The following is a 57,671-nucleotide window of genomic DNA, read 5'->3' on the forward strand; positions in this document are numbered from 1 at the left end:
GAAGTCACCGGGCCTGATAATGACTTAAATGATTTTATTGAGACGTATATGCAAAAAGCCAAATCGGAAAAAGCCGCAGTCTATATTTACGGCTCTAAATTCGGACCGGAGCCGGGCGCTGATAAGATTTTCGGATTCAAACCGACAAACGGCATGCATAATATTCATATGAATCAGGGAAATCCAATTGACACACGCTGGAAGAAGGATAACGGAACGTGGCACGACGGCGGTATTTTAATCCAGTTTGCAGACCAGTGGGCCGCGGTCTTTTTGGCTTTTCTGTCTCAGTCATGGTGCACGAATGAAGAAGGACACCCTTATACATTTTGTGATCATACACAGCTTAACAGCTGATATCCGTATAAAAAGCCTGCCGAAATAGCGGCAGGCTTTAATTTATTACATCTTAGCGGCTTCGGCCTGTTTCAGGCTTTCCGGCCTCATATCACGCCAGTTTGTTTCAATATATTCGAGACAAACGGAGCGGTTTTCATTCGTCAGGCGGGTTTCCCAGCCGTCCGGCACATCAAGATAGGCCGGCCACAATGAGTACTGGCCTTCAGCATTGACCAGGACATGATATAAGCTGTCTTCCCGTTCAAATGGATTTGTCATAGCAGATTGATCCTTTCTTTACCGGACTGTACGCCGTCCGTTTAATTTCTCTGCCAGAATCGCGCCGATGTCGGCAAGCGGTCCCGGCTGGCACATATCCTTATGGCGGCAGTCTAAATCATACCGCTCGATTTTTCCCGTAATATACGGTTTCCAAGTATCCGGCTCAATCGGGTCAAACCACTCCGGAATAATCGCGGATCTGAAGAACAGTACATCTCCGTGGAACGGCTTCGGCTTGTATGTTCCTAACAGCCCGACAGAATTAATGTACGTGTCTTTCAGGTTCATCATCACCGACTCGTCCAGACTGGCTAATGCGCTTCCCTCACGGCGGAGAATGGTCAGCGCGGTGTCAAAATCAAGCGGCTGATCCCCGAGGCTGTCCGGATCGTACCCTCCCAGGGCAAGCAGCGCAATGACGGCTTCCTCGTCATCAGGCGCATTTTTTATCGGCAGAAAATGATTCGGGTACGCGTCAAGCATCACCAAAAGCGAAACCTCTTCGCCCCGGCTCTGTAATTGTGTCGCCATGGCCTGAATGACATTTCCCCCGAGAGACCAGCCGAGCAGACGGTACGGCCCTTTCGGCTGCACGGTGCGGATCTTTTCAATATAATCCGCCGCCATGTCATCAAGGCTTTCGGGAAGCGGTTCTTTTTTTCCGATGCCTCTCGCCTGTAAACCGTATATTGGATAATCGGCTTCTAAAGAAGACATCAGCCCGGCATAACACCAGCTGAGACCGCCGGCAGGATGGACACAAAACAGCGGTGTTTCTTCTCCGGCTGTTCTGAGCGGCAGAAGCACATCAAGCGCGCTTGTCCCTGTGCCCGTCTCAAGCCTTTCAGCAAGACTTGCCACCGTAGGAGCTTCGAATAATGTTCCGATACTGAGCTCGGCTCCCATCGCTTCCCGAATACGGCTCATTAAATGGACCGCAAGCAAAGAATGGCCGCCTAAATCAAAGAATCTGTCATCAATACCGACACGCGGCAGGTGCAGCACCTCTGCGAACAGCTCACACAGCATTTCTTCCTGAGGTGTTCTCGGTCCCCGGCCGGTGACCTCCGTTTGGAAGTCAGGCGCAGGGAGCGCTTTTCGGTCAAGCTTTCCATTCGGTGTCAGCGGCAGTTCATTCATTTGGACAAAAGCTGACGGTATCATGTAATCCGGCAGGCTTTCTCCGGCAAACCGGCGAATCTCTCCCGTATCTAAGCTGCTGCTGTCAGAGCGGACAAGGTAAGCGGCGATCCGTTTGTCTCCCGGCCGGTCTTCACGGACGACTGCAGCCGCGTCCTCAACTCCCGGATGTTTGACGAGAACCGCCTCGATTTCTCCCAGTTCAATCCGGAATCCGCGGATTTTTATCTGGTGATCCGCCCTTCCCATATAATCAAGAGAACCGTCCGTCCGCAGGCGGGCTAAGTCCCCCGTCCGGTACATTCTCGTTCCCGGCGGGCCGTACGGATCAGCCACAAAGCGTTCCGCGGTCAGGCTTTGCCGCCCTAAGTAACCGCGTGCCACACCTTCCCCTGCAACATACATTTCGCCTGTGATGCCCGGAGGCACAGGCTCAAGCCGGTCATCAAGCACATAGACGTTCAGATCAGGAATGCCGCAGCCGATGAGGCTGTTTGCCTTAAGTTTCGCAATGTTTTTGTCTAATTCAAGATAACTGACGTGCACCGTCGTTTCCGTAATGCCGTACATATTTATGAGCACCGGCTTATCGTCCGGATGGCGGCTGTACCAATCTTCAAGCCGGCCCAGCTCAAGCGCCTCGCCGCCGAAGATGATATATCTGAGTGCAAGCTGCCACCCCAGTTCTTCGTTTTCTTTTTCCGCATGCATCAGCTGGTAAAACGCTGACGGCGTTTGGTTAAGCACGGTCACCCGCTCTTTCACGAGAAGATCCAGAAACGCTTCCGGCGATCTGCTGATGTCATGCGGCACGACGACGAGACGACCGCCGTGAAGCAAAGGCCCCCACATTTCCCAGACAGAGAAATCGAATGCGTAAGAGTGAAACATCGTCCATACATCATCAGAATTAAAGCGATACCAGTGCTGTGTCGACTCAAACAGCCGGATGACATTGCTGTGCGGGATGATGACTCCTTTCGGCACACCTGTTGATCCCGACGTGTAAATGACATAAGCCGGATGAAGCGGTGACAGCGGACAAATCCTGTCTGCGTCAGTCGGGTTCGTGACGGCATATTGCTCAAGTGTTTCTTTTTTCTGCGGGTCATCCAAAATGAAGGACGGCATACCGCTTTCGGCAGGAAACTTACTTGCGCCTTCACGATTTGTAAGCATAAATACAGGCTTGGCATCCTGTAACATAAAAGCGATGCGGTCCGACGGATAATCGGGATCAAGCGGCAAATACGCAGCTCCCGTTTTCAGGACGGCTAACAGCCCGACAATCGTATCTAAAGATCGCGGCAGGGCCAGCGCGACAAACTGCTCCGGGCCGACGCCGCGGGCGATCATCATATGTGCGAGCTGATTGGCTTTTTGATTCAGCTCTTTATAAGTGAGCCGGCTCTCTTTATATACGGCCGCCGTTTCATCCGGTTTTTCGGCGGCCTGTCTTTCAAACAGTTCAGGCAATGTCTTTCGAGGCTGAGTGTGCTGTTTATTCCGTTTAACCGGCAATAGCTTTCGGCGCTCTTCATCAGAAAGAATCGTTAAGCTTCCGATCGGCTTTTCCGGATGCGATGCGGCATCTTCGAGCAGAAGAAGCAGACGTCCCGCAAGTGCTTCAGCCGTTTCTTTTTTGAATAGGTCCGTGCTGAATTCCAAAAGACCTTCAATACCGGCAGGCGTGCCGTCGTCATGGCGCTGTTCAGCCAATTCCAGCGTCAAATCAAATTTGGACGCTCCGACGCTGCTGATTTGCAGGCTTGTTTCCATGTCCGGAAGGCTGAGTACAGGATCAGGCGTATTTTGGAATGCGAGCATCACTTGGAACAGCGGATGTCTTGACCGGGAACGAACCGGGTTCAATTCCTCCACGAGACGTTCAAACGGCACGTCCTGATGTTCATATGCTGCGAGATTTATCGTCCGGACCCTTTCAAGAAGCTCACAAAAGCTTGGATCTCCTGAGGTGTCGGTTCTCAGCACGAGAGTATTAATGAACATGCCCACAAGGTCGCCCAATGCGTCATCACTGCGGCCGGCTATCGGACTGCCGATCGGAATATCGGTTCCGGCCCCGAGCCGGGTCAGCAGTGCGGAAAGCCCTGATTGAAGCACCATAAACAGGCTTACGCGCTGATTTCTGGCAAGTGAGAGAAGACGGGTATGAAGCTCTTGGCCGATTTTGACCGGAATGACGCCGCCTCTGTAGCTTGATTCGGCGGGTCGCGGAAAATCAGACGGCAGCTCCAGCTGATCCGGTACATTTTCAAGTGTTTTCTTCCAGAAATTCAGCTGGCGCGCTATTAAGCTCTCAGAATCAGATGCGCTGCCTAAAAGCTGCTGCTGCCAAAGCGCATAATCCGCATATTGAACCGCTAGCGGCGGCCATTCTGCTTTTTTGCCTGTTTGGCGGGCGTTATAGGCCGCGGATAAGTCACGCATGAGCGGATTCAAGGACCAGCCGTCACCTGCGATGTGATGCAGGAGAACCATCAGCGCATATTCGCCGTCGCCAAGATCAAACAACTCAGCCCGTACGGCCGGCTCTTTTGCGAGATCAAACCGGTAGCGTGCCGCAGCGGCAAGCATGTCTTGAAGCTCGTTTTCGTCTGCATGTGTCACTGTAAACACGGGACGGGCTTCTTCAGCAGGCAAAATGAGCTGATGAGACGAGCCCTTATTTTCCGGGAAAACGGTGCGCAGGCTTTCATGGCGGCTGACAACATCGTAAAAGGCGTGTTTCAGCGCTGTTTGGTTAAGCTTTCCTGACATACGGACAATCACCGGAATGTTGTAAGTCGGGCTCGGACCTTCAAGGCAGTAGAGAAACCACAGACGCAGCTGCGCGAATGACAGCGGGATATGCTGCGGCCGGGCAAACGGCTTAAGCTGTGGCCGCGCGTTCTTTGCAGTGTCCAGCTGTGCGGCGAGCCCGGCAACCGTCGGTGTATCAAACAGACGGCCGATGCCTAGCTCTGCGCCCATCGTCTCCCGGATCCGGCTCATCAGGCGTCCCGCTAAGAGTGAATGGCCGCCCAGTTCAAAGAATCCGTCATCAATTCCGACCCGTGCAAGACCGAGAACCTCGGCAAACAGCTCGCATAATATTTCTTCCTGCGGCGTCCGCGGCCCTCTGTCACTCAGGACAGCGGAAAAATCAGGGGCAGGCAGAGCATTGCGATCGAGCTTCTTATTCGGTGTCAGCGGCAGTTCCTCCAGCTGTACAAATGCGCCCGGCACCATATAATCCGGCAGGCTTTCGCCCATATATGCACGAAGGCCGCCGATATCAAGGGGGTGATCCGCGACAGCATAAGCCGCCAGCCGCTTGTCTCCCGGCTGATCTTCACGGACAATGACAGCGGCCTGCAAAATACCCGGATAGTTCGACAGCACCGTCTCAATCTCCCCTAATTCTATCCTGAATCCGCGGATTTTAATTTGATGATCGGCTCTGCTGATATAATCAAGTGAACCGTCCTCACGCCAGCGCACGAGATCGCCCGTCCGGTACATTCTCGCACCTGCGGGGCCGTACGGGTCGGCAATGAATCTTTCCGCTGTTAAATCAGGCCTGTTAAAATAGCCTCTGGCAAGCCCCTCGCCCGCGATATAAAGCTCACCCGCAACTCCCGGCGGGACGGGCTGCAATGCGGCATCCAGCACATATACCTGCGTGTTCCAAATCGGCTTTCCGATCGGGGGCGTCCCTGTATAGTCTTTTGCAAGCGGCTGTGCGGCCGACCAGATTGTTGTTTCAGTCGGCCCGTACAGATTCGTCACCGTACAGCCTAATTCAAGCAGTGCATGCATTAACGCTTTCGGGAGCGCCTCACCTCCGACAAGCACCTGCAGCGACCGAAGTGAATCCGGTTCATTTGTGACTAATGAATGCCATAATGTCGGTGTTGCCTGCATGATTGAAATACCGTATGAGTGAATCATGTGCGCCAGCGCCTGCGGCTCCTGAATCGTCTCCTTTCGGGCAATGACGCACCCCGCCCCGCTGATAAGCGGAAGGAAGAGCTCAAGCCCGGAAATATCAAACGCCGCAGTCGTAACGGCGAGCAGGCGGTCTTGTCCGCCGAGCGGAAACATTTCCCGCATGGATAAGAGAAAATTGCTTACGCTTTTTAATGTGATGACAACGCCTTTCGGTCTGCCCGTTGAGCCCGAAGTATAAATGATATAAGCAGGGTTTAAAGGTGAACATTCCGCCTGAGCAGGACCGTCAGCATTTTGACTGGCAATGTTTTTTACCGTATCCGGGTCATCGAGAATGATCCTTTTTGCATCAATGTCTTCCGGCATGCGGCCCGATAATTCCATCGTTGTAATCAGACAGACAGGCTGTGCATCTTTGAGCATGTATGTGATCCGCTCAGAAGGAAAATCAGGATCAAGCGGCAGGTACGCGGCTCCCGTTTTCAAAACGGCCAGCATGCTCACGGCTAAATCCTGTGACCGCGGTAGCAGTAAAGCGGCAAATTGTTCCGGCCCGAGCCCTTTTTGCTTTAACATGCCGGCAAGCTGGTTCGCGCGCCTGTTCAATTCGGCATAGGTGAGCTCTTCGTTTTCCGTGATGATTGCCGGGCGGTGCGGTGTTTTTACGGCCTGGTCGTAAAACAGCTCCGGAAGACTTTTCTGCCTTTCAGGTTTGCACGTGTCATTCCAGCTTTTCAGCACGCGGAGACGTTCGCTTTCAAGCAGAAGATTGAGTGTGCCGATTTTTTGTGTCTGGTCTTTCACAGCTGATTCCAGCAGCAGCAGGAAGCGTTTTTGATGGTTTTCAATATCTTCGGCGCTGTACACTTCCGGATTCGCATCAAAGTCCACACGCAATCCGCTGCCGTCGGCTCTGTCGTAAACGTTAATTGACAAATCATCAACAGGCCCTGCTGATAAGTTATGAACGGTTCCCCGCGCTCCGGCGAAATCAAGCGCGTAATCAAACGGCATCACATTGACTTGCGGACCGAACAGCCTGCGGTTTTCTCCTAATAATTTAAGATCGCGGCGCAGGTCTTCATGGCGATATTTCTGATGACGCCGGATGCTTCGGATTTCTTTTGCCACTTGGCTGACCGCCTCGTGAAAATGCATATCCGGGCGGAGAGAAAGCCGCAAAGGCAGCAGATTCATCACCATACTCGGAATATTCAGTGAAATCGAGCCGATCCGTCCCATCATCGGCAAACCGAGAACGATATCCCCGGCGCTTGTCATCCGATGAACATATACAGCTACCGCGGCCGTGACCGCCTCATGCCAGTTCGGAATCGCTTTCACATGCTGTACAGCCGTTTCAGAAAGATAAGCCGTGCTCCTGTGAAAGCTTGTTGACGTTCTCGGCGCTCTTTCCGCCAAGCTGACGACATCAGGTTCATCGGCAAATTTCTCCATCCAAAATTCCCGATCTTTCAGGAATTGATCAGACGCGCGGTACTCTTGATCTTCTTTTACCAGATCCTCCAAAGAGCCGAAGGAGCGCCCGTTATCCGGACGTCCCTCCCGTATTGCGGTGTACATTTGCGCCGTACGCCGTGCCAGCAGTGAAAAACCGTAGCCGTCTATCGCGATGTGGTGAATGCGCTGATACCAGAAAAAACGTTCCGGTCCGGCTTGGAATAAAATGTCGCGGTACAAGGGCCCGGCCGCCATATCAACGGGCTCAGCCAAATCAGTCTGCATGATTCTGAGTGCGGCCTGCTTCGGATCAGCCGCTGCGCTCACATCTATGACATCAATCGCGGCCTCACAAGAAGGAGCGATCGTCTGTCTCGGTCCGTCTGTTCCCTCTGTGAAGCGGGCGTGTAATGATGCGGCTTCGGTCAGCACACGTTCAAGAGCCGTTTTAAATATGTTCACATCGAGCGCGCCATTTATCTCAACATACTCGCCTGTATTGTAAATCGGATTATCAGGATCAAGCTGCTGCGCAAACCAGATACCGGCCTGTGCGCCTGTCAGAGGCAGCTGTTGTGTATCATGCATTCTATTCTCTCCCTTATAAATAATCTGCATTCGGCAAGACTTTTTGAGATCGGGAAGAAAGCAGTCTCCACCACTCTTCAAGCGTCGGATTCTCCGCCAGTTCCACAAACGTCACTTCAGCTCCGTCACGGCGCCATTGTTCGACAAGGCTCATGATTCTGACGGAGTCAAGGCCTCTGTCCAGCAGGTCTTCCTGATCCGGAATATCGGACGGGGATTCTTGAAGAATCGCCGCAATTTGCTCCCGAACCCGTTCTTTTGTCAATGCGGCGGGAGTCTTCTCTTTTCCGTCAGAAACCGGCGAGCCGCCCAGCACTTCCAGCACTTCGTTTGTCAAAGCTGTGTAAGCGCAGCGCTGGGACGCATATTCGATGGCCATCTTATGTTTTTCTGAAGAAAAGTCAGCTACGGCGTCTCCGATAAAGAAGCTTTGAATATCATCCATAAAAGCTTCACAGGCTGTGACGAGGCAGCCGATGTGTGCGTAAATTCCCGTAATAATGAGCTGATCTCTGCCCTTTTCACGCATGATATCAAGGAGATTCGTCCGTTTAAACGCGCTGTATCTCCACTTTGTGAGGACAATGTCATGATCTTCGGGGGCAAGCTCCGGAATGACCTTTTCTTCATAAGGACCGCTTTTAAGTCCCGGCCCCCAAAAATCCGTCAGCAGGGCGCGGTCTGCCGGGTCTTGGCTGCCCGGCTGCGCGGTGTACACCACCGGAATGCCGAGCGCTTTGCATTGCTCTTTTATTTTCTTGATATTCTGAGCCGCCTCCGTGATCGGAGCCTTCCCTTTCTCAAAAGCATCGACGAAATAATTCTGCATGTCATGGATTAAAAGCACCGCACGTTTCGGGTTCAGCGTCCACGATACTTTATTTTCAGGCATATCTGACGCTGTCGGCAGCGCATATGCGGGAATAGCCGGTATAGCCAATATAAACACTTCCTTTTTTTATGATTGTTTGATTTCAGCAGGCTTCAATTTTTGGGCGATCGTTTCGCGAAGGTCCTTTTTGCTGACCTTGCCGACGCCGGTTTTTGGGAAAGAAGCGATAAATTCAACCCGGTCGGGAATTTTATATGCCGCCAGCCCGCGCTCCCGTAAAAACGCTTTCAGCTCTTCCGGTTTCGGCGCTTCTCCTTTCGGAATGACGAACACACAGGACCGCTCTCCGAGAAAATCATCCGGCATTGAAACCATGGCCGCATCATGAACGGCAGGATGGGCCAGAAGGTGATTTTCCACCTCTTCAGCGGCAATCTTTTCGCCGCCCCGGTTGATTTGATCTTTCGCGCGGCCTTCAACGACGATATAACCGTCCGCCGTCAGTTTGACGAGATCGCCGGTCTGATAAAAGCCGTCGTCTGTGAATGCTCTTTTATTATGTTCAGGCGCTTTATAATATCCGCGGATCGTGTAAGGGCCGCGTGTAAACAAATGTCCGGTTTCCCCGGGAGCCACGTCCCGTCCGTCATCATCTAAAACCCGCACCTCATCAAATGGTGACATCGGTCTGCCTTGCGTATTGACAATGACCTCCTCGGGATCATCCAGTCTCGTATAATTCACTAATCCTTCCGCCATTCCGAAAACCTGCTGAAGAGTGCATCCGAAAGCGCTTTTCACACGGCGGGCCGCTTCCGCGCTGAATTTGGCGCCTCCAACCTGAAGCACTTGAAGGCTTGATAAATCATCACGCCGCGAAGCGGATGCTTCCATCCACACCATTGCAAGCGGCGGGACGAGCGCTGTAATCGTGACACGCTCTTTTTCAATTAACGGGAAGCAGTCATCCGGACTCGGCGCGGGTGACAGAACAACCCGGCCCCCGGCATATAAAGTTCCCAGCACACCGGGTGAGCTGAGCGGATAATTATGCGCTGTCGGCAAAGCGGCTAAATAAACGCTGTGATGATCCAAGCCGCATATTTCCGCACTGAGGCGCAGACTGTATATGTAATCATCGTGTGTCCTCGGAATCAGCTTGGACAGCCCCGTACTGCCTCCTGAAAGCTGTAAAAAGGCGACTTCCGACGGGCTGACGTCTTCCAGCTGGACGGGCTCTCTATGCAGGCTGCTCAGTTCCTGAAATTCCTCAGCGTCGCCGGCCACAATGACATGCGCCAAAGCCGGAAGTTTGTCTTTCACCTGTCTGGCAAGCGCTCTGTAATCAAAGCCTGAATGCGTATCAGGAATGATGTATGCTTTCGCCTCCGCAAACTCGCAGAAATACGTAATCTCACTGCTTCTGTGAGAAGGCAGCGCGAAGACGGGCAGCGCCCCGAGCCGGAACAGCGCAAAAATCACTTCAAAAAACTCAGCGATATTCGGCAGCTGAACGACAACGCGGTCTTCCTTTTGAATTCCGAGCTTGTGCAGTCCCGCCGCCAAACGGTCGGCCCTTTCATCCAATTCTTTGTAGGTCCAATGTACACCTTTACACGTCACGGCAGTTTGATCTCCGTATAAAGCCGCGCGCTCTTTCAGCATCCCTCCGAAAGTTTCACCCTTCCAGCAGCCGTCTTTGCGGTATTTGTCAGCCCATTCTTCCGGCCATGGCGTAAATCCAGTCAGCACGATCTGTTTCCTCCTTTTTTACATCTCATCTTGATAAAGCCCCATCGCCCGGAGCATGGTGCGGAATTTCGCAGATGTCTCGTCCAATTCGTCCTGCGGCTTTGATCCGGCGACAATCCCGGCACCCGCAAAGAGCCGGAGAGACCTTGTTTCCGCTTCGGCGCAGCGAAGTGCGATAATCCATTCTCCGTCACCTTCAGCATCACACCAGCCCGCCATTCCCGTGTAGAAATTGCGGTCAAACGGCTCAATATTTTGAATCGCTTCTCTCGCCGCATCCGTCGGCGTTCCGCATACAGCCGGCGTCGGATGAAGAGCGATGGCCAGCTCAAGCGATGTAGTTGAGGGATCACTAAGCTCTCCCTTCACCTCGGTGGACAAGTGCCACATCGCCTCAGTTTTAATGAGTGACGGTTTTTCCGGCACATCAAGCACACGGCAGAATGGTTTAAGTGCGGCGGCAACTGCGGCAACGACTACGGCATGTTCATGCAGGTCTTTAGCTGATTGCAGGAGTTCCTCCGCTCTTCTCTGATCCTCTTCGGGATCTGTGCTTCGCGGTCTGGAACCTGCCAGCGGATTGGACAAAATGGATGTTCCGTTTTTCGACAGAAGCAGTTCAGGACTCGCGCCGAAAAGCGTTTTTCTTGTTTCTGACGTTCCCGTCACATCTGCAGCGAATGTATAGCCGCGCGGGTTGTGCTGCGCCAAATGCTTGACGGCCTGGGGAATATCGATATCTCTTTCAGCGGTCAGATGCAGCGTCCTTGACAGTACAATCTTGCTGAGCGGACCGTCCGTAATGTTTAAAACGCCTTGTTCCACACCGCTCATAAAGTCCTCAGGGTCAGGAACGGGCCGGATGTCATATGTATTCGCTTGGGGTTTTTCTGCGGAAGCATCCGTAAACGAAAGCGGACCTGCCGTAAGGACGGCTTTCGGTACAAAAAGCCGCGAAGCTTTTCTGCCGTCAAACGGAATGGCGCCGGCCGCAATCGGATGTTTGATGCCGGCTTGCTTTGCCTCAAGAAGCGTCTGTCTCACACGTTCAGGCAGTGAGTCCAGCTGATTCTCCGCGTCTGCATCCGGCACTTTTGCAAACACACCTTCTGCAAGGAGCGTACTTTTCGGGGAAGCTAAAAAGAACGCTCCGGGCTTGTAAGCGTCCAGCACCTCTTTTGCAGACACTTCCGTCAATAAATGTTGATTTGTCATGATTGTCCCTCCTTCTCGTTACATCAAATGCCTAAAGTAGCGCCGCCGTCCACGCATAAATCATGCATCGTGATATGGCTTGCCTGTTCAGAGGCCAGAAACAAAACGGCATTTGCAATATCAGAAGGCTTTGCCAGCTTTTGAAGCGGAATTCCCGTTTTATATGTATCAAGCGAACCTCTGATAACGTCCTGTGCTCCGTTTTCATCCCGCCACAGCGCACGCTGCATGTCGGTTTCCGTTGAGCCGGGAGATACGATGTTGCAGCGGATATGATAGGCCGCAAGCTCCAGCCCGAGGCATTTCGTAAACATGACGGCTGCCGCTTTCGACGCCGCATAAGCCGCCATGGAAGCACGCGGAACTCCGGCTGCATTTGAACCGACCGTTACGATGGCGCCTTTTTTCCGCTCCATCATGTATCGGCTGACAGCCCGTGACACATGAAATACACCGGTCGTATTAACTGAAAATGTTTGATCCCACTCTTCATCACTGAGGGAATGCACCGGCCCTGGCCGCAGCACGCCCGCAACGTTCGCCAATATTTCAATAGGACCCATGTCGTGTTCAACGGCGGCGATGATATCATTGACAGCCGCACTGTCTGATACATCTGCTGCGAAAGCCTGTGCCTGCACGCCTTTTTCCCTGAGTCTGTCAGTAAGCCCCCGAAGCAGGCCTTCGTTCTTATCTATAGCAGCCACATTTACGCCTTGTTCAGCAAGGGCGAGCGCTGTTGCTTCTCCGATGCCTTGAGCGGCGCCGGTGACAACCGCCGTTTTCCCTCTCATTCCCAATGCGTCCATATTATCATTCCCTTCCTATATTGATAATGATTATCATTATCAATTATGATTCAAGACAATCATATCCAAATCAAAACACTCCGTCAATTAGAAAATTAGAATCAGCCGTATTTAGTTCTAAGGGCCTGTTTTTTCTCAGGCAGGAGAATACGGGGTATGCGGCCCTCCCGGATTCAGGCAGAAACGCAGGGCCCTGCTGATTAAAACGGGCAGGACAGAGATATGGCCCTCTCCTTCAAACTCGCGGTATTCAGCGCGGACTCCGCCACCTTCAAACTCGGATAGTACAGAATACAGCGCCTCTGCGTGCTGCGGAATTCTGCTTTTATGTGTCTTTTCAATTTCTCCCGCTGCCAGCAGTACGCTGACTTGAAGATTGTCCTCAGAGAGCAGGTCTGACAAACGCTCCGCTTCTTCCTGAATGAAACGTTTGTTCCAGTGAATTGACGGACTCCCGGCAACATAGGTCTGGAACATGTCCGGTCTCGTCAAAAGCACTTGCAGCACAAAAAGACCGCCCAGCGAATGGCCGAAAATCGTCTGCCTGTCTCTGTCGATCGGATAATCCCGCTCCACCGCGGGCTTTACTGCTTCTTCTATAAATGCCAGAAACGCTTCCGCTCCTCCCTGTTCAGGCCACGCCGCGCCGCGCGGATGCACCGGCAGTTCTGATTCAGAGAGCGGCATCGTAAAATCACTGTGGCGTTCGGCGGAAAACGGCTGATCAGTCGGGTAGCCGATTCCGACAATCACCGCCGGGACAACGCCTGTTTTTTCCGGCCGGCGGCTTTGCACCCGCAAAGCTTCGGCCATTGTACCGAACACGGAATTCGCATCAAGCAGATAGATGACGGGAAAGCCGGATGGAGGCGGTTCTTCCTGAGGAAAAGAGACAAAGATACGATACGTACGGCCTCCTTTTGAACGCATTTCTCTTACTTCTGTACCCGGAATCGCGTATCGTCCGGCCTGCGCGAAACCCCGCTTTGTTTGTTTTCCGTCCATTATGAGTTCATCCCCTCTATGACATTCGCTCCGCTTATTGATAATGATTTTCAATATCAAAAGACACCTCAAATAATAGGTTTTTTGCCAAACAAAGTCAATGGATTTTGGATATAAAAAAAGCACCTTATTTCAATAAGGTACCTAAGAACTATATGATGATATGTGTTTAATCCCATGTAAAGCGCTGATTTTTCCATGGATCTCCCCTCATATGGTAGCCGTTTTTCTCCCAAAAGCCGGGGTGGTTTTCCTTTGTGAACTGAATGCCGCGCAGCCATTTGGCGCTTTTCCAAAAATAAAGATGGGGGAAAACGCCTCTGAGCGGATAGCCGTGCTCGGGCGTTAACGGCTCGCCGTTATGCGCATATGCAAGCAGGGATGTCTCCCGCGTAAAATCAGAAAGCGGCAGATTGGCCGTCCAGCCCTCTTCAGCGTGCAAAATGACGAAACCGGCTTCTTTGTGCACACCCGCTTTCTCAGCGATGTCTTTCGCGCGTATGCCCTGCCAGACGTTATCAAGACGGGACCAGCCCGTAACGCAATGAATATCATTTTTCAATTCGGCTTTCGGAAAGGCTTTAATATCTTCAAAGCTTAACAGCATAGGACGGTCGACAAGCCCGTACACCTGCAGGTTCCATTTTGACATATCTTCATAATAAGGAACATTTCCGGCGTGAAGCACGGGAAACTTCGTTGTGACATTTTGGTTTGGCGGAATCCGATCCGACTGTCCTGTTTGTTTCGTTTTCCCGAAAAACATAGGGCTCCCTCCATTTAGTAAACCTATATAAAATTCGTGTTGACAATTAATTATCCTTCGATTACGCTAATCAGGTACAAGTGTAAGGGGGAAAAACAAATGAAACAACGCAACCTTCGCGCGGGCGATATGGCGCTTATCGGCATGTTTGCCGCACTGATGGCCATCGGCGCCAACATTACATCAATGGCTCCCTTTTTGCAAGTTGCGGGAATTCCGCTCTCGCTGCAGCCTTTCTTTTGCCTGTTAGCCGCGATGCTTCTCGGCGCAAGACGGGCCGCCATTGCAATGACGGTATACGCATTGGCCGGACTCGCGGGGGCTCCCATCTTCGCCCAATTCTCAGCAGGCTTTGCGCCGTTTATCGGAAAGAGCGGGGGATTTATTCTCGCTTACATCCCGGCGGCATTTGCAGCAGGCTGGCTGCTGGAAAAGACAAAAGAACCCGGCCGTCTGCATTATGCATGGGCCTCTTTGATCGGTACCGCGGTCATTTATCTCATTGGCACGACCTATACGTATATTGCGCTGAAATTATGGCTTCATGCCCCGATCAGCTACGGAATGGCCTGGTTTTATATGATTTGGTTTTTCATAAAAGATATCATTTTAGCACTGTTATTGGCATCTATCGCGCCTGCCATTTACAGGTCCATTCATAAAGCGACGGGCTTCAATCGAAATCCGGCGTAAGTTTTTTCAGCATTCAAAAAGGCTCCCCTTTCCGGGAGCCTTTTTTTACAGGACAACTGCGGCAATCCAGCCGAATATGACAAGCGGAATGTTATAGAAAATAAATGTCGGGACGCACGTATCCCAAATGTGGTGGTGCTGTCCGTCGGCGCTGAGGCCTGACGTCGGTCCGAGCGTACTGTCACTTGCAGGAGAACCCGCATCACCGACCGCGGCGGCCGCTCCGATTATCGCGATCGTCGCCATCGGGCTGAATCCGAGCTGAGCGCACAGCGGAACAAATATAGTCGTAATGACCGGTACGGTTGCAAATGACGATCCGATTCCCATCGTGATTAATAAACCGACGATCAGCATCAGGAGCGCGCCTAACGATTGGCTGTGGCCGATCAAGCCTGTTGATGCTTTGACCAAGGAAGCCACATCGCCCGTTTTGTTCAATACATTTGAAAAACCGGCCGCAACAAGCATGACAAAACCGATAAAAGCCATCAGAATCATGCCGTCTGTGATCAGCTTATCCGCTTCATTGCGCTTCATGACTCCGCTGATAAACAGCGTAAACAAGCCGGCGAGCGCGCCCATGATCATGCCTTCCACTCCGAGCACCTGTGACAGGTAGAGCTGAACGGCAAGCGACACGGCAATGGAGAACAGGGCGATGGCAATGCTTTTTTTCGTATAAGGAGAAGACGATAATCCGGCAATCTCCTTCGTCTCATATTTCTTCGGTTTGCGGAAGACGATGACGGATAAAATTAAACCGACTACCATCCCCGCCGTCGGGATGATTAAAGCATACGGGATATCACTGAGCGGCACCTTTAAACCGGCTGAAGCCATATTATCTCTCAGCATCCCCTGGAAAATCTGTCCGAAACCGACAGGCAGAACGATGTACGGCGCAGTCAGTCCGAATGTCATCACACACGCGACCAGCCTGCGGTCCATTTCAAGTTCGTTAAATATTTTTAAAAGCGGCGGAATTAATACCGGAATAAACGCAATGTGAACGGGCACCACGTTTTGCGAGAAACAGGATATGATTAAAATAATCAGTACGATCAACACTTTAGACAGTGCTTTTTTCCGCGAATCTTCCTTTTTACCGATTAGTTTGACAGACGCTTCGACCATTGCATCGGGAAGCCCCGTCTTTGTCAGCGCTGCGGCAAATGCTCCGAGCAGCGCGTAGCTGACCGCGACGGTGGCATTTCCGCCGAGACCGTCAGTAAAAGCCTTCACCGTCTCTCCGAGGCCTAAGCCGCCTGTCAGTCCGCCGGCAAGCGCCCCGATCATTAAAGCTATAATTATATTAACACGCAGCAGGCTTAAGACGAGCATAAGCAATACTGCGACAACAACAGCATTCATTGATGAGTCCCTCCAAAAATCCTTTAGTTTGCTAATGTAGTAGATAATTAAAGTTAACATACATTCCGCGCTTTAGTCAACTAAAGATTTTGGAAATCAAAAAACCCGCTGCATCAAGGCAGCGGGTGCTGTTATCTTTCAGGCGTAAACCGCTCAGTCAAAACGGCCAGCGTCCTTGCCATGACGCCTGTTGCGCCGGCAGGGCCGAAGCATGTCGCTTTATTCGCCGTCGCGGTTCCCGCAATGTCGAGATGAACCCACGGGGTGTTTTCCGCGAATTCACCAATGAATGTGCCCGCCATAATCGCGTGGCCTTCTCTTCCCGGAGAATTGTTCAAATCAGCCATCTGACTGTTTCTCACGCGTTTTTTATCTTTTTCTGTAATCGGAAGCTGCCAGATCGGCTCTCCGGATTCCTTCGCCGATTCTGCCACCTGCTTATAAAACCCGGCGTGATTGGTCATGGCGCCCGTCATTTCGTTTCCTAAGGCGACAATGACACCGCCCGTTAACGTTGCGACGTCTACGAGGACAGAAGCTCCGTGCTGCTTGGCATATGTGATGCCGTCGGCAAGCACGAGGCGGCCTTCCGCATCGGTGTTCAGAATCTCAATGGTTTTTCCGCTGAGCGAGACGATGACGTCATCCGGCTTCATGGCATCAGACGAGATCATGTTGTCCGTAGACGGAATGACGGCTAGCACGTTTTGTTCAGGCCGCAGTTCGCCGATAATTTCCATTGCGCCCAATACCGAAGCGGCCCCTCCCATATCGCTTTTCATGCCGACGATGCCGGTTTTCGGCTTAATTGAATATCCGCCGGTATCAAAGGTAATTCCTTTTCCGACCAGGCCGATTACATCTTTCCAATGATCTTTGCCCTGATACTTCAGAACGATCATTTTCGGCGGTTCGGATGAGCCTTTGTTAACGGCTAGCAGCCCGCCCATTCCGAGCTCTTCCATTTCTTCTTTTTCTAAAATTTCACACTCAAAATCATATTTTGCCGCAAGCTCAGCGGCATATGACGCCAAATCGGTGGCCGTCAGCATATTTCCCGGCATGTTCACAAGCGTGCGGGCTGAATTCGTCCCTTGGCCGTATGCCGCGCCGACGTTCAGGCCGGCCTGCACTTCCCTCAAGTCTTCTTCGGTCACGGCGCAGACGGAAGTCAGTTCCTGATCCGGCTCATTCGATTTATGTTTATAATCCTGCACCTCATAAACCGCAAGCAGACAGCTTTCCGAAAGCGCATGAGCGGCATCGGCGGCAGGCACTTCACCGGAGACGAACGTATCAAGCAGAACAGATACTTCTTGTTTTTTATCTTGGTGAATCTGCTGAAACACGCGTGCGAAGCATTCTTTCGCATCTTCAAACGAATAATCCGCTTCCCTTCCCAAGCCGATAAAGTAAATACGTTTCATACCCGTCGCAGCCGGAGGGTATACTTTTGATACACGATTGCGTTTGGCAGACACATCACCGTCCTTTAACAGCTGTGTCAAATGTCCGTCCAGTTTATCATCCAATTCCTTCGTAAATCCGCTCAGCATGCTTTTTTGAAAAAGACCGATGACAAGGGTTTCAGGATGCCGCAATTGATCAGATGCATAAAACATGAGTACACACTCCTTATGTGGGTATTTGTTATGTAAAGTGGTATAATGAAAAAACATTTTTCCATTGATTTTATTTTACCAAACTAAGGGCGTTTTCTGCAGTTTTTCGATATGATCGGACTTTCGCAGATACAGAAAGGATGTCGCATATGGATGTATTTATGAATTTTCCTTTACTGGCGAGTTTTGCTGCCATTATTTTTGCCCAAGTTGTAAAAGTGCCTATTCAATTTATCGTATCCAAAAAACTTGACTGGTCTCTTGTGACGAGCACCGGCGGCATGCCGAGCTCCCATTCCGCCGCCGTCACCGCGCTGTCAACCGGAGTCGCTTTGGAACAGGGACTGGACTCGCCTCTGTTTGCAGTCGCCGCGATTTTCGCCGTCATTACGATGTTTGACGCTACCGGTGTCAGGCGGCATGCGGGTGAACAGGCGACGGTCATTAATAAACTGGTCATCGACTTTAATCGGTTTGTCAGCGAAGCGAAGGACTTTCAGAAAGCGGAAGAGAAAGAAAAACAGAAGAAACTGAAAGAACTGCTCGGCCATCAGCCGATCGAAGTGTTCTTCGGCGGCGTCACCGGCATTGTACTGACACTGATTTTAAATTATTTCTTTATGTAAAAAACGCTTCAGCGGATGCTGAAGCGTTTTTATTCTTTTACCGTTTTGTATTGATTTCTGAAGACTTGAAGTGACTTTGTTTCGTTCAGCTTTACAAGTTCGTCCTCGGTCACTTTGCCGTTCCCTTTTTTGACAATGTAGACATCAAGTGTTTTTTTGCCCCAGTTGTTATAGACGTCCTTTACGGTGTCAAAGTAGAGATCCAGACGGCTGCCTTTAATTTTCGAGCCGGTATCGGCGACAACCCCGTATCCGTAATTCGGTATAAACAGAATCGTCCCGATCGGGAAAACAGACGGATCGGCCGCCACAGTTGAATATAAATCGCGTTTGACCTTCACGCCTGAATATGTAATTCCATACTGCGGATGGCCCGGAGATTTCCCCGTAGATTCCGCTCCTGCGGTATAACCGGTGGCCGTCACCTTTTTTGACGGATAGCGTTCCCAGTCAAAAGCTTCTTCCAGCGGTTTTACCTTGCCTGATGCCTGCTTTTCCGGCTGATTCTGTAAGGATTGAAACGGAGTGCCGATGTTTTTCATAACGGCGCCTCGATGTTCCGTCATCCAATTTGTCAGATCCTTTGCTTCAACACCCGTTATGGAAAAGTATGTCGCATGGCATGCGCCCAAAAAAAGCGCAATCATGAATACGCGTCTGATTATCGTCAATCTGAAATCACTCTCCTCCGAGTCAGTGTTCCCAACCCGGTGAGGTGCTATACAAAAAGCGCCGAGGCACAAAAAAAGCTTTCTTTGAATAAGAAAGCGGCTTAAAACATTTGATATCCTCTTTTTCTCAGCGCCTTTATGGCAATGCCTGACATGATCGCTCCCGCCAGTCCGCCTGCCAAAATCACGACATCCGCAGCCGCTAATGACACGATCCGCTGAAACAGGCTTTGAAATGATTCCCCCGGCGCCTGCACGTAACTGATCATCTTTTTATTACTGATAATGAAAAGGCATACAATCGGATAGACAACAGCCATAATCCACGACATTCTCAGCAGCATGTTCAACAGAAAGCCAATGCCGAAAAACAGTACGAAAAATAGTACGATTGAGATCAGGACCACCGGCAAACTAATCACAAACATCCACCCCCTACAGCACTTTCAGTGTACCTCGGGGGCGGTAAAAAAGTCAACGTCTGGAAAATTCAGCGTCTCTCTTTGCCGCTTCCCTGGCAGGAGGGACATGTCTCGGAGCCGCCAAGAAGCAATTGAAAATACCCTTTACCTGAGCAGAACGGACACGCTGTCGTTTTCATGCGGATCACCCTTTTTCTTAATTTTCTGATAATATATCATATTTACTTGTCAAGCACCAAGTCAGAATATGTAACGAATCATTTCATGTAAGCGGAAACATTCGTTTTTTTCTCTTACATGCTTTATATAACGCTCTTTTTTGAAAGAAGAAAAAACCCGCTCCTGCGGGTTTTTCAGAAGAATTTAAACTTCCCTTTTTTCAGTGTCAGGCCGAGTCCGCCGATCATAAATAACGAACGGTTGTCAATGACCTTTTTCATAAAGGACGCCGGCGTGCCTTTGAGCTTCCTGCCGTATACGACACCGACCGCGTTATGCTCACCGAGGGAGGCGACGGTTCCTTTAATGTCCGGCTTGAACTCTTCAAGCTGGCCTCCTTTAATCAGACGGCCCAGGTTTTTGGCCACGGTTTCTCCTTGCTGCATCGCGATCTGAGCAGTCGGCGGGTACGGCCGTTCCGTCTCTTCATTAATAAAGAGCGAGCTGTCGCCGAGAATAAAAACGTTATCATGGCCGGGCGCCCGAAGATCGGGATTGACTTTGACGCGGCCGCGCATATTTTCAAAACCCGCTTCCTCCACGATCGGATGTCCGCGTACGCCTGCGGCCCAGACAACGGTCTGCGATTTGATTTCTTCAGGCTCTTCATCCTTCTTGCCGACTGTGACACCGTCCGCGCGGCATTCTTGAACCGCCGTGCCAATTTTAAACTCAACACCCTTGCTCTCAAGGTATTGAACGGCGTAATCGACAAGCTCCGGGTCAAATCCCGGCAGAACCGTCGGAGCGGCTTCGACGCAGACGATCCGGACGAGACTTTCATCTATATCATAATTTCTGCATAACTCCGGCTTGCGGTTCGCAAGTTCGCCGAGAAATTCAATTCCCGTAAAGCCCGCTCCGCCGACGACGATGGTTAAGCGGTCGGGGCGTTTTTCGGCCTCCGTATTGTATGTCGCAAATTGGAGCTCAATATGCTCTTTCAGCTGACGTGACGTATTAATATTAGCGATCGGAAAGGCGAACTCTTTTAAGCCTTTAATCCCGAATGTTTCAGGGACGGCACCCAGCCCGATAACGAGATAATCATAAGGGATGTCCCCTTGTGAAAGCGTCACCTTTTTATTTTGCACATCTATTGCTTTTACGGTATCCTGCACAAATTTGACCCGTGAATCATTAATTACATCTTTCACTTGATATCTGCAGCGGTCATGGTGGAGCGTTCCTGCGCTCGCTTCATGCATCCATGTCGTTTCATAATGATAATTGTGTTTATTGACCAAAGTGATTTCGGCGTCATTTGCCCCGATATGCTTCGGAAGCCTTGTTACTGTCATTAATCCACCATAACCTGCACCTAAAACCACGATTTTGGGTTTATTCAATGCCATCACATCCACCTTCTTTTTTTTGCTGTTAGACGCATAATCAAATCAACATTTGTATTAGCTTCAGCTTATTGGCGGGATTTTATGAAATGAATTATAAATTTTTTAGAAAACCGCACATGTCTGCATATCACCATACTATCCGGAAGCATCGGAAAACATTCAGGAAAAAACGGATTGGAATTTGTCCCCATATTAGCGGCAGGCGCAATTTTTTTCAATAATGAAGCGGCCGGGCGGTTTTCGGCACTCGTCATCCTTTCAAATTCTATGTTATAATTAATAACAATTTTCAATTAGGAGGCAATTTGGTATGCAAGAGGATTCAAAGGTTTATGATATTACGGTCATCGGCGGCGGCCCGGTCGGCCTGTTTACCGCTTTTTACGGGGGAATGAGACAGGCGAGCGTCAAAATCATCGAGAGCCTGCCTCAGCTTGGCGGCCAGCTCAGCGCGCTGTACCCTGAAAAATATATTTATGATGTAGCCGGATTCCCGAAAATCCGCGCCCAAGAACTTGTGAACAACTTAAAAGAGCAAATGGCAAAGTTCGATCAGACCATCTGCTTAGAGCAGGCCGTTGAATCTGTTGAAAAACAGGCTGACGGTGTGTTTAAGCTTGTCACGAATTCAGAAACGCATTATTCAAAAACGGTCATTATCACCGCGGGAAACGGCGCATTTAAGCCGAGAAAGCTTGAGCTGGAATCAGCGGAGCAATATGAAGGCAAAAACCTGCACTACTTCATTGACGACCTCAATCAATTCGCAGGCAGACGCGTTGCCGTTCTGGGCGGCGGCGATTCCGCTGTTGACTGGGCGCTCATGCTTGAGCCAATCGCCAAAGAAGTCAGCATCATCCACCGCCGTGATAAATTCCGCGCGCATGAGCACAGTGTCGAAAACCTGCACAATTCTAAAGTCAACGTGCTGACACCGTTTGTTCCGGCTGAACTTGTCGGTGAAGACCGGATCGAACAGCTCGTTCTTGAAGAAGTGAAAGGCGACCGCAAAGAAATCATTGAAATTGATGACCTGATCGTAAACTACGGCTTTGTTTCTTCTCTCGGCCCGATTAAAAACTGGGGCCTTGAAATCGAGAAAAACTCCATCGTCGTCAAAAGCACGATGGAAACCAATATCGAAGGCTTCTTTGCCGCCGGAGATATCTGCACATATGAAGGCAAAGTCAAGCTGATCGCGAGCGGTTTCGGCGAAGCTCCGACAGCCGTGAACAACGCGAAGGCTTACATGGACCCGAAAGCGCGCGTCCAGCCTCTGCATTCTACAAGCATGTTTGAAAAATAATAAAAAAAGAGTCTGTGTCCTGCCGGCACAGACTCTTTTTTATTTAAAGATCCACATATAATTCATGACGGTTCCGACAACGAGCGCAATCACAAGCGCCGACACGACCCAAATCGTGCCTAAAATAATCCGGTCCTGAATTTTCTGGGCTTTCGGGCTGTGCCCGGGCTGTTTTTGTTCCACACCGGCCCCTCCCTTCTTTGCAAATCTATCTATCGTAACAAATGTCTTACAACACCCAATACTACTATGATAACCAAACTGCAAAAGGATGACAAGCTGACGGCGTATGAGGCAGCATGAAATCATTTGACATTCCTGACAAAACAAAGTACATTATAAAAAGACGAACATTTTAATTTAATTATAATTTTATCATTCGCTTTTAGGGGTGTTATTTATGGAAAATGTATTTGATTACGAAGATATTCAGCTGATTCCTGCAAAATGCGTTGTAAACAGCCGATCTGAATGTGATACATCAGTTACATTGGGCGGACACACATTTAAACTTCCGGTCGTACCGGCCAACATGCAGACGATTATAGATGAAAACATCGCGGCCTGGCTCGCGGAAAACGGGTATTTTTATATCATGCACCGCTTCGAGCCGGAAAAACGCCTGGCCTTTGTCCAGGATATGAAAGCACGCGGACTGATTTCCTCGATCAGCGTCGGCGTGAAAGACAACGATTATGAATTCATCCGCGAGCTGAAAGCACAGGAGCTTGTACCGGATTATATTACCATTGATATCGCGCACGGCCATTCCAATGCCGTGATCAGCATGATTCAATTTATTAAAGAACATGTGCCGGAAAGCTTTGTCATTGCAGGGAATGTCGGGACGCCTGAAGCTGTACGGGAACTGGAACGCGCGGGCGCTGACGCGACAAAAGTGGGGATCGGGCCCGGGAAAGTATGCATCACAAAAATTAAAACCGGCTTCGGAACCGGCGGATGGCAATTAGCCGCGCTTCGCTGGTGTGCAAAAGCGGCAAGCAAACCGATCATTGCTGACGGCGGCATCCGCACGCACGGCGATATTGCGAAGTCCATCCGTTTCGGCGCGTCTATGGTCATGATCGGATCATTATTCGCTGGCCACGAAGAATCACCGGGGCAAACAATCGAAATCGACGGCAAGCTGTACAAAGAATATTTCGGCTCCGCTTCCGAATTTCAAAAAGGCGAAAAGAAAAACGTCGAGGGCAAAAAAATGCATGTTGAGCATAAAGGATCTCTGCAGGATACGCTGATTGAAATGGAGCAGGATCTGCAGTCTTCCATTTCTTACGCCGGAGGCAATAAACTCGAAGCCATCCGCAATGTCGACTACGTAATCGTAAAAAACTCAATTTTCAACGGCGACAGATTTTAACCCACAGCAGAGCCGCTCGAAAATAAAAAAAATGACATTCAACATGAATGTCATTTTTTTATTAAATACCAAAATAAAGAGCCGCACTGGCCAACAGATTAATCACAAAAATAAACAAAAAGATGTAACGGATGAATTTATTTTGCACCGGAGCAAATATAAAGAGATACAGTCCTGCCACTCCAAAAGTAAGAACAGGAAACAGCCACTCAAAGGATAAAGAAATGATATAACCGATAATCATAACAATCGGCACACCGATTAATGATAATTTACTTCTCATATGATTTCTGCCCCTTTTACTTAAAAATTGGTGTGATGTAAGCTTCAATAATGGCAGCGGCGATCAGCAGACAAATAATAAGCAGCACCAATATTCCGATATGCCTGAACATTGAAGCCATTATCTTTTTTTCCTTAGAAAAACACAGCCTGATGACCAAATCAACGCCTTTAAAACCAATGGCGCCACTCAATAATAACGCAGGAACTTCAAATATACCATGAGGAATTAGCAGTAAAAAAATCTGATAAAAAGGAACCCCGCTATGCAGATTTTCGATAATAGAGCCGCTTAAAATAAACCCGTTGGTGAATAAATAAAAGATTGAGGTCAACCCAAAAGTAAAAAAACCTGCCGCTAAAAACAGACAAGCGATTGCATTATTCTTTAACAATTCAACTGCGCCTGACGAGCCATTATAAGACGCTGATGATACAAAGTGATCGGTAAAAACCGCAGCGATTGCACCGCCTGAAAAAAACAGCAATGACGCGGTTAACGGAATGGCGGACGTTCTGATTGCCGGCAAAATGCGGTTCATCATGTATAGATACGCTCAGCCATTTCTTCGATTTCTTCTAATGAATGCTCGGATGACTGATACTCCGCCGCAAAAACGCCGTCATGGATAATACCGATCGTATCGCACAACGAATGCGCCAGTTCCAGCAGGTGAGTCGATAACAGGACCGTATTCCCCTGTTTGACGTACTCCTTCAATAACGTCCGTATCGTTTTGCCGCTGATTAAATCAATGCCCGTCAGCGGCTCGTCAAGGATTAAGATCTTAGGCTGATGAATGAGCGCGGCAGCGATTGATAGTTTTTGTTTCATTCCGTGTGAATAGGTTTTAATCAGCTGATTTCCGTCTTGTGAAAGCTTCAGCGTCTCTAACATATTCTTTATATAATCATTTGTCCGCTGAGACGGCACTTGAAACATCTCCGCTGTAAAACGCAAGTATTCGACTCCCGTTAAGTAATCATATAAAAAAGCATGGTCGGGCACAAAACCGATATCAGCCGATATTTGCCCCCCCTCTTCTGAATCTATTTCTTTACCGTCAATCACGACGCAGCCTGACGTCGGTTTAAGCAGGCCCGAAATGATTTTCAAAGTCGTTGTTTTCCCGACTCCATTGGTCCCGAGCAAAGCGTAGATTGAGCCTTTTTTCACCTCAAAGGAAATATCCTTTAACACCTGTTTTTCACTATAGTTTTTTTGTATATTCACTAATTTAATCATTGTTCGCAAACCTTTCCGCCATATTAATTCTGCGAAGAAACAGAAACATGACTCCATAGTTTAATAGTGTGAACAGGACAAATATACCTGATGCAGAATGAATAAGCAGCGTTTCAAGTTCCGGCTTTTTATAAATAAAATATGACGTGATCGCAGCAATTTGAAGCGACACAATGAAAATCAAAGAACCGTATAAGTTGTTGTACGTCTTTGCTTTCCCGGCTTCTCCGATTTCGTACAGGTGCTCCCAGTTTTTTTTAGGGTACAAGGCGGTGCTTGAAATCTGGACAAGACTGTATAAAAAACCCGAACATAAAAATACAATAAACAGGTAGACCGTCAGCGCAGCGGAGGACGGAAAAAACACCGTAATCAAAATGGTCATGATGAATGAATAGATAAGAGCCGCAAGATTATAAATACATACTTTCGGAAACACGAGCTGCCACGCATGTTTGATATTCCGGTGAAACAGATGCTGATTTTTTATTTCTCCGTCAACGGATAATACGGTTTTGAGCGCGTCCCCGACAAGCTGATACGAAAAGTTCGCAATGATAACCGCCGCGGATACGATGGCGGCTGCCGAATACCCGGTAAAATGATGAGAAAGCAGCGGAACACAAAAACCTAAAAACAGCATGAACAAATAAAGCATACTGCCGAAATTCCTGATAAAAAACCCGTCAATTCTCGTTAAAAACAGAAGATCCTTTTGAAAAACGGCATGAAATATTTTGTTATTCCTATATAATTTAAGCTTTGGTGCAAAAGCCGCGTTTGTCAAAAACATATAAGGAATAAGATCCATTTTCTTCAGGGTAGCCGCCCACAGCTTAAACAGTCCAGCCGTAAAAAGGACGGCGGCTGCAAATACTGCTGCGAAAACGAGCACGGAATCTGAGCGGAATACCAGCCATACATACGGTGTATTCATGAGGATGTTCCGGAAAGCCGGCGACTCCGTAAATCCGGAAATGTCCTTTACCGTATACTCCCCAAACACGAGAAGATAAACGGCATACCCCACTGCCAGCGGCACCAGCAGGCTGACGCTGAATAAAATGCCCTTCATGATTTTCAAGTAAAACCATTTGCTCCACATATTCGTAAGAAGATAAACAACGTAAGAAAACAGCATAGATAAAAATAAATTGAGAAGAAAATAAACGAAGCCCAGGAAAAATATGATGACCGCTGCAGATCCAGCCATGCCTGCGCCGGTTAAAAACAAAAAGACCGGAAAAACAAAAAGATACCATACGAAAATGGTTTTTTTGATCGCCTGGCCGGTAAAAACTGAAAACAGCTGTAAAAAACGAACCTTTTTTAATTGATGAATGACCTTTCGCGTATCCAGCAGAAAAGCATTTTGATGTTCTTTAAAGAAGCCGGCAGCCCAAAAAAGCTGCTCCAATGAAACTGTGATTAAAACAAATTGCCCCCACGCGCTGATAGGAAGCTGAATCAGTTTTGTCCCGAATACAACGCCGCATCCCAGTAAAATAAGATAAACACATAACAGAGAAATAATAATGGCAGAAAGCAGTTTGCCGTTGAGTTGAGGAATTCCCCAATCTTCCTTTTTTTTGCGGAACGACGACAGGGTATTATATTTGATAAGAGCTGTAATTTGTCTGACTATCATACTTTCAATCCTTACATATGTATTTGGGAGAGAGGCTCTTTTTGCAGCTTGTACAAAAAGAGCAATTATTTATTGATCGATTTTACCAAGCAGCTGCGTATTTTTTGCCGTATTTCTTAATCATTGTTTTTGCTGTTGCAACGATTGCATAAGAAATCGCGCCTGCGCCTGTAACGATACCGATGAGAGAAATGATAGAAGCAATTGTTGAAGCCGCATCAATGATATCAATTGCTTTTTTAGCTGCTGCTGTAGAGATACCGAGAGTCGAAGCTAATTCAGCATTGGCTGAGAATGCATGAGCCGCCGCCACATTTAATTCAGTGCCAGTTAATAAAAGTGCATAAACCAACGTCGCTGCAGCAAGAGCCGCGCCAAACAAAATGAAAGATTTTTTATTAGATTTTACTAAGTTCATCTTAACATCCCCCTGCTCTGTTTTTAATATATAATAAAATTCAGCTTAATTGACTCTCTCCCGAGCTAAATTTTATCCGCCATAAAATAATTAAAGAAGATAGTGAAGAGTTTTAATAAAACAAAACATCCAGTTAAAATAATTCTCTTTCCTTTGCTGAGATCGGTAAGTTTTCCTGCGGCAGCATAAAGAGCCGCGATTGACAGAAGCAGAAATGGATCCAGCAGCTGTAAACTCAGTTTGGTGCCGCCGGCAGAATATATAAGTGAGGAATCAGCCGTTAAGTAGTTAACAACTGACAGAATCAACATTTTAAATGCCGAGATTAAAGAAGTCAGCGTATATAGAAGCAAATATATTTTTTTCGGTTTTTTTGTACCGAGAATAAAAGCGGCAACGAATAACAGAAACCCACCTATCAGGATTTCCACAAAAGTGGTGAAGATCATAAACCCTTGCAGAAACATGACAATCGTACGAACACTTTTCTCCCCGATATCGTAGGTATTTTCTCCGACAGAAGAGTAATAAGACTGCAGCACTTTATCTGAAATACTGAATTGGAAGAGTAATGAACAGATCAAAATGATGAAAAAAGAACTTAAAAATATTTTTTTATTGCTCAATTGACCTATCATATTATCATCCTTTTCTTACAAAATAAATGAACTATTCTATACTTTTACAATTTAGTTTATTCCTATCAAAAAATCAATATCCTTTCGAAAAATATGACTTTAGAACGTGTTGACAAAGAGCATATTTTTCATAGTTTTTGATGCTATATACCCTTTATTTTTTTCTTAATTTGCAAATAGTACGATTTAGACAATGGATTTGAGATATTTGAGAGAATGACCTGCGTAATGAGACGCAGGATCCAAAAAAGGAGGATATCGTTATGTATCCTCCGGATGTATGATCGCCAGCACCTGATGATCTTCCCATTTTCCATTTATTTTTACATTTTTTCTCGCAATGCCTTCTTTATGAAAGCCGGCTTTTTCGAGCACCCGGATTGACGCCTTATTGTGCGGCATGACTCCGGCTTCTATCCGATGCAGGTTCAGCTCATTGAATGCATAATCGGCTGCCAGCTTGACAGCCTTCGTCGCATAGCCTTTTCCATTATGTTTGCCATCTAAAAGCAACCGATGAAAGCGCTTTGGTTGTCGCCCCGAACCACCTAAAAAAGGCTGATCGTGCCAATCAGGGCCTGATCCTGAAGAAAAATGCCGAAGCTGTATTCCGTGTCATTTTCCGCATTCTTCAGTGATTGTTCAATTCGTTTTTTCCGGCCTTCCAGCGTATAAAAATCCTCTTGTCTCGACATGGTTTTCCGTCTGCAAAATCAGTTCCTGCTCTGCATCATTCAGGCTGAGCGGCCTGATATCAACGCTGTTTCCTTCCTGCATATGCATCGCCGTCCTTTTGTTTTAATCAGAAACGTTTTTTAATTGCCTTTTTCCCATGTTATACGGTACGCTTTATCGCATCAAGAAAGATCCCAGAATTTGATCGGAAAAGGTTCTTTTGTTGACTTAAACCGCACTTTAAGCCGTATCATCATATTATGACAAGGAAAGAATAGTTTTGGCGGGTTTCCCGATGATCCCAAAAAATATATTGATTGGATTGCAGCTGAAATGTTATCAAAGAAATGTAAAACAATCGGAAAAGAGGAGTTCATATGAAACTGACGGGAAATACAATACTGATTACAGGCGGAAATGCCGGAATAGGATTGGCTTTTGCAGAACGATTTTTAAAAGCGGGAAATAAAGTCATCGTGACCGGACGGCGTGAACATGCTCTTCAAAAAGCAAAGGAAACATTTCCGGATCTTATTACCTATGTCAGTGATTTGAGCATTCCATCTGAACGTGTATCACTGTTTGATTGGGTGACAGAGAACTATCCGGAAGTGAATGTGTTAGTCAACAACGCGGGGATTCAACAACGTTTTCATGTGCTGAATGCGGATGCGAAGGACAATTGGGACTATTTCAATAAAGAAATCACAACGAACATTGAAGCTCCCTTCCACCTGTCTATGCTGTTCGCTCCGTTTTTTGCCGGAAAAGAAGATGCGGCTGTCATTAACGTCTCTTCGGGATTGGCTTTTACACCGCTTGCCATTGCTCCGATCTATTCAGCAACGAAAGCGGCGCTTCATTCATTTACAATGAGTCTGAGACACCAGCTTTCTGATTCAGCTGTAGAAGTGATTGAAGTTGCGCCTCCGGCAGTCAATACAGATTTAGGCGGAGCAGGGCTGCATACGCAAGGAGAACCGCTGGATGAATTCGCTGATGGGATTTTTAAAGGACTGAAAGAGGGCAAACTAGAAATCGGATATGGTTCTTCAGCGGAACGGCTGCGCATGTCCCGGGATAAAGCCGATGAACACACGGCAAATATGTACAATGCAATGAAACATACAATTGAATAACATCTTTGAAAAAGAAAACCCGCTTCTGTTGAGCGGGTTTTGCTTTTATTAAACAGATAAACGCCTTTCTTAACAATGGTGCAAGCGCCATCGAAAAGTCCTAAGAATGGCAGGTTGAGCCCTAGCACTCTTCCGGCGTACCGGCGTTTTTGGCCGTGCGGAAAGAAGATCCGCAGCCGCAGGAAGCGATGGCATTCGGGTTGTCAATGGTGAAGCCGCCGCCCATCATGGACTGTTTGAAGTCGATGATCGTGCCGGTCATAATATCGAGGCTGTCGCTGTCGACCAAAACGGTGATTCCGTGCTGTTCAAACATGCTGTCTTTTTCGCCTTTTTCATGCTCAAATCCCATTCCGTAAGACAGGCCGCTGCAGCCGCCGCCTTTAACGCCCACACGGAGGAACGCGTTTTCTTCTTCATGCTCTTTCATCATATCTTTTATATGCAAAGCTGCTGCTTCAGTGATGGTTACTGGAACACTCATAGGTAGACCTCCTTTTTTAAAAACGAATACTAATATCTATTATAAACCTTGAGAAGTGTATTTCTCAAACGAGCTGTTTACAAATAATAGACGCCGCTGCATACGGTTTCGGCGGGCCCTGTCATCAGCACGTGCCCATTGTCCTGCCAATTAATCACAAGGTCGCCTCCCGCTAAATGAACAGTGATATCCCGGTTCCGTTCAGAAACACCGTTCAATACGGATGCGACAGCCGCCGCACAGGCGCCTGTTCCGCAAGCCTGTGTAATGCCGGAGCCGCGTTCCCATACACGGAAATGAAGTTCATCCGCGCTGACGGTTTCCACAAACTCGACATTGACGCCTTCCGGGAACCTCGGGTCTTTTTCAATGATGGGGCCGAGCGTTGTAAGAGGCGCTTGACGGATATCTTCAACCGGAAAGACAATATGGGGGTTTCCCATTGATACGGCAGTTCCTGAAAGCTCCGTCTCTCCAAAAACAAAGGTCTCATCGATCGTCCGTTCATCTTCATTGCCGAGCATCGGCAGCTCTTTTTTGGTCAGGCGGGGTTCGCCCATATCAACGGCGACTTCACGCACAATCCCGTTGTCCTCCGTAATGTCTGCTTTCACAAGACCTGAAAGCGTCTCAATGAAAAAGGACGTTTCTTCTGTCAGCTTATGTTCGTATGCGTACTTTGCCACACAGCGAAGGCCGTTGCCGCAATTTTTTCCTTCTGAACCGTCATTATTAAAAATCCGCATTTTGACGGGCGCTTTTTCTGACGGACAGATGAGGATCATGCCGTCAGAACCGATGCCCGTATGAATGCTGGACACTTTAACGGCAATCTCAGCCAGCCGTTCTTCCGGCAGCTGTTCTTCGAATTGATTAACATATATATAACTGTTTCCAAGACCGTGCATCTTGGTAAAACGGAATGAATTCATATCGGCCTCCAACTTTTTTTCTTTTACTTAGTATAAAAGCTCTTCCCCTCGGACACAATACAAATATCCCCCGTTTTTCATACATAAAAGCTCCCTGCATATGCAGGGAGCTTTTATCGTTTACTAAATAAACATACCGGCAATCGCCGCGCTGAGAAGGTTAGCGAGTGTTCCCGCAATAACCGCTCTTAACCCGAGGCGCGCGATGTCCGAACGGCGGCTTGGGGCCAAACCGCCCAATGTGCCGAGCATGATCGCAATGGAAGAGAAGTTGGCGAATCCGCACAGCGCAAAGCTGATAATCGTAGACGTTTTTTTAGAAAAGTCCGCAATATGTGGACCGAAGTTGGAATAAGCGACAAACTCATTCAGCACAAGCTTTTGTCCGATATAGCTTCCCGCTCCGAGCGCTTCATGCCAAGGAACTCCGATAACAAATGCGATCGGTGAAAACACGTAACCGAGAATGGATTCTAATGTAATATGTTTGAAACCGAACCAGCCGCCGATTCCGCCGAGAATTCCGTTCACTACGGCGATGAGCGCGACAAACGCAAGCAGCATGGCGCCGACGTTTAGCGCAATTTGAAGGCCGGTGGACGCGCCTTTTGCCGCGGCATCGATCACATTAGCGGCGCCTTCGCCTTCTTCGTCCATATTAAAGTCACCTTTAACCGTCTGCGTTTTTTCTGTTTCCGGTATTAATATTTTTCCGAACACGAGACCGGCAGGAGCCGCCATGAAGCTGGCCGCCAGCAAGTACTCGATCGGAATGCCTAACAGGGCGTATCCGAAAAGCGTCGAACCCGCTACAGCCGAAAGGCCGCTCGTCATAATCGTAAACAGCTCGGAACGGGTCAATCCCGCAATCAGCGGTTTAATGGCAAGCGGTGATTCAGACTGTCCGACAAAAATATTCGCAGCCGCCGCAAGCGATTCTGTTCTGCTTGTCCCAAGAAGCTTTGACAGTCCGCCTCCGATGACGCGAAAAATAAGCTGCATGATTTTCAGGTGATACAAAACGGCAATCAGCGCTGAGAAAAAGATAATGACCGGCAGAACACTCAGCGCGAAAGCCGGGCTGCTGCCCACTTTTAACAGCGGGCCAAAAATAAAGCTGATGCCTTCGTTCGCATAATCAATGAGAAGCTGCACACGGCTTGAGAACCATAAAAATACGGCCCGGCCGGCGTCCCACTTTAATACGATGAATCCGAAGGCCATTTGTAAACATAAACCGACAATGACGGTTCGCAGTTTAATTTTGCTTTTCTTCTCTGATAACAAAAAAGCAATGGCTAATATAGCAACTGCCCCAAGCAGCCCCCAAACGATATTCAATGAATCCACCTCTAAAATTTTATTTAAAAAAAGTCTTTATTAAGATAACAATATTTATTTTTGCTGTCTACAAATTTTTTATTTTGCCAAATCCCGGGGCGCATAAAAAAAGAGGCCCGTTCGGAGCCTCTGATTAAAACATCGGATTTTCTTCTATGAATGTATATATGTTGTCAACCAATTCAGCAGGCGTGCCTCCCGTGACCACTTCGCCGTTAACCAAGGCGAACAGGGACTCCATGCATTTCCCGCAATAGCTTAAACAGCCGTATTCAAGCACGTCCAAGTTCGGATCCTTCTCTAAGATCTCAAGTGCTTCCTGGGAACCGCGCGCTAAATTGCTGACACAGAATTCAATCATCGGATTCATGCGGTTTCACCTCACATATGTACCTTATCCTAACGGAATTCCCTCTATTCGTCAAAGATCCGGTTTCACACTCAATGTTATCGTAACATATTAATTCAGGTTAAAGGTTTTACTATTAAGCGTTTTCTGGTCAATTTGTAGGTTATTTTAAAACTATTATTGTGGTTTTAGATCAAATTCGATATAATTCTAGATGTTATTTTACATAGTTCGTTATTTTGTAACAACATTGACTACCATATTTTTCGGGCAAAAGGGGAATCATTATGAAAAAATTGGTCTTGATCGGCGGGGGTTACGGGAACATGCGGGTGCTGCACCGTTTATTGCCGAACCAGCTTCCGTCAGATACATCCATCACGCTGATTGACAGAAACCCGTATCACTGCTTAAAAACAGAATATTATGCGCTCGCCGCCGGCACGATTTCTGATCATCATATCAGAGTGTCCTTTCCAGAGCATCCGAATCTGGATGTTCAATACGGTGAGGTGGCTTCCATCGACACGAAAAACAAACAAGTTCTGTTTCATGACCGCGAACCGATTTCTTACGATGACGCGGTGATCGGACTGGGCTGCGAGGATAAGTATCATAACGTGCCCGGCGCGCCGGAACATACTTACAGCATTCAAACCATTGACCAGTCACGCGAAGCCTATCAAAAGCTGAACAACCTCGGCGCCAATGCATCTGTCGCTATCGTCGGAGCGGGATTAAGCGGCGTGGAGCTTGCCAGTGAATTAAGAGAGAGCCGTGACGATCTGAAGATTATATTATTTGACCGGGGCGATCTGATTTTATCAAGCTTTCCGAAAAGGCTCAGCAAATACGTTCAAAAATGGTTTGAAGAGCACGGCGTCACCATTATCAATAATGCGAATATTACAAAAGTGGAAGACGGTATCGTTTATAATCATGACGAAGCAATACCGGCCGATGCCATCGTGTGGACGGCGGGAATTCAGCCGAATAGAGCCGTCAGAGAACTGGACGCTGAAAAAGATCCGCAAGGCCGCATCGTTTTGACACCGCACCATAACCTTCCGGGCGATGAGCATGTTTACGTCGTCGGTGATTGCGCAAGCCTTCCTCATGCGCCGAGCGCTCAGCTTGCTGAAGCGCAGGCGGAGCAAATTGTGCAGGTTCTTTTGAAACGCTGGAACAATGAAGAGCTGCCGGAAACAATGCCGCAATTTAAGCTGAAAGGTGTCCTCGGCTCACTCGGAAAAAAAGCGGGTTTCGGTCTTGTCAACGACCGTCCGCTGATCGGGCGTGTGCCGCGCCTGTTAAAATCAGGCCTTTTATGGATGTACAAGCATCATAACGGCTGATAATGGAAAAGCCGCTGATTGCGATCAGCGGCCGTTTTTATGAGCCCGCTACATAGCCGCGCTTTTCCATTTCTTCATATATATCTTTTAAATGCGGATTCCCTTCTCCTACAATCACATCTTCCACCAGCACAAGCGGATAGAAAAATTCATCGTTTCTGATTCGCTCCGCAAGCTCTTTTGTCTCTTTTTGCTGAGGCGGTGTGTCAATATCAATATACTGCATGTTAAAAGGCTGCTCCGGATATTTCCGTTTCAGCGCCGCCTCCAGCCATTCAAACGTATCTTTGGCGCTCGGCATATTTACGCAGCTTGCGCAGAGCGTTTCAGCGCCGTAAACACTGAGCGTCACCGGCTTTGTCATGTTTATCATCCCCTTTCCACCAGTATACAAAGGACGGGGCAGCTTTTGTATAAAAAACGGTTTTTATGTTCAAGTTTAAATATGCTATAATGAAGAAAGCAGCATTGCAAACCAAACATTAGATTTTTACCGTTACTGTGAATATAATGGTTTTATGCATATGAAAGGAGCGAATCTCATGACTGAGGTTGAAATGAAAGAGCAAGTACAGGAAGTATTGGATAAATTACGCCCGTTTCTGCTTCGTGACGGCGGTGACTGTGAGCTTGTCGACGTTGACGAAGGCATTGTAAAGCTTCGTCTCCTTGGCGCATGCGGCAGCTGCCCAAGTTCAACGATTACGCTGAAAGCCGGAATCGAACGCGCCCTTCTTGAAGAAGTGCCGGGTGTCGTTGAAGTAGAACAAGTATTTTAATAACAAAACCAGGCTGATGACAGCCTGGTTTTTTATTTTATTTTTGGAGATAGTCATTAAACCATGAATAAATATAACGGATGCGCTTGATCCGCTGTTCCGGATGGCCGCTTCTCGACAGCTCATGTGTGGCCTTCGGAAATCGGATGAACGCCGTCGCTTTGTTCAGCTTCTTCAACGCGATAAAGAGCTGCTCAGCCTGTTCTATCGGACAGCGGTCATCACGCTCGCCGTGCAGGATGAGAAGCGGCGTTGAAACGCGGGACGCATATTTTACAGGTGAACGGTCCCAAAGCTTATCCGCTTCCTCAAACAGATCATGGCCAAGCTGCCAGTCGGTAAAAAAGAAGCCGATATCGCTGACACCGTGGAAACTGAACCAATTTGAAATGGAGCGCTGCGTGACGGCTGCTTTAAAACGGCCGGTCTGCCCGACAATCCAATTTGTCATAAACCCTCCGTAGCTTCCGCCCGTCACGCCGAGACGGCTGCTGTCAATAAACGGATACGCCTGAATGGCTTCATCCACCGCCTGCATGACATCACGATAATCTCCGCCTCCGTAATCGCCTCTGACACGATTGACGAAATCCTGTCCATAGCCGTGGCTTCCCCTCGGGTTGACATAGACGACAGCATATCCTTGCGCGGCCAGCACTTGGAATTCATGAAAATACGTATGCCCGTACATCATGTGAGGCCCGCCGTGTATGTATAGAATGAGGGGATAAGTTTGATCTTCTTCAAAAGCCGCGGGCTTTAAAAACCAGCCGTGCACCGTCAGTCCGTCTTTCGTTTCATATTGCAGCTTCTCCGGCACGGATATGATGCGGTCCTCTGTAAAACAATCATTGTTGTCTGTCAATTGCTTCTCTTTACCGTTTTCAAATGAAATGCTGTAAAGCTCAGAAGGCCGGGCAGGTTTGGCAATTACGGCGATACAGCTTTTCTGATCGGGATGAAAAGCAAAACCGTTCACATACTCTTCTTCTAATCGAATCGGATATACGAGGCCGTCAATCGAGATATAATAAATGCCGGTGCTTCCCTGCTCGCTCCCGAGGACGTAAAATCCCTGCCCGTCATTTGTCCAAACCGGCCGGGGCGTCACTCCTCCTATGAGAGAATCGGCAATAAGCGCATCGCTCAAATGAACATCCAGCATGTCGGTTAAGCAGGACAGCCGCTCATTTTTCACATCGTACAGCCACGCTTTTTCTAAGGTCGCGTTGCGAAATTCATTCTCATGGCCCAGCATCGCGATATAAGAACCATCCGGTGAAAACACGCAGGAGCCGAAAGAACCGCTGTGCGGGGTAATCTGTTTGAGATCGCCGTCTGCCAGATTCATCAGGTAGACATCGCTCGGCTTTCCGGCGTCACCGGGATCGCATAAATTGGCGGTAAACGCAATCTGCTTGCCATCCGGTGAAAATGCCGCGTCATCATGATCCGCTTCATGGTCTGTCAGCTGCTGAATCTCCCCCGTTTCAAGATGAATCAGCACAAGCTGTGTCCGGCTGCCATTGAGCAGGCCCTTCCCGTCACGTTTATATGTTAATGACTGAATGTCGATTGGCTCATATTCGTCATGCTTCTTTTTTTCTTTCTCATCGGCGCGCTCCGCTGATGTCAGACTGACGGACACAAGCACGGATCTGCCGTCGGGAGCCCATATCGGATCTGTCACGCCCCAAGGGATATCAGACGCCTTTTCCGCCTCTCCCCCGGCAGTGTCTACGATGTACAGCTGAGGGACGCCATCCTCCCTGTCAGAAATAAAAGCAAGGCGCCGTCCGTCAGGCGACCACCGCGGGCTTGTATTTTTACCGCTTCCGAATGTCCACGGTTTTGAGGCGCCCGATTCTGTGTCGTACACCATAATGGCTGAGGAATAAGAGTCCCGTTTATCATTGACAGTTGTCCGGACGTATGCGGCCCGTCTGCCGTCAGGGGCGTATTGGGGATCTGTCACGGATACGAGAGACGCAATGTCCTCCTCGGTTATAAGTTTTTTCAATCGCTTCTCCTCCTTTTCTCTTTTATTTCGCTTCCCTAAATAAAAATCCTTCTCCAGAAAAAGAAAGCGTCCTTCTCTGATGGGAAGAACGCTTTTTACCATTATACACTTTTCATTTGCTTTAAAGGATTCCGTTCGATTACGCTTCCTTCTGACGGGACGGTAAGCGACGCAATCTCACAGTGCGGAAAATGCTGAGAAAGGTGGCTTCTCATCTCTTCTCCTTTTCCTTTTGCAGTCAGGACAAGAATCGTCGGGCCCGCTCCGCTCAGCGCCGTCCCATAAGCGCCTTTCATTTCTGCCGCATGCTCCACCTTCGAAAGCTCAGGAACAAGCATGGCGCGGTACGGCTGATGCAGCATATCTTTTCTCATCATTTTCCCCGCGAGCGCCCAGTCATTTGACATGATCGCAGCAACAAGAAGGTTGCTGACGGCGCTTGCTTTAACGGCGCCGCGGTACGGCAGTTCTTTCGGGAGGACGTCTCTTGCGTCCCTGGTCAGAACTTCGTAAAACGGAATAACCGCAACAACGTCGATATCCGCTTCGGCTGTACGCACGATATGTGTTTCATCTTCTTCATGAAGGCCGATCACAAGCCCTCCTGCGAGAGAAGCGGCGGCATTATCAGGGTGCCCCTCTTCAAGACTGGCTAAGTGCAGCTTGTCGCTTTCCGGCAGCTGCAGGCCGCATAACTCATCGGCAAGCTCAATGGCGGCGACGATAGCGGCTGCGCTGCTGCCGAGGCCCCGCGCAAGGGGGATGTCACTCCACACCTTGACATGCGCGGGCGGCAGCTCTTTCTGATAGCGGTCAGCCGTCCGTTTGGCGACTTGATAGATGAGGTTGTCCGTTCCTTGAGGGATGCCCGCGACAGTTTCCGTCTCCGCCGAAAACGTCCATTCATCATTTCGGAAAACCGAAAGCTTCAAATATCTGCTGAGCGCCATCCCGACGGAATCAAAGCCCGGTCCTAAGTTGGCGGTGCTTCCCGGAACCGTAATGGAAAACAGCATCTCCGCCTCATTCATACACGCGCCGCTCCATTTAAGTATTCGAGAATACTGTCTTCATCTGTCGGCAGCGTGATCGGTTTTATCTCAGATACGTCTACAGCCGTGTTCGGATCTTTCAGGCCGTTTCCGGTCAAGACTGCGACAACCTTGCTTCCTTTTGGAATTTCACCGGATTTCACCTGTTTTAAAACGCCGGCGATGGATGCACAGGAGCCCGGCTCTGCAAATACGCCTTCTTCACGGGCAATCAGCTGATAAGCGTGAAGGATTTCTCCATCTGTGACTTCATCAATTTTTCCGGCTGATTCTTCCGCTGCAAGCACGGCTTTGTCCCAGCTGGCAGGGTTCCCGATCCGGATTGCCGTCGCAACGGTTTCGGGATTTTTAATGACCTCGCCGCGAACGATGGCTGCAGAACCTTCCGCCTCAAAACCGCGCATCTTCGGAAGTCCGGTGCCGTTTTTCTCATGGTATTCTTTGAACCCTTTCCAGTAGGCCGTAATATTCCCGGCGTTTCCTACCGGGATCGCCAGAATGTCCGGCGCTCCGCCGAGCTGTTCGCATACTTCAAAGGCCGCTGTTTTCTGCCCTTCAATCCGGTAAGGGTTTACCGAATTCACTAATGCAATCGGAGATTTTTCACAAATCGACCGGACGATGGCCAGCGCGTCGTCAAAGTTTCCGTCGATCGCGATGATTTCCGCTCCGTACATGACAGCCTGCGCAAGCTTTCCGAAGGCGATTTTTCCGTCCGGAATGATGACAATGCATTTCATGCCTGCTCTCGCGGCGTATGCCGCAGCCGCCGCGGATGTGTTGCCTGTTGAAGCGCACATGATCGTATCATTGCCTTCTTCTTTCGCTTTGGCGACCGCCATGACCATGCCGCGATCTTTAAAAGATCCCGTCGGATTAATGCCTTCCGTTTTCACATGCAGCTCAATTCCGAGCTTTTCGGAAAGCTTCGGAAGATGAATCAGCGGCGTATTTCCTTCATGCAATGTCAGGGCCGGCGTTTGTTCCGTCACCGGCAGAAATTCTTTATATTGATGGATGAGTCCTTTCCACATTAGCTCCAACCGTTCCCTTCTACGCGATATGTGCTTTTTACTTCCTGTACGACTTCGAGATCATTTAAGTTTTGCAGAATGTCGCTGAAATCTTCTTCTGATGTATGATGCGTGACAATCACGATTTCCGCAAGATCATCGCGGCCTTTGATCGGCAGCTGCAGAATTTTTTCAAAGCTTACGCCGCGCTCTGAAAAGGCGGATGTGATTATTGAAAAAGAGCCGACCTGGTCTTTGACGTGAATTCTTAAAAACTGTTGGGCGTAGATATCTGACGGCTGCTTCAGATTTCTTTCATACTGCGGGGCGACAAAGCTGTTTCCGTTTACGCCGAGACGCATGTTTTTCATAACCGCGACCAGATCGGAAACGACTGATGTCGCAGTCGGCATGCTTCCGGCGCCAGGGCCGTAAAACATCGTTTCTCCAACAGCTTCTCCGTATACGTAAACGGCATTAAACTCGTTATGCACCGCAGCGAGCGGATGATGATCAGGGAGCAGTGTCGGCTGAACGCTGACCTCGATTTTATTGTCATCACGCTGGGCGATGCCGATCAGCTTCATTGTGTAGCCGAGCCGTTTGCTGAAGCTGATGTCTTCATCCGTAATGCGGGAAATCCCTTTTACTTTGACATCGTCCAAGTCGACATTCATAGAGAAACCGAGACGGGCTAAAATCGCCATCTTGCGTGCGGCATCGAGTCCTTCTACATCGGCGGTCGGGTCCGCTTCCGCGAATCCGAGATCCTGCGCTTCCTTCAGCACTTCTTCATACGGGCTTTTTTCTTTAATCATTTTCGTTAAGATGAAGTTCGTCGTTCCATTGACGATTCCCATCATTTTTGTAATCCGGTCAGAGGAAAGCCCGTCTTCGAGTGTACGTAAAATCGGAATTCCGCCGGCGACACTCGCTTCATAATACAAGTCACAGCCATTTTCCTTTGCGGCGGCTAAAAGCTCTGAGCCGTACACAGCGATCAGATCTTTATTTGCTGTCACGACATGTTTTTTCGCTTTCAAGGCGTCGAGCAAGTATTGCTTCGTCTGTTCGACACCGCCGATGACTTCAATAATCACATCGACCTCAGGGTCATCGATCACATCATAGACTTCCGTCGTCAGCACTTCTTTCGGCAGGTCTGCGTCTCGTTTTTTATCAATATCTTTAACTAGCACTTTTTTGATCGTCACCGGACAGCCGACCTGGTGCATAAGCTTATCCTGATGATCTTGTATAATTTTGACGACACCGCTTCCCACGGTTCCCAGTCCTAACAGTCCAATACGAATTGCTTCCAAAGAGAAACTCCACCTTTCTTCCTTTTGTCCACTTGAAAAGGACAATTGTTAACCCTTCACAGACATTTAAGTTACAAATATTATATAAGCCCGCTTTTGTTTTGACAAGCGGCTGAATATTGATTTCGCGGTCATGAAAACGCTTAACACACTGATATGACAAGATTCTCTATTTTCTAAATATTTTTGCGTTATATTTTCTTACGAAATGCTTCCTTTTCCGAGCCAGGCGACAGGCGGGACAAAAACCTGCGCCGCTCTGACATTCAGCATGTCGTGACATGTCTGCAAAAACTGTTCATAACGGGTGCAGTCGGCAAGAATGTAGTCCAGCTGCTCTTCATAAAAATGCTTTTCAGACTCATCGGAGATGTAATAGCTCTCCACCGTCTCGAAAAAATGGAGCGGAAACAGCAGGCGGCTGTAAAACAGGCGTTTGGAAAAGGAGGATAACGGCGTAACTTGCTCATATTCCTGCAAAAATAAAAACCCGTCATTGAGCAAGTCGTCACGATGATACAAATACGTGCTGCGCATATATTCCGCAATATCACGGGCGGCATGGTCGAATACCCAATCGCCCGGAATGCGGATCAATGAATCAGCCGACCAGGTATCCCGCTCCATCCGCTGATGGCAGATCGTCCCCGAGTCTTCCGCGCCGGGATTGTCATCCAGCTCCGTATCCACTAAATATTGAATGGCATTTTCCGCTAAGCCTGAATAATAAGGAAATGCTTCGATCATTTTCTTTTCGAACGGTTCAAGCGGAGACATATGAATTTTCTGCATCCAAAATGATTCCAGCTGATCCACCCGTTTTCCCCATAAGTCTTTCCATTGGCCGATTCTGCCCGCTTCTTTCACTTCATAAGGAAAACCCCGCCCTTTTCTGTGGAATTCAGCAAGCTCCCCTCCGACAGAAAACGACCGGTTTGAGACGGGAATCGGCGCTTTTAAGAGTGCATATGTTTTGCCTTCGTCCTCAAAGGTCAGTTCTCCTTCCTTCGTAAAGATAAACACTGAAACGTATGGGTCACTTTGTTCTTGTAAATACTGACTCATGTAATAAAGCTCCGTCAGCTCTGATTGCGAAAAGCCGGAGACGGGAATAATAAGAAAGAAGGAATTAGGCGTCTGGAAGCATTGGTATTTCTGATAAACGGAAAGTTGTCTGACATGGATGCCGTATTTTTCTTTAATGATGCTTTTCATCATAATCACCTGCCTGAAAAATTAGAGCTATTCACATCGTAGTCATACGCCGGCGGAATTATGAATACATATTGTATTCCTTTGAATGAAGAGGAGAAACATCGTACACATCGGAAGGATGCTGTATAAACTAGTAAAAAAAGATTGGGTGAAGCAAATGTCAGAAAAGGAACAACTGAATCAGGTGGAAGCTGTCGCCAGAGCGCGTTTACATGAACGGGGAGTTGAGACGGATGATATTGCCGAGCTTGTGTATTTCCTTCAGAAAAAATATCATCCTGATTTGACGATGGAGGTATGCAGGCTCAATGTGGACCGCGTCATCGCGAAACGCGAGGTGCAAAACGCGATTTTAACGGGAATAGAATTAGATGTGCTCGCCGAACAAAAAAAGCTGTCTGAACCGCTTCAGACCATTTTGGCGATTGATGAAAGCCTGTATGGGGTTGACGAGGTGCTCGCCTTCTCTATCGTGAATATATACGGCTCGATCGGCTTTACGAATTACGGTTATATTGACAAAGAAAAACCCGGCATTCTCGGGCGTTTAAATGATAAATCAACGGGTGAATGCCATACGTTTCTTGATGATATCGTCGGCGCAATCGCAGCAGCGGCTTCAAGCCGGCTTGCCCACAGCGCCAGGAATACAGAATAAGGACGGCCGTCATGGCCGTCCCTTTTTTATAGATGTTCAATCCATTCAGTTAAAGAGTCAATCGCATATGTCGGCTTCTGATCGTAACCGGCCATATGCTCACGCTTTGTCACTCCGGTATGAACGAGCAGCGTATCCATGCCCGCATTGATGCCGGCCATAATATCCGTTGCATAGTTATCGCCGACCATGAGTGTTTCGGAAATATCCGTTCCGAGCACACGCATCGCCTGTTCCATAATAATGGATTCAGGCTTGCCGATAAAGACAGGCTCGACGCCCGTGGACACTGTCAAAACGGATGTCAGTGAGCCGTTCCCCGGCAAAAGCCCTCTTTCAGTCGGAATGGCGACGTCGCCGTTTGTTGAAATAAACCGGGCGCCGTTTCTGATCGCCAGACATCCCGTTGCCAACTTTTCATATGTAATGCCGCGGTCAATTCCCACAACGACAAAGTCCGCGTTTTCTTCTCCGAAGCTCAGCCCGTTTTCTTCGATGGCCTGGCGGATGCCTTCTTCGCCGATCACATATACCGACGCATCTTTTTTCTGCTGGGCGATATGCTGCGCAGTCGCCATGCTTGTTGTGAAGACCTGTTCTTCAGAGGCCGGAATGTCAAAGCTCATCAGCTTGTCCGCCACCTGCTTCGGCGTCCGGGAGGAATTGTTCGTCACGAATAAATACGGAATGCCGCGCGCTTTAAGCGTTCTCACGAATTCACACGCTTCTTCGATTTTTTCCGTCCCGTTGTACATTGTGCCGTCCAAATCAATCAAATATCCTTTATAATCCTTCATACTCAACACTCCTGTGGATTTTCTCACTTGTTGTTATTTAAATGCGGAAACAGGGCCTAACTCTGTTTCAAGGTAGGTTCTTACGCGGGCCGGAAAGGCTTTCAGCACGTCTCTGGTTGACGAGATCAGTGTAAACAGCTCCTGATGATCGGCGTGCTGATATTCCTGAACAAGCTGCTTTCTGGAAGAGATCAATTGCTTCAGCTTATTTCCTTCTTCCTCAGCTACCACCTTTTCGTCCGTCAGAATATCCATGATGTCGTCATAACTTCCCGGATCGCGCATGATAAAGCCGTCAATCATATCATTTCCGACATCGAGAATGCATTCGATCATAAGATGGCTGATCCGCTCAAGCGCTCTTTTTTCGATCTCGCTCTGCCAAGCCGGCGTGCTGTCAAACAGCGCCAGCTGATTCTCAAAAAAACGGAGTGTTTGTTCGATATTATTTCTGTCAACAAAATACACGTGACAGCATCCCCTTCTGCATCAATTATTTTCTGATTCGTTTAAGAACAAAATACGCGCAGCCGAAATTGCAGTATTCGTAAATGTATTCGTCCAATGTGCTGATTTTCGTTTCAAAGGTTGCTTTTTGATTCTGGTCATCAAAGAAGCCTTTGAGCCGCAGCTGACTGTATCCCCAGTCCCCCACAATGTAATCATATTTATTTAATATGTCCGAATAGCGGGCTTTGAACGCTTCTTCATTAAAGCCGTTTTTAAAATCATGTACGAGTTCAAACTCGGCATTTTGAATAAGAATCATGTCTTCACCTCTTTTATCACTCTTTACTATCATAATTCATTGACTTCTGTGCATCAATTGCAAAATGAGACGCTTCGGATTGCGGAGAAGATTTTTCCCTTTTATATCCAGTTTAGCGGTTCAGACGGTCCTTATTCAAGAATGACTTTTTTTCGGCTGAAACGGCTCCATCACAAAAAACCCAAAACCTGCGGTGTTTTGGGTTTTTTCGGCTTATATTATGCTTGGGCCTGGCGTTTTTTAGACGCTTCGTTTACTTGTTCATCCGCGTGATAGGAAGAACGGACAAGCGGGCCTGCTTCACAGTGGCTGAAGCCTTTTTGCATCGCGATTTCTTTCAGTTCGGCAAATTCGTCCGGATGATAATATTTTTGAACTTTTAAATGTTTTTTGGATGGCTGTAAGTATTGGCCGATCGCCATGATGTCGACTTTGTTCGCAAGCAGGTCGTCCATCACTTCAATAATTTCTTCCTTCGTTTCGCCGAGACCGATCATAATGCTTGATTTCGTCGGGATGTCAGGCTGCATTTCTTTCGCACGGCGCAAGAATTCTAAAGAACGGTCATATGTTGCACGGGCGCGGACTCTCGGTGTCAGGCGGCGCACGGTTTCAATGTTGTGGTTCAGAATATCAGGACGGGTATCCATTAATGTTTTCAGGTTGTCGTAATTTCCGCCCATATCGGATGGCAGCACTTCAATCGTCGTGAACGGGCTTTTTCTGCGGATCGCCCGGACCGTTTCCGCAAAGACGCCTGCTCCGCCGTCTTTCTGATCATCACGCGCCACGGCGGTGATGACGGCGTGCTTTAAGTTCATCAGCGCAACCGAATCAGCTACGCGTTCCGGCTCCTGCAGATCCAGCTCAGTCGGCAGACCCGTTTTGACAGCGCAGAAGCGGCATGCTCTCGTACAGACGGAACCGAGAATCATGAATGTCGCCGTACGTCTGACAGCCCAGCATTCATGGATGTTCGGGCATTTTGCTTCTTCACATACGGTATGCAGATTATTTTCACGCATTAATTTTTTGAGACCCGTATAGTTTTCATTCGTGTTCAGCTTTATTTTGAGCCATTCCGGCTTTCTCAGATGCTCGTCTTTCTTTGCCATTTCCCCATCATCTCCATTATCCCTTTATTCATGTTTATGTGCGAAAAATTTCTCTTTCACGATGGATATAAAACTCGCGGATTTCTATTCATAAGTCACTTTAACATAGGAAAAATTTCTCGACAAGGGAAGAGAATTACTTACATTTTCTCGGATTGTTGCCGCAAACTATTTGTATTCAATCCTGAAAGGAGATCATGTTGTGAAAGTTCTGTTATCTGCTCTTCTCCTTTTATCCGTTTTCTGTCCGGCTGCAAGCGGAAAAGAACAATCGGCTTCTGTTTACGACGGACGGATGCAATTGTACCGCAAAGCCGAGGCGGTCACACAGATTCCTTGGTATGTGCTTGCGGCGGTTGATCAATATGAAGAAAATGTCCGCTCGAACCGAAAGGATCTGCCTGAAAAAGCGGGAATCATCAGCATTTATATTCCGGATCATTTGTGGAGCGGGCCTGAAAATCCAAATCCTAAGGACGATGCGCCCCTCAGTATTAAAGTATTTGACGGCATCGGCCTGGACGGCGACGGTGACGGAAAAGCCGAGGTAAGCAATGATGAGGATATCCTTTATACATTTGCACAGTACTTAGCGGGATTCGGAACGGATCTTGACCATATCCGCATCGGCCTCTGGAATTATTACCGCCGTGATCAGACGGTCGGCATTATCACCGAATTCATGACACTGTTTAAGACATTCGGCCGCCTTGACCTCGGAGAGCACGCCTTTCCGCTTCCCGTAAAGACGGATTACAGCTACCGCAGCACTTGGGGAGCCGCGCGGGGGTTCGGCGGGCGCCGGATTCACGAAGGAACGGATCTGTTCGCTCGTTACGGGCTCCCCGTCAGATCGACCTGCTACGGGATTGTCGAAATGAAAGGCTGGAACCGCTTCGGCGGCTGGAGAATCGGCATCAGGGATATCAATAACACGTATCACTACTTCGCTCACCTGAACGGCTTTGCAAAAGGCATTCATAAAGGCCAGATCGTCAAACCCGGTGAGGTGATCGGTTCTGTCGGAAGCTCCGGCTACGGCCCGCCCGGCACCGCGGGAAAATTTCCGCCGCATCTTCACTACGGGATGTATAAAGATAACGGCAGAGCGGAATGGTCTTTTGACCCGTATCCTCATTTAAGGGCATGGGAACGGAAAGAAATCCGCAGGAAAAAGTAAACACACAGCCGCCAGAAGAGAATGCGGCTGTGTGTCTTTATTTGTCTTTCTCCTTTTTTTCATTCGGCAGCTGAACGGAAGGCGTCACACCTGATCCGCCGCTTCCGTTATAAAACTGAGGCACCTCTCCTTGAATGGCTTTAATGGAGACCGGAATATTATTTGTCACGACTGATGTCTTGCTGGCAAACGGGATAATCACCTTCACTTTAATCTCCACGAAAATACTGATATCAATCAGGGCATTGTTGATGCCGTACGGCTTTATTTTTGTTTTCACGTCAGTTAACGCATCGCCGATCAAGTTAAAGCGCACGGGGATTTTCGGCCCGAGATTCCCAAGAATGCTGTTTCCCGTGACCTGCCCTAAAGGGATGTTAATCATAATTGCATCGGCCGTTTTGGCGCCTTTTTCTGTTTCATGCTGCTTATTGTTCGACTCCGCTTCCTTCAGATGAGCCTGAAGCTGCTTTGTCACTTTCGCCTTCATGCTGTTGACCACTTGTGTATTAAAATCCATCGTTGTGACTTTTCCGTTTTCATCCGTTTTCATATCGACCATATCTTTCACATTGTCGCTGTGAGACATGTATTCTTCAATGGATTCTGTAATGACCTCTGTCGCCACCCTTTTTGTTTCCATTTCTCCGATGTTCATCAGCACCGGTTTAATTGAGGAGTTGATCATCCAAAGGCTGATGACCGTCGATATGATAAAAAAAGCAAACGACAGAAGAAGCACATACCGAAAAGGCAAAGGCCCTCTCTTGCGAAGAGTGCTCCGGTATCTAGGCAAGAAAAATCCCCCCTTACATATCACAATGTATGCTTGTAAGAGGGGACATAGTAATTTATTTTTACTCTTAAAAAGTCACGCTTTCCTTCATTCAAGTGCCCGCGGCAGAAATGGACCGGCGAACGAACACCTCTGACATTACGGCTGCTGCGCAAGCTTCCAGGCGAGCAGATCTCTTAAAAACTCCGGCATAAAGTATTGTTTTTCTTTCGAATCACGGATCTCAGGGAACAGTTTGCCGAGTGTGAACATGTCGAGAACGGCAACCGAGTATATCCGGTCCGGATCAAGCTCTTCTCCGTTCACTTTCACATTGATGAGGTGCGTCACCCCGTCTTCAAGAATGTCAGTCTGCACCTCTGCTCCGGCATATACCATCCTGCCCATGACTTCTCCGCGGAAGCCGAGGCCTTTAATCCGCAGCTGCTCCATTTTTTCAGAGGCAGCCTGGCTGATTGTTTCTTGAAGTTCCCTGCCTGAAAGACGCACGGCGACCGGATTGATCGGATGCGGGCAGATGCGGTGCAGATCAAGCTTTGTGACAGGCCCCTTTCTTAAAGGCCCCAAAATGACACCTGAATTCACCATGCTGACTTCACAGCCGCACCAGCTTTTCAGCGCTTCGGCTAAAAGAAGCGGAAGGGGCGATTCTTCAAACCACTTCACGCCGGCTTCTTCATTCAGATCGGCGACTTGTACGGAAAGCAGGTTTTCCGCTTCCCGTTCTTTCTCTTTCAGATAAGCCGCCGTATCTTCAGATTCACCGTGCCAATCAGCCATTTTCTGCACAGATGCCTGTTTGCTGACGATGGTTCTTGATTCGCTTTCGATCGTCAGCTCGACACAGCCGACATAGTTCCCGTATTTCTCCGCACAGGCAAGCAATACGCCGTTTATGTCCTGGCCGTCCTCAAGAAGGTGGTGCGTATGCGATTCAAGAATGACATCAATATCGGGGAATTTTTCCGCTGCGGCCCGGTCATCGATCAAACCTAAATGCGAAAGCAGAATGATGATATCCGCTTTGCCCTTGATATCGTCAAGCGATTCTTGAATGCTTTTTTCCGCATCCGTCACCGTCCAGCCAAGCTTTTGATAGACGGGATAATACGGCACCGTGACGCCGAGTATGCCTGCGGTCATCCCGTTTTTCAGCGTTTTGATCACGTATGGCTCGGCCCATTCCGGCCGCTGTCCGTCCGCGTCAAACAGGTTGGACACTATGACGGGAAACGCGGCATGATTATATAAATCCGCCAGTTCTTCATGAGGCAGCGTAATTCCTTCATTATTCCCGACGGCGGCCGCATCAATCTCAAGACGGTTTAACAAGTCGACATTCGCTTTGCCGAAGGTCGCTTCCGTTATCATTTGAAATCGGTCCATATGGTCGCCGATGTCGAAAACGAGTGTTTCCTCCCCGTCTTTTTCATGCTCATGTTTCTTCTGCTCAATATAATGTACGATTTTCGGCCAATTTTCGAAATGGCTGTGCAAATCATTCGTATGATATAAACGGAGCTTCTCTAACATACCATCTCTCCTACCTTTTAGCTGAATATCCCTTGATAAATCAATTCACAGCCGATCAAAATCAAGACGATCCGCATGAAAAGCACGATCGTTTTCGTCTGCACCCGCTTATTGACCCACGCGCCCATTTTACCGCCGAACCATGCGCCCGGAATAAGGCACAGCGCATACAGCCAATTGACATGGCCCTCTGCGATATGTGACACGGAACCCGTCACGGAGGATAAGAAAATAATGAGCATTGACGTCGCCACAGCCACTTTCGGCGGGAACAAAAATAACAGCATCATGGCCGGAACCATAAGAGAGCCGCCGCCAATGCCGAAAAGACCGCCCAATAAGCCGACGAAAAAGGCAATCGCGATACCGGTAAACATACGGTACGAATATGTATAAAGCTCACCCGATTCATCCTCAAATGTCCGGATCATGCCTTTATGCGCTTTATTGACCGGTTTTGCTTTCGCCTTCAGCATTAATGTAATGGAAATCAAGATCATAAAAAGTCCGAACCAGACGGAAAACGTATGTGCATTAAAGAGTTTAGACAAATACGCGCCGATGATGCTTCCCGGGCCGGAACCGATAAAAAAGATCAGCCCGCTTTTATAATCAACGGTTTTATATTTCATATAGGCCAGAGTTGATGACAGACCCGTAAATATAATCACCAAAAGGGACGTGCCGATGGCAGTCTGCGGTGTTACGTCATGGAAAAACGGAGTCATCGTGCTTAAATAGAGCATTGCGGGCACAATAATAATTCCTCCCCCAAGCCCGATCAGGCTGCCGACCGTTCCTGCGATAAATCCTAATATAATTAAAATAAGATAAGACATGTGTCTTGAAACCTCTTTTCTAGCTGAATAGGTCAAGCTGCTTCGGAGCAAGCCCGGTATATTGTATATCTAGCATTTCAAGCATCTCAAGGCCGTTGTCGGCGGCGTCTCCGCCTGAGTTATTATTGAAGAGCACGTACAGATTGCGCGACTGCTTTTTCAGCTCCTGAAGATTGTTTTTCCAATCTTTGAGTTCCTGTTTATTATAGCGGTATAAATATCTGACCTCACGCCAGTTTTGCCCGCCGTCAGGTTTGACCCAGCCCTGCTTGTTCCGTCCGTGAAAACGGACAAGCGTTTTTTCTTCATCCGTTGCTTTCAGGACGGCCGGAATGCTGCCCTCGCCGATTTGCGGCTCGTCACATATGGTGTGAATCCAGCCTTCCGACTTCATAAAGGAAAGCGTCTGCTCGTAAAACGGCGGGGAAAACCATGACCTGTTGCGGAATTCAAGCGCACACGGGATATCACCCATCTGCTGCCTGCACCATCTTAAATATGCGACGTTTTCTTTCTTGCAGTCAAACCACGGCGGGAATTGGAACAGCACCATGGCAAGCTTTCCATGCTCTATATACGGCGTCAATGACAGCTTAAACGCTTCAAACATCTCTTCCTTCGTTTCAAAAGGAATATCGCCGCGCTGATGGCCCGTCATCCCTTGATATGCTTTGATGATAAATTGAAAAGTTTCCGGCGTCTCTTTGACCCACCTCTCGTTATTACGGGCGGGCTGTATCGCGTAAAAGCTCGCGTCCAGCTCAACGATGGGAAAATGGGAGGAATACGCCTGCAGTTTTTGCGGTCCCGCCGTTTTAGGCGGATAGATGCTGTCATGATCCCCCCAACCCGTCAGTCCGATATAAATCACATTCCTTCACCTCTCACTCTAGTTTATCACAGGTGTTTTTCTCTTTCCGTCTCCATGTTTTGTCTGAATGCAGTTTTCAGATACCGGTATTGATGTTCATTGGTGTCCGAAAATGCTTCACTTCTGGTAGAAGGGATATGCTGATAGACGACCGGCTCCGAAAACTGTTCCCTCGTGAAATCGTATATCTCCCCTTCTATTCGGTTATAAAAATGCCAGCTTGTGCCGGTTTTTGTTTTGAGAATGTCACCGCCGTAAACATCTTGGATGACTAAAGCCGTCACGCCGCACTGGCCTTTGGCCGGGCATTCTTCCGTCCATTTTGTACTGGACTGCCGCGACCAGGATGCCGTTAATATGTTCAAGATTTGATCATACAATGTGTTTTACTCCTTTTTATAAAAAGATACCACGTTGATGAAATTTTAAAAACAAGCAGGGCGGAAATCAAAAAAACCCGGCGGTAAAATCCGCCGGGCTTACGAAGGAACGACCAGCGTTCCGTCAATGCCTTCTTTTGCTTTCTTCCCGTCACTGTACACGCACCGGCCTTTGCTGTATGTAGCCGAAATGCGGGAGGGAAAGGTATGTCCTTCGTAAAGGCTTAGCTTATGCTTTGCAAACATCGATTCTCTTGTGACAGTGTACGGCTCCATGCTGACGAGCACAAAATCCGCATCACACCCTGCTTCCAGCCGCCCTTTTTTCTGCAGGCCGAATCGCCGCGCAGGTGCTGCCGCTGTCCATTCAGCGATGGTTTCAAACGGAATCTGATGCTCAAGCGCGAGTTCCAGCATCCCTAATAAAGTAAACTGCCCGCCGCTGATTCCGCCCCATGATAAAAACAGATTATCCTCCCGCTTCAAGGATGGACGGCAAGGGGAATGGTCAGAGGAAACCATGTCAATGTGCCCCGCAATGAGCGCCTCGATCAGCGCTTCCTGCGACTCCCGCGGCCGGAGCGGAGGCGCGCATTTTGCGACAGAGCCCTTTTCCCGTAAATCGTCATGGCTGAACAAGACATAATGCGGGCATGTTTCGACTGAAACATCGAGCCCTTCCTGTTTCGCCTCTCTGATCAGCCGAACCGCTTTCGCCGTGCTGATATGAACAAAATGCACCGGGCACCCTGTCACCCTCGCATACTGAATGGTGCGATATACCGCTTCAGCTTCAGCTTCCTCCGGACGGGAGGCGGCGTACGCATCCGCATCCACCTTTCCTTCATTGGCCAAAACCATCTGCAAATAACTTGTGAGCGCGTCGCTTTCCGCGTGAAGAGCGAGGATTTTCCCTGTTGCCGCGATTTCCGCCATGCCTTTGAGCAATGTCCGTTCATCAACAGAGCGGAACTCATCTGTGCCTGATCTTGATAAAAATGCTTTAAATCCGATCGCTCCCGCTTCAGCCATCGGACGGATGTCCTCGATATGGCCGGGCACCAGGCCGCCCCATAGCGCAAAATCCACGGCTGATTTTTGTCTGCCGAGTTCAGCTTTTGCGTGTAGATGCTCTGCCGTTACGGTTGACGGGATGCAATTGAGCGGCATATCAAAATAGGTAGTGCAGCCGCCTGCCGCCATCATTTGAGAGCCTGTTTCAATCCCCTCCCAGTCCTCTCTGCCCGGTTCATTGAAATGAACATGGCAGTCTATCGCACCGGGAAACACGTACTTTCCGTCTGCTTGGATGATTTCTGCCCCGCTTGTTTCAATGACAGAACCCACCTCGGCAATGATACCGTTTTGAACTGCGATATCAACTTCCTTCACACCATCTGGCGTAACTGCCTTCGCACCTTTTATCACCATATCGTAAGCCATACCGATCCCCCCATGTCAGGTTGACGATTTTCCATGTCAGTTTATGTAACACAATCCATTCTATTTTCAACAGTTTACTGCTACTATAATCGTATTACATCAGCAAAACCGCTAGAATTCCTATTGAAAATTATTCATCTTAACCAATCTTTTTATAGAAAAGGAGAATGCGCTATGAATATTTTTGATGTGATGAGAATACCGGCTTTTGAAAACGCTCATTTAATCGCTGGAAAAGCAGGAGGGGAAAGAGAGGTTCAGCATGTCAATATGATGGACGCACCGGATATTGCAGACTTCCTGCACAAGAATGAATTGCTCGTCACCACCGCGTATCACCTGAAGGATCACCCGGACCAGTTATCTGAATTGATTCGGCAAATGGCAAAACGCGGCTGCGCGGGTCTCGGCATTAAAACAAAGCGCTACTTGGAGGATATCCCGAAAGAAATCATCGAACTGGCGGATTCATACGCGTTTCCGATCATTGAGCTTCCGGAACACATCCGTCTCGGCGATATTGTGAATGCAACACTCAGCCGTATTCTCGATATGCGTTCCAGCGAGCTTCAGCAAGCCATTTACGCGCACAAAAAATTCACAAACCACATTATGAGCGGCAAAGGGCTGCAATCTCTCCTCAAAAAGGTCTCAGACCTGCTTCAGATACCCGTACTGCTTCTGGACCAGCATGCCAAAATGCTGTCTGCGTCCCATCAGATCTCAATTGAGACCGAAAAGCTAAAAAGAGTCCTGAACACCGTATCCGGGCCGTTTTTCACTTGTTTTTCTGCAATCTCCGATCAGAAAACATATTCCGTCCTTCCTATTTATAATCATGAAAAAAACTGCGGCTTCCTGCTGATACCGGACATGGTGCATGCCGGCGACAAAGGATTGATTCTCACCATTGAGCAAGCGGCCAACGTAATATCCTTTGAACTGCTGAAGGAAAATGCGCTGAAGCAATTCAGCCGGCGTGCGCGCAATGAGTTTTTCAGCAATTTTATTGAGCGCACATTTTCTTCAGATGATGAAATCAAAAACCGGGCGAAGGAATTCAAGCTGCGCTGGGATCAAAAATACATGTGCATCGCCGGCAAACTCGACCGGAATAACGATTCGATCAGCTTCACAGAAAATCAGCTCGCCTCCGACGGTGTCTTCGACTTTCTTGAAGGTGAATTATCAGCCTTCCCGTTTCCGCCCCACCTTTTTATAAAAGGAAATGTCGGCATTATTCTGATAGAAGCGACAGACAGCTGGAATGAAATGCACGCCTCGGTGATCAGCTTTTTAGAGCAGTTCCAAACACAGGTCAGAGCTCAATTTAAGCGGACGGTGTCCTTTGGCATCAGCAATATATGCCAAAAGCTCATTGACGTCCCCGACGCATTCACAGAGGCTTCTGATGCTCTGCACTCTGGGCATTTGTCAAGAAGCACGGAGTTTATCCAGGTGTATCACGCGAAAGATGTGCCCGAGCTTCTCCGCCTGCTTCCGGTTGAGGATTTGAAGAAGTTTTACAGCTCCACGCTTCAAAGCCTCGCTGAAAAACAGCAGGAGGATCAAAGCCTGCTTCATACGCTGTCCGTCTATTTAGAAACACACTGCCAAATCTCCGAGACGGCAAAGCGCCTGTACGTTCATCGCAATACGGTCATCTACCGCCTTGAAAAATGTGAGGATCTGCTGGGCAAAAGCTTAAAAGATCCTGAAACGACGATGCGTTTGCGGCTGGCCTTACGGATGCAGCGGCTGATCAGCTAGCATCCGTCACATAATCTTACAAACTAAACCGTTTTTCGTCACTTCCAGCAATAATGCCTGTCTTTTTCAGCTACTGTACCCAATGACACCCAAAAATCAGCACGCTATCATGTTACTAAAGTTTACATACAAGGAGGGACTATGTTGAAACAAAGATCGTTTGCGGTGTTTTCTCTTGGCCTTCAGCATGTGCTGGCCATGTATGCAGGTGCGATTTTAGTGCCCCTGCTTGTCGGCAGGGCGCTGAATGTAACCTCTGAACAGCTGTCTTACCTGTTAGCGATTGACCTGTTAACGTGCGGCATCGCGACGCTTTTGCAGACCTTGCGCGGCGCACACATCGGGATCGGGCTTCCCGTCATGCTGGGCAGTTCATTTGTGGCCGTCACTCCGATGATCGCAATCGGCGCCAATTACGGCATTCACGCGGTTTACGGTTCCATCATTACAGCCGGTGTATTCATCTTTTTGTTTGCGCGTTTTTTCGGCAAGTTGACCGTGTTATTCCCTCCTGTCGTAACAGGAACCGTTGTGACCTTAATCGGCCTATCACTTGTTCCGGCAGGTGTGAAAAATATGGCCGGCGGCGAAAAAATAAACGGCAGCGCCAACCCCGAATACGGTTCGCTCGAAAACCTTCTTCTCTCTGTCGGCGTTCTTGTTCTGATCTTAGTCCTCAACCGCTTTCTCAAAGGGTTTGCCCGAACGCTGTCTGTTCTGATCGGAATCGCCGCCGGAACAACGGCAGCAGCACTCATGGGCAAAGTCAGCTTTTCTGCTGCTGCTGAAGCCCCGTTCTTCCAAATCCCGAAACCGTTTTATTTCGGAGCCCCTTCATTTGAAATCGGACCAATCTTAACGATGCTGATCGTCGGAATGGTCATTATCGTTGAATCAACCGGCGTTTTCTACGCAATCGGCAAGATATGCGGCAGATCTTTAACCGAAAAAGATCTTGTCAAAGGCTACCGGGCGGAGGGAATCGCCATTCTCATCGGCGGATTGTTCAACGCCTTTCCTTATAATACCTTTGCGCAAAACGCCGGCTTATTGCAGCTCACGAAAGTGAAAACAAGAAATATCGTTGTTACAGCAGGCTGTATCCTTGCCTGTCTCGGGCTGATACCAAAGATTGCCGCCCTTGCTTCTGCCGTTCCTGCTGCTGTACTTGGCGGCGCAACCGTTGTCATGTTCGGCATGGTGATTGCCTCAGGCGTTAAAATGCTCAGCACAGCGGATCTCAAAAACCAATACCACCTCTTGACCATCGCATGCTCAATCGCACTCGGCATCGGCGCCAGCACGGTCCCCGGGATTTTTGCTGAATTCCCCGCTCCAATCAGAATTCTGGTCAGTGACGGCACTATCACCGGCAGCCTGACCGCCATCTTTTTGAATTTATTTTTCAGCCTGCGCGGCAAAAAAGAAAAAACAACACAGAAAACTGAACTTCCGGCATTAGATCATACACTCGCATTAGAAAAAGAGGTGTGAAAAAGATGAAGAAACAGCAAAATGCCTTTCAGCTGGCGATACTCGGACTTCAGCATATGCTTGCCATGTATGCGGGAGCCATTCTCGTTCCGCTCATTGTCGGAGCAGCGATCGGGCTGAATGCGGGGCAGCTGACATATTTAATCGCGATCGATTTGTTCATGTGCGGGGCGGCGACTCTTTTGCAGCTGTGGAAAAACCGGCTTTTCGGCATCGGCCTCCCCGTTGTGCTCGGATGTACGTTTACCGCGGTCGGCCCGATGATTTCCATCGGCAGCACATACGGTGTCTCAGCCATATACGGCGCCATTATCGCCGCAGGGCTGATTGTCGTCATTGCCGCGGGCTTCTTCGGAAAGCTTGTCCGTTTTTTTCCGCCTGTCGTGACCGGCTCAGTCGTCATGATCATCGGCATCAGCCTGATTCCGACGGCAATGAATAATCTGGCCGGAGGTGAAGGAAGCAAAGACTTCGGCTCACTGGACAATGTGCTCCTCGGGTTTGGCGTCACGGCTTTTATCTTATTGCTGTTTTATTTCTTTACAGGCTTTATCCGCTCCATTTCGGTTTTGCTCGGCCTTATCGCAGGTACAGCGGCCGCATTCTTCATGGGAAAGGTCGATTTTTCTGATGTCATGGAGGCGTCCTGGCTTCATATTCCGTCTCTGTTTTATTTTGGCATGCCGACCTTTGAGCTGCCGGCTGTTGTGACGATGCTTCTCGTTGCGATTGTCAGTCTGGTCGAATCGACAGGTGTATACTTTGCGCTTGCCGATATCACAAACCGCAGGCTGTCCGAGAAGGATCTGGAAAAAGGCTACCGGGCGGAGGGCTTTGCAATTATGCTTGGCGGCTTATTTAACGCGTTTCCCTATACCGCTTTCTCGCAAAATGTCGGTATTGTCCAGCTGTCAAAAATGAAAAGTGTCAACGTCATCGCCGTCACGGGAATGATGCTGATGGCAATCGGACTGGTTCCAAAAGCAGCGGCACTGACAACAGTGATTCCAACCCCCGTTCTCGGCGGCGCGATGATCGTCATGTTCGGCATGGTCATTTCTTACGGGATCAAAATGCTTTCCAGCGTTGATCTCGACTCGCAAGCCAATCTGCTGATTATTGCCGCTTCCGTCAGCTTAGGGCTCGGCGCAACGACAGTTCCCGCGTTGTTTTCATCTCTTCCGGGAGCGGCTTCAGTCTTGGCAGGAAGCGGAATTGTGATCGGCAGTTTGACGGCCATTGCATTGCACGCTTTTTTTCATACCAAACAGCCGGATCACGCTGAAATAAAAACGTAAAGGAAGATGCCAATGTTCACTATCGATGACCTGAATCAAATGGAAAGACACACACTGACAGACACGCTGGGATCTATTTTCGAACACTCTTCATGGATTGCGGAGGAAGCTGCGGAATTACGCCCGTTTTCTTCCCTTTCTGACCTTCACCGCAAAATGGCCGGCATTGTAAAAGCTGCGGACCGCCAGACGCAGCTTGATTTAATCAACAAGCATCCCAGGCTCGGAACAAAGAACATAATGAGTGATGCCTCAGTAAGCGAGCAGCGAAACGCAGGGCTCAGCAAATTAGAACAAGAGGAATACGAGGAGTTTCTCAAGCTGAATGAACACTATTATGAACGCTTCGGCTTTCCTTTTATTTTAGCGGTAAAGGGAAAAACGAAACAGGACATTCACCGGGCCCTAGTGAAAAGGCTCGAGAACGAACAGGAAACCGAGTTCCAGCAAGCCCTTATCGAAATTTACCGCATCGCCCGCTTTCGGCTGGCTGACATCATAACTGAAAAAGGAGAGACGCAAATGAAAAGAACCATGTCTTACGGCAAAGGAAATGTATTTGCATACCGAACGTTTTTAAAACCGCTCACAGGAGTAAAGCAAATCCCAGAATCATCTTTTGCCGGGAGAAGCAATACCGTTGTCGGCGTTGATGTGACATGCGAAATTGGCGGAGAAGCCTTCCTGCCGTCATTTATAGACGGGGATAACACCCTCGTTGTGGCTACAGACTCAATGAAAAACTTTATTCAGCGCCATTTCGCTTCCTATGAAGGGACTACAATTGAGGGATTCTTACACGATGTGGCTCACCGATTTTTAAATACGTATTCTCATATGGACACGATTACTCTGACAGGCGAAGAGATTCCATTTGAAGCAATGCCCGCATATGAGGCGCAAGAGCTCCGCACAAGCCGGCTCGTTTTCAGAAGATCGCGCAATGAACGGGCTCGTTCTGTGCTGAAAGCGGAACGAATCGAGGATACCATAACGATTAAGGAGCAA

General features: G+C 48.5%; 55 protein-coding genes and 1 pseudogene (2 of these 56 only partly in view). 14 read left to right on the top strand and 42 right to left on the bottom strand.

What is annotated here, in order from left to right; all coding sequences use genetic code 11:
* Positions 1 to 357: the 3' portion of a YukJ family protein gene (locus AADZ70_RS10575; RefSeq protein WP_049627276.1), read on the top strand. Its footprint begins 321 nt before the window's first position; the window shows 357 of its 678 coding nt (coding positions 322-678); the start codon falls outside the window, past its left edge; it ends in the stop codon at positions 355 to 357.
* Positions 358 to 402: 45 nt separating this feature from the next.
* Here AADZ70_RS10575 and AADZ70_RS10580 read toward each other — a convergent pair whose 3' ends face one another.
* The 8 genes from AADZ70_RS10580 to AADZ70_RS10615 all read right to left on the bottom strand — a co-directional run bounded on the left by AADZ70_RS10580 (position 403) and on the right by AADZ70_RS10615 (position 14,143).
* Entirely contained in the window at positions 403 to 618 is a 216-nt protein-coding gene (locus AADZ70_RS10580) for an MbtH family NRPS accessory protein (RefSeq protein WP_045925859.1), read from the bottom strand.
* A gap of 18 nt (positions 619 to 636) precedes the next feature.
* Positions 637 to 7,764: an amino acid adenylation domain-containing protein gene (locus tag AADZ70_RS10585; RefSeq protein WP_342007009.1), complete on the bottom strand. Its 7,128-nt coding sequence runs from the start codon at positions 7,762 to 7,764 to the stop codon at positions 637 to 639.
* Between the two features lie 13 nt (positions 7,765 to 7,777).
* A complete protein-coding gene (locus tag AADZ70_RS10590; RefSeq protein WP_045925861.1) occupies positions 7,778 to 8,704 on the bottom strand; it encodes an isochorismatase in 927 nt (308 codons plus the stop codon).
* Positions 8,705 to 8,722: 18 nt separating this feature from the next.
* Positions 8,723 to 10,348: a (2,3-dihydroxybenzoyl)adenylate synthase gene (locus AADZ70_RS10595; RefSeq protein WP_342007010.1), complete on the bottom strand. Its 1,626-nt coding sequence runs from the start codon at positions 10,346 to 10,348 to the stop codon at positions 8,723 to 8,725.
* A gap of 18 nt (positions 10,349 to 10,366) precedes the next feature.
* Positions 10,367 to 11,563, bottom strand: coding sequence for an isochorismate synthase DhbC (gene dhbC, locus AADZ70_RS10600; protein ID WP_342007011.1), 1,197 nt, complete (start codon positions 11,561 to 11,563; stop codon positions 10,367 to 10,369).
* A 23-nt stretch (positions 11,564 to 11,586) separates the two neighbouring features.
* Entirely contained in the window at positions 11,587 to 12,372 is a 786-nt protein-coding gene (locus AADZ70_RS10605; RefSeq protein ID WP_016938092.1) for a 2,3-dihydro-2,3-dihydroxybenzoate dehydrogenase, read from the bottom strand.
* A gap of 135 nt (positions 12,373 to 12,507) precedes the next feature.
* The gene (locus tag AADZ70_RS10610) at positions 12,508 to 13,377 is read right to left on the bottom strand and encodes an alpha/beta hydrolase (protein WP_342007012.1); all 870 of its coding nucleotides are present in this window, start codon (positions 13,375 to 13,377) and stop codon (positions 12,508 to 12,510) included.
* A 169-nt stretch (positions 13,378 to 13,546) separates the two neighbouring features.
* Entirely contained in the window at positions 13,547 to 14,143 is a 597-nt protein-coding gene (locus AADZ70_RS10615) for a sulfite oxidase-like oxidoreductase (RefSeq protein ID WP_049627283.1), read from the bottom strand.
* Between the two features lie 99 nt (positions 14,144 to 14,242).
* On the opposite strand from AADZ70_RS10615, the gene AADZ70_RS10620 reads away from it, so the two are divergent.
* Positions 14,243 to 14,836 carry a biotin transporter BioY gene (locus tag AADZ70_RS10620; RefSeq protein ID WP_099744203.1) on the top strand — a complete coding sequence of 198 codons (594 nt, stop codon included), beginning with the start codon at positions 14,243 to 14,245 and terminating at the stop codon, positions 14,834 to 14,836.
* A 45-nt stretch (positions 14,837 to 14,881) separates the two neighbouring features.
* On the opposite strand, the gene AADZ70_RS10625 is transcribed toward AADZ70_RS10620, so the two are convergent.
* Together AADZ70_RS10625 and AADZ70_RS10630 are read right to left on the bottom strand one after the other, a co-directional pair.
* Positions 14,882 to 16,210 (bottom strand): Na+/H+ antiporter NhaC family protein, encoded by a 1,329-nt coding sequence (locus AADZ70_RS10625; protein ID WP_047476956.1) that lies wholly within the window; start codon positions 16,208 to 16,210, stop codon positions 14,882 to 14,884.
* Positions 16,211 to 16,341: 131 nt separating this feature from the next.
* The gene (locus tag AADZ70_RS10630) at positions 16,342 to 17,832 is read right to left on the bottom strand and encodes a leucyl aminopeptidase (protein ID WP_342007013.1); all 1,491 of its coding nucleotides are present in this window, start codon (positions 17,830 to 17,832) and stop codon (positions 16,342 to 16,344) included.
* A 149-nt stretch (positions 17,833 to 17,981) separates the two neighbouring features.
* On the opposite strand from AADZ70_RS10630, the gene AADZ70_RS10635 reads away from it, so the two are divergent.
* Positions 17,982 to 18,458, top strand: coding sequence for a divergent PAP2 family protein (locus AADZ70_RS10635; protein WP_016938086.1), 477 nt, complete (start codon positions 17,982 to 17,984; stop codon positions 18,456 to 18,458).
* A gap of 29 nt (positions 18,459 to 18,487) precedes the next feature.
* Here the strand turns inward: AADZ70_RS10635 and AADZ70_RS10640 are convergent, their stop codons facing one another.
* The 4 genes from AADZ70_RS10640 to AADZ70_RS10655 form a co-directional block, all read right to left on the bottom strand.
* Positions 18,488 to 19,129, bottom strand: a complete 642-nt coding sequence (locus tag AADZ70_RS10640; RefSeq protein WP_047476953.1) for a 3D domain-containing protein — start codon at positions 19,127 to 19,129, stop codon at positions 18,488 to 18,490.
* A gap of 101 nt (positions 19,130 to 19,230) precedes the next feature.
* Positions 19,231 to 19,551 carry a YuiB family protein gene (locus AADZ70_RS10645; RefSeq protein ID WP_099744239.1) on the bottom strand — a complete coding sequence of 107 codons (321 nt, stop codon included), beginning with the start codon at positions 19,549 to 19,551 and terminating at the stop codon, positions 19,231 to 19,233.
* Positions 19,552 to 19,619: 68 nt separating this feature from the next.
* Positions 19,620 to 19,730, bottom strand: a complete 111-nt coding sequence (locus AADZ70_RS10650) for a YuiA family protein (RefSeq protein ID WP_342007014.1) — start codon at positions 19,728 to 19,730, stop codon at positions 19,620 to 19,622.
* Between the two features lie 174 nt (positions 19,731 to 19,904).
* Positions 19,905 to 21,125 carry an NAD(P)/FAD-dependent oxidoreductase gene (locus tag AADZ70_RS10655; protein WP_047476951.1) on the bottom strand — a complete coding sequence of 407 codons (1,221 nt, stop codon included), beginning with the start codon at positions 21,123 to 21,125 and terminating at the stop codon, positions 19,905 to 19,907.
* Positions 21,126 to 21,435: 310 nt separating this feature from the next.
* Between AADZ70_RS10655 and yumC the strand changes: the two genes are divergently transcribed.
* Positions 21,436 to 22,431 carry a ferredoxin--NADP reductase 2 gene (gene yumC, locus AADZ70_RS10660; RefSeq protein ID WP_007613496.1) on the top strand — a complete coding sequence of 332 codons (996 nt, stop codon included), beginning with the start codon at positions 21,436 to 21,438 and terminating at the stop codon, positions 22,429 to 22,431.
* A 39-nt stretch (positions 22,432 to 22,470) separates the two neighbouring features.
* Here yumC and AADZ70_RS10665 read toward each other — a convergent pair whose 3' ends face one another.
* On the bottom strand, positions 22,471 to 22,614 hold the full coding sequence (locus AADZ70_RS10665; RefSeq protein ID WP_016938080.1) for a hypothetical protein: 144 nt from the start codon (positions 22,612 to 22,614) through the stop codon (positions 22,471 to 22,473).
* A 217-nt stretch (positions 22,615 to 22,831) separates the two neighbouring features.
* Between AADZ70_RS10665 and guaC the strand changes: the two genes are divergently transcribed.
* Positions 22,832 to 23,812, top strand: coding sequence for a GMP reductase (gene guaC, locus AADZ70_RS10670; RefSeq protein WP_016938079.1), 981 nt, complete (start codon positions 22,832 to 22,834; stop codon positions 23,810 to 23,812).
* Positions 23,813 to 23,873: 61 nt separating this feature from the next.
* Here guaC and AADZ70_RS10675 read toward each other — a convergent pair whose 3' ends face one another.
* From AADZ70_RS10675 to AADZ70_RS10705, 7 genes and pseudogenes are all read right to left on the bottom strand, one after another.
* A complete protein-coding gene (locus tag AADZ70_RS10675; protein WP_003151978.1) occupies positions 23,874 to 24,095 on the bottom strand; it encodes a DUF5970 family protein in 222 nt (73 codons plus the stop codon).
* A gap of 16 nt (positions 24,096 to 24,111) precedes the next feature.
* Complete coding sequence (locus AADZ70_RS10680) at positions 24,112 to 24,639, bottom strand: stage II sporulation protein M (RefSeq protein WP_047476947.1); 528 nt, start codon at positions 24,637 to 24,639, stop codon at positions 24,112 to 24,114.
* Entirely contained in the window at positions 24,636 to 25,340 is a 705-nt protein-coding gene (locus AADZ70_RS10685) for an ABC transporter ATP-binding protein (RefSeq protein ID WP_016938077.1), read from the bottom strand. Before AADZ70_RS10685 ends, AADZ70_RS10680 begins: the two co-directional genes overlap by 4 nt.
* A complete protein-coding gene (locus AADZ70_RS10690) occupies positions 25,333 to 26,988 on the bottom strand; it encodes a hypothetical protein (RefSeq protein ID WP_342007015.1) in 1,656 nt (551 codons plus the stop codon). Before AADZ70_RS10690 ends, AADZ70_RS10685 begins: the two co-directional genes overlap by 8 nt.
* Before the next feature lie 82 nt (positions 26,989 to 27,070).
* Complete coding sequence (locus AADZ70_RS10695; RefSeq protein ID WP_003151973.1) at positions 27,071 to 27,406, bottom strand: uberolysin/carnocyclin family circular bacteriocin; 336 nt, start codon at positions 27,404 to 27,406, stop codon at positions 27,071 to 27,073.
* 65 nt (positions 27,407 to 27,471) lie between these two features.
* Positions 27,472 to 28,044 (bottom strand): hypothetical protein, encoded by a 573-nt coding sequence (locus AADZ70_RS10700; protein ID WP_016938075.1) that lies wholly within the window; start codon positions 28,042 to 28,044, stop codon positions 27,472 to 27,474.
* Positions 28,045 to 28,305: 261 nt separating this feature from the next.
* Positions 28,306 to 28,821, bottom strand: a pseudogene (locus tag AADZ70_RS10705) (GNAT family protein).
* A 275-nt stretch (positions 28,822 to 29,096) separates the two neighbouring features.
* On the opposite strand from AADZ70_RS10705, the gene AADZ70_RS10710 reads away from it, so the two are divergent.
* Positions 29,097 to 29,858, top strand: coding sequence for an SDR family NAD(P)-dependent oxidoreductase (locus tag AADZ70_RS10710; protein WP_342007016.1), 762 nt, complete (start codon positions 29,097 to 29,099; stop codon positions 29,856 to 29,858).
* Positions 29,859 to 29,979: 121 nt separating this feature from the next.
* On the opposite strand, the gene AADZ70_RS10715 is transcribed toward AADZ70_RS10710, so the two are convergent.
* From AADZ70_RS10715 to AADZ70_RS10730, 4 genes are all read right to left on the bottom strand, one after another.
* Positions 29,980 to 30,342 (bottom strand): iron-sulfur cluster assembly accessory protein, encoded by a 363-nt coding sequence (locus AADZ70_RS10715; RefSeq protein ID WP_016938072.1) that lies wholly within the window; start codon positions 30,340 to 30,342, stop codon positions 29,980 to 29,982.
* A 77-nt stretch (positions 30,343 to 30,419) separates the two neighbouring features.
* Positions 30,420 to 31,274, bottom strand: coding sequence for a diaminopimelate epimerase (gene dapF / locus AADZ70_RS10720; protein ID WP_342007017.1), 855 nt, complete (start codon positions 31,272 to 31,274; stop codon positions 30,420 to 30,422).
* Positions 31,275 to 31,397: 123 nt separating this feature from the next.
* The gene (locus tag AADZ70_RS10725) at positions 31,398 to 32,615 is read right to left on the bottom strand and encodes a NupC/NupG family nucleoside CNT transporter (protein WP_016938070.1); all 1,218 of its coding nucleotides are present in this window, start codon (positions 32,613 to 32,615) and stop codon (positions 31,398 to 31,400) included.
* Positions 32,616 to 32,748: 133 nt separating this feature from the next.
* Positions 32,749 to 32,985, bottom strand: coding sequence for a YuzB family protein (locus AADZ70_RS10730; RefSeq protein WP_007408721.1), 237 nt, complete (start codon positions 32,983 to 32,985; stop codon positions 32,749 to 32,751).
* 266 nt (positions 32,986 to 33,251) lie between these two features.
* Here AADZ70_RS10730 and AADZ70_RS10735 point away from each other — a divergent pair, with 266 nt between their 5' ends.
* Entirely contained in the window at positions 33,252 to 34,319 is a 1,068-nt protein-coding gene (locus AADZ70_RS10735) for an NAD(P)/FAD-dependent oxidoreductase (RefSeq protein WP_060964386.1), read from the top strand.
* 37 nt (positions 34,320 to 34,356) lie between these two features.
* On the opposite strand, the gene AADZ70_RS10740 is transcribed toward AADZ70_RS10735, so the two are convergent.
* On the bottom strand, positions 34,357 to 34,683 hold the full coding sequence (locus AADZ70_RS10740; protein WP_045926049.1) for a YuzD family protein: 327 nt from the start codon (positions 34,681 to 34,683) through the stop codon (positions 34,357 to 34,359).
* Positions 34,684 to 34,762: 79 nt separating this feature from the next.
* Here AADZ70_RS10740 and AADZ70_RS10745 point away from each other — a divergent pair, with 79 nt between their 5' ends.
* Complete coding sequence (locus tag AADZ70_RS10745; protein ID WP_173363134.1) at positions 34,763 to 35,098, top strand: NifU family protein; 336 nt, start codon at positions 34,763 to 34,765, stop codon at positions 35,096 to 35,098.
* A gap of 37 nt (positions 35,099 to 35,135) precedes the next feature.
* Here the strand turns inward: AADZ70_RS10745 and AADZ70_RS10750 are convergent, their stop codons facing one another.
* From AADZ70_RS10750 to yutH, 5 genes are all read right to left on the bottom strand, one after another.
* Complete coding sequence (locus tag AADZ70_RS10750; RefSeq protein WP_342007018.1) at positions 35,136 to 37,118, bottom strand: S9 family peptidase; 1,983 nt, start codon at positions 37,116 to 37,118, stop codon at positions 35,136 to 35,138.
* Positions 37,119 to 37,219: 101 nt separating this feature from the next.
* Positions 37,220 to 38,149 (bottom strand): homoserine kinase, encoded by a 930-nt coding sequence (gene thrB, locus AADZ70_RS10755; RefSeq protein ID WP_016938067.1) that lies wholly within the window; start codon positions 38,147 to 38,149, stop codon positions 37,220 to 37,222.
* On the bottom strand, positions 38,146 to 39,204 hold the full coding sequence (thrC, locus tag AADZ70_RS10760) for a threonine synthase (protein WP_045926048.1): 1,059 nt from the start codon (positions 39,202 to 39,204) through the stop codon (positions 38,146 to 38,148). The genes thrB and thrC overlap by 4 nt, the downstream gene beginning before the upstream one ends.
* On the bottom strand, positions 39,204 to 40,505 hold the full coding sequence (locus AADZ70_RS10765) for a homoserine dehydrogenase (protein ID WP_016938065.1): 1,302 nt from the start codon (positions 40,503 to 40,505) through the stop codon (positions 39,204 to 39,206). Before AADZ70_RS10765 ends, thrC begins: the two co-directional genes overlap by 1 nt.
* Before the next feature lie 201 nt (positions 40,506 to 40,706).
* Positions 40,707 to 41,723 (bottom strand): spore coat putative kinase YutH, encoded by a 1,017-nt coding sequence (gene yutH, locus AADZ70_RS10770; protein ID WP_155816742.1) that lies wholly within the window; start codon positions 41,721 to 41,723, stop codon positions 40,707 to 40,709.
* A 154-nt stretch (positions 41,724 to 41,877) separates the two neighbouring features.
* On the opposite strand from yutH, the gene AADZ70_RS10775 reads away from it, so the two are divergent.
* Positions 41,878 to 42,378, top strand: a complete 501-nt coding sequence (locus AADZ70_RS10775) for a phosphatidylglycerophosphatase A (protein WP_342007019.1) — start codon at positions 41,878 to 41,880, stop codon at positions 42,376 to 42,378.
* A 26-nt stretch (positions 42,379 to 42,404) separates the two neighbouring features.
* On the opposite strand, the gene AADZ70_RS10780 is transcribed toward AADZ70_RS10775, so the two are convergent.
* The 4 genes from AADZ70_RS10780 to lipA form a co-directional block, all read right to left on the bottom strand.
* The gene (locus tag AADZ70_RS10780) at positions 42,405 to 43,175 is read right to left on the bottom strand and encodes a TIGR01457 family HAD-type hydrolase (protein WP_013353455.1); all 771 of its coding nucleotides are present in this window, start codon (positions 43,173 to 43,175) and stop codon (positions 42,405 to 42,407) included.
* A gap of 33 nt (positions 43,176 to 43,208) precedes the next feature.
* The gene (locus AADZ70_RS10785; RefSeq protein WP_342007020.1) at positions 43,209 to 43,643 is read right to left on the bottom strand and encodes a DUF86 domain-containing protein; all 435 of its coding nucleotides are present in this window, start codon (positions 43,641 to 43,643) and stop codon (positions 43,209 to 43,211) included.
* 25 nt (positions 43,644 to 43,668) lie between these two features.
* The gene (locus AADZ70_RS10790; protein ID WP_003151928.1) at positions 43,669 to 43,944 is read right to left on the bottom strand and encodes a YutD family protein; all 276 of its coding nucleotides are present in this window, start codon (positions 43,942 to 43,944) and stop codon (positions 43,669 to 43,671) included.
* A 218-nt stretch (positions 43,945 to 44,162) separates the two neighbouring features.
* Entirely contained in the window at positions 44,163 to 45,059 is an 897-nt protein-coding gene (gene lipA / locus AADZ70_RS10795) for a lipoyl synthase (RefSeq protein WP_342007021.1), read from the bottom strand.
* 202 nt (positions 45,060 to 45,261) lie between these two features.
* Here lipA and lytH point away from each other — a divergent pair, with 202 nt between their 5' ends.
* A complete protein-coding gene (gene lytH, locus AADZ70_RS10800) occupies positions 45,262 to 46,239 on the top strand; it encodes an L-Ala--D-Glu endopeptidase (RefSeq protein WP_342007022.1) in 978 nt (325 codons plus the stop codon).
* A gap of 37 nt (positions 46,240 to 46,276) precedes the next feature.
* Here lytH and yunB read toward each other — a convergent pair whose 3' ends face one another.
* The 6 genes from yunB to AADZ70_RS10830 all read right to left on the bottom strand — a co-directional run bounded on the left by yunB (position 46,277) and on the right by AADZ70_RS10830 (position 52,101).
* Positions 46,277 to 47,035 (bottom strand): sporulation protein YunB, encoded by a 759-nt coding sequence (gene yunB, locus AADZ70_RS10805; protein ID WP_076982791.1) that lies wholly within the window; start codon positions 47,033 to 47,035, stop codon positions 46,277 to 46,279.
* Positions 47,036 to 47,173: 138 nt separating this feature from the next.
* Positions 47,174 to 48,568 carry a bifunctional UDP-sugar hydrolase/5'-nucleotidase gene (locus tag AADZ70_RS10810; RefSeq protein ID WP_342007023.1) on the bottom strand — a complete coding sequence of 465 codons (1,395 nt, stop codon included), beginning with the start codon at positions 48,566 to 48,568 and terminating at the stop codon, positions 47,174 to 47,176.
* A 17-nt stretch (positions 48,569 to 48,585) separates the two neighbouring features.
* Complete coding sequence (locus tag AADZ70_RS10815; protein WP_016938058.1) at positions 48,586 to 49,407, bottom strand: sulfite exporter TauE/SafE family protein; 822 nt, start codon at positions 49,405 to 49,407, stop codon at positions 48,586 to 48,588.
* Positions 49,408 to 49,426: 19 nt separating this feature from the next.
* Positions 49,427 to 50,278 (bottom strand): DUF72 domain-containing protein, encoded by an 852-nt coding sequence (locus AADZ70_RS10820; RefSeq protein ID WP_099744811.1) that lies wholly within the window; start codon positions 50,276 to 50,278, stop codon positions 49,427 to 49,429.
* A 26-nt stretch (positions 50,279 to 50,304) separates the two neighbouring features.
* Entirely contained in the window at positions 50,305 to 50,658 is a 354-nt protein-coding gene (locus AADZ70_RS10825) for a hypothetical protein (RefSeq protein WP_188154494.1), read from the bottom strand.
* Between the two features lie 99 nt (positions 50,659 to 50,757).
* Positions 50,758 to 52,101 (bottom strand): allantoinase, encoded by a 1,344-nt coding sequence (locus tag AADZ70_RS10830; protein ID WP_045926039.1) that lies wholly within the window; start codon positions 52,099 to 52,101, stop codon positions 50,758 to 50,760.
* Between the two features lie 174 nt (positions 52,102 to 52,275).
* On the opposite strand from AADZ70_RS10830, the gene pucR reads away from it, so the two are divergent.
* The 4 genes from pucR to pucL all read left to right on the top strand — a co-directional run.
* Positions 52,276 to 53,871: a purine catabolism transcriptional regulator PucR gene (gene pucR / locus AADZ70_RS10835; RefSeq protein ID WP_047477704.1), complete on the top strand. Its 1,596-nt coding sequence runs from the start codon at positions 52,276 to 52,278 to the stop codon at positions 53,869 to 53,871.
* Positions 53,872 to 54,015: 144 nt separating this feature from the next.
* Positions 54,016 to 55,365: a nucleobase:cation symporter-2 family protein gene (locus AADZ70_RS10840; RefSeq protein WP_342007024.1), complete on the top strand. Its 1,350-nt coding sequence runs from the start codon at positions 54,016 to 54,018 to the stop codon at positions 55,363 to 55,365.
* A gap of 5 nt (positions 55,366 to 55,370) precedes the next feature.
* Positions 55,371 to 56,663 (top strand): nucleobase:cation symporter-2 family protein, encoded by a 1,293-nt coding sequence (locus AADZ70_RS10845; RefSeq protein WP_342007025.1) that lies wholly within the window; start codon positions 55,371 to 55,373, stop codon positions 56,661 to 56,663.
* 12 nt (positions 56,664 to 56,675) lie between these two features.
* A protein-coding gene (pucL, locus tag AADZ70_RS10850) for a factor-independent urate hydroxylase (RefSeq protein WP_188154490.1) crosses the window boundary here: on the top strand, positions 56,676 to 57,671 show its 5' portion. 489 nt of this gene lie beyond the right edge of the window; only the first 996 of its 1,485 coding nucleotides appear in the window; the start codon lies at positions 56,676 to 56,678; the stop codon falls past the right edge of the window.

It is taken from the genome of Bacillus sp. YBsi01 (assembly GCF_038406745.1).
Classification (GTDB): Bacteria; Bacillota; Bacilli; order Bacillales; family Bacillaceae; genus Bacillus; species Bacillus siamensis.

Coding starts and splice junctions, on each gene's coding strand:
- AADZ70_RS10580 (WP_045925859.1), bottom strand. CDS start 618: ATGACAAATCCATTTGAACGGGAAGACAGCTTATATCATGTCCTGGTC.
- AADZ70_RS10585 (WP_342007009.1), bottom strand. CDS start 7,764: ATGCATGATACACAACAGCTGCCTCTGACAGGCGCACAGGCCGGTATC.
- dhbC (WP_342007011.1), bottom strand. CDS start 11,563: ATGACAAATCAACATTTATTGACGGAAGTGTCTGCAAAAGAGGTGCTG.
- AADZ70_RS10605 (WP_016938092.1), bottom strand. CDS start 12,372: ATGGACGCATTGGGAATGAGAGGGAAAACGGCGGTTGTCACCGGCGCC.
- AADZ70_RS10610 (WP_342007012.1), bottom strand. CDS start 13,377: ATGGACGGAAAACAAACAAAGCGGGGTTTCGCGCAGGCCGGACGATAC.
- AADZ70_RS10615 (WP_049627283.1), bottom strand. CDS start 14,143: ATGTTTTTCGGGAAAACGAAACAAACAGGACAGTCGGATCGGATTCCG.
- AADZ70_RS10620 (WP_099744203.1), top strand. CDS start 14,243: ATGAAACAACGCAACCTTCGCGCGGGCGATATGGCGCTTATCGGCATG.
- AADZ70_RS10625 (WP_047476956.1), bottom strand. CDS start 16,210: ATGAATGCTGTTGTTGTCGCAGTATTGCTTATGCTCGTCTTAAGCCTG.
- AADZ70_RS10630 (WP_342007013.1), bottom strand. CDS start 17,832: ATGTTTTATGCATCTGATCAATTGCGGCATCCTGAAACCCTTGTCATC.
- AADZ70_RS10635 (WP_016938086.1), top strand. CDS start 17,982: ATGGATGTATTTATGAATTTTCCTTTACTGGCGAGTTTTGCTGCCATT.
- AADZ70_RS10650 (WP_342007014.1), bottom strand. CDS start 19,730: ATGAAAACGACAGCGTGTCCGTTCTGCTCAGGTAAAGGGTATTTTCAA.
- AADZ70_RS10655 (WP_047476951.1), bottom strand. CDS start 21,125: ATGGCATTGAATAAACCCAAAATCGTGGTTTTAGGTGCAGGTTATGGT.
- yumC (WP_007613496.1), top strand. CDS start 21,436: ATGCAAGAGGATTCAAAGGTTTATGATATTACGGTCATCGGCGGCGGC.
- guaC (WP_016938079.1), top strand. CDS start 22,832: ATGGAAAATGTATTTGATTACGAAGATATTCAGCTGATTCCTGCAAAA.
- AADZ70_RS10675 (WP_003151978.1), bottom strand. CDS start 24,095: ATGAGAAGTAAATTATCATTAATCGGTGTGCCGATTGTTATGATTATC.
- AADZ70_RS10680 (WP_047476947.1), bottom strand. CDS start 24,639: ATGATGAACCGCATTTTGCCGGCAATCAGAACGTCCGCCATTCCGTTA.
- AADZ70_RS10685 (WP_016938077.1), bottom strand. CDS start 25,340: ATGATTAAATTAGTGAATATACAAAAAAACTATAGTGAAAAACAGGTG.
- AADZ70_RS10690 (WP_342007015.1), bottom strand. CDS start 26,988: ATGATAGTCAGACAAATTACAGCTCTTATCAAATATAATACCCTGTCG.
- AADZ70_RS10695 (WP_003151973.1), bottom strand. CDS start 27,406: ATGAACTTAGTAAAATCTAATAAAAAATCTTTCATTTTGTTTGGCGCG.
- AADZ70_RS10700 (WP_016938075.1), bottom strand. CDS start 28,044: ATGATAGGTCAATTGAGCAATAAAAAAATATTTTTAAGTTCTTTTTTC.
- AADZ70_RS10710 (WP_342007016.1), top strand. CDS start 29,097: ATGAAACTGACGGGAAATACAATACTGATTACAGGCGGAAATGCCGGA.
- AADZ70_RS10715 (WP_016938072.1), bottom strand. CDS start 30,342: ATGAGTGTTCCAGTAACCATCACTGAAGCAGCAGCTTTGCATATAAAA.
- dapF (WP_342007017.1), bottom strand. CDS start 31,274: ATGAATTCATTCCGTTTTACCAAGATGCACGGTCTTGGAAACAGTTAT.
- AADZ70_RS10730 (WP_007408721.1), bottom strand. CDS start 32,985: ATGAATCCGATGATTGAATTCTGTGTCAGCAATTTAGCGCGCGGTTCC.
- AADZ70_RS10735 (WP_060964386.1), top strand. CDS start 33,252: ATGAAAAAATTGGTCTTGATCGGCGGGGGTTACGGGAACATGCGGGTG.
- AADZ70_RS10740 (WP_045926049.1), bottom strand. CDS start 34,683: ATGACAAAGCCGGTGACGCTCAGTGTTTACGGCGCTGAAACGCTCTGC.
- thrB (WP_016938067.1), bottom strand. CDS start 38,149: ATGAATGAGGCGGAGATGCTGTTTTCCATTACGGTTCCGGGAAGCACC.
- thrC (WP_045926048.1), bottom strand. CDS start 39,204: ATGTGGAAAGGACTCATCCATCAATATAAAGAATTTCTGCCGGTGACG.
- yutH (WP_155816742.1), bottom strand. CDS start 41,723: ATGATGAAAAGCATCATTAAAGAAAAATACGGCATCCATGTCAGACAA.
- AADZ70_RS10775 (WP_342007019.1), top strand. CDS start 41,878: ATGTCAGAAAAGGAACAACTGAATCAGGTGGAAGCTGTCGCCAGAGCG.
- AADZ70_RS10780 (WP_013353455.1), bottom strand. CDS start 43,175: ATGAAGGATTATAAAGGATATTTGATTGATTTGGACGGCACAATGTAC.
- AADZ70_RS10790 (WP_003151928.1), bottom strand. CDS start 43,944: ATGATTCTTATTCAAAATGCCGAGTTTGAACTCGTACATGATTTTAAA.
- lipA (WP_342007021.1), bottom strand. CDS start 45,059: ATGGCAAAGAAAGACGAGCATCTGAGAAAGCCGGAATGGCTCAAAATA.
- AADZ70_RS10810 (WP_342007023.1), bottom strand. CDS start 48,568: ATGTTAGAGAAGCTCCGTTTATATCATACGAATGATTTGCACAGCCAT.
- AADZ70_RS10815 (WP_016938058.1), bottom strand. CDS start 49,407: ATGTCTTATCTTATTTTAATTATATTAGGATTTATCGCAGGAACGGTC.
- AADZ70_RS10830 (WP_045926039.1), bottom strand. CDS start 52,101: ATGGCTTACGATATGGTGATAAAAGGTGCGAAGGCAGTTACGCCAGAT.
- pucR (WP_047477704.1), top strand. CDS start 52,276: ATGAATATTTTTGATGTGATGAGAATACCGGCTTTTGAAAACGCTCAT.
- AADZ70_RS10845 (WP_342007025.1), top strand. CDS start 55,371: ATGAAGAAACAGCAAAATGCCTTTCAGCTGGCGATACTCGGACTTCAG.